Below are 55826 nucleotides of genomic sequence, written 5' to 3'. Positions count from 1 at the left end.
ATGACCGAGACGCGCGAGCGGGGCTTCGAGGCGCTGCGGGCCGCCCAGTGGGATCTCGGCGGTCGGGTGCGCGCCCTGCTGGCCGAGCGCGGCCTGCCGTCGGTGGCCGCGGACGGGTTCGCCGCGCCGAGCGTCGCGGTCGTGCATGCCGCGGATCCGGGCCTGCGCACGGGTGCGCTGTTCCGCGAGCAGGGGCTGCAGATCGCGGCCGGGGTGCCGCTGCACTGCGGAGAGCCGGAATCGTTCTCGACGTTCCGGATCGGGCTGTTCGGTCTGGACAAGCTCGCCGACGTGGACGGCACGGTCGAGCGGCTCGCCGGCGCCCTCGACCGGATCGGGCTCTGAGTCTGACCCGATCCGGGCGCCCGGCGCTCAGCGCGAGCCCTGCTCGGGCGCTGCGGCGACGCTCTCGGGGCGCAGGTCCAGCCGACGCAGCAGCTGGGCGTTGAGGGCGACGACCACGGTCGAGACGGACATCAGGATCGCGCCGACCGACATCGGCAGCACGAAGCCGATCGGGGCGAGCACGCCCGCGGCGAGCGGCACGGCGGCGAGGTTGTAGCCGGCGGCCCACCATAGGTTCTGCCGCATCTTGCGATAGGCCGCCCGCGACAGCTCGATCGTCGCGACGACCGAGCGCGGGTCGGAGCTGGCCAGCACCACCCCGGCGGATCCGATCGCGACGTCGGTGCCGGCGCCGATCGCGATGCCGACGTCGGCCGTGGCCAGTGCCGGGGCGTCGTTGACTCCGTCGCCCACCATCGCCACCACGCGTCCCTCGGCCTGCAGCTCGGCGACGCGCGCCGACTTGTCCTCCGGACGCACCCCGGCGAAGTAGCGCTCGATCCCGAGCTCCGCCGCCACCGACGCGGCGACGGACTCGGCATCGCCGGTGATCATCACGACGTCGACGCCGCGCTGCTGCAGAGCCCGCACGGCGGCTCGGGATTCCTCCCGGATCGCGTCAGCCAGCTTGAGCCCGCCGGCGACCCGGCCTTCCACGAGCACGTGCAGGATGATCGCCCCTTCGGCGTGCCAGGCCGCAGCCTCGGGCAGCTCCGTCGCCCGCGTCCGCGTGAGCAGAGCCGGTCCGCCCACCTCGACGACGCGTCCGTCGACGACGGCGCGGACGCCGAGCGCCGGCTCCGAGTGGAACTCCGACACTGCACCGCGGGCGAGGCCGCGATTCTCGGCGGCGGTGCGGATCGCGGTTGCGAGCGGATGCTCGGAGTCGGACTCCGCGGACGCAGCCGCAGCCAGGACCTCGGCCTCCGTGAAGCCCGCTGACACGGCGACGCCGGTCACGGCGGGTGCGCCCTCCGTGAGCGTGCCGGTCTTGTCGAACAGCACGGCGTCCACCTGTCGCATCCGCTCGAGCGCCATCCGGTCCTTCACCAGGATCCCGCCGCGCGCTGCACGTTCCGTCGCGATCGAGACGACGAGCGGGATCGCCAGGCCCAGCGCGTGCGGGCAGGCGATCACGAGCACCGTGATGACTCGGACGACGGCATCGTCGGGGAGACCGATCGCCGTCCACACCACCGCGGTCACGACGCCGGCGAGGAGTGCGAACCAGAACAGCCAGCCCGCGGCGCGGTCCGCCAAACGCTGCGCCCTGGACGAGGACGACTGTGCTTCGGCGACGAGTCGGCCGATGCCGGCGAGGGCCGTATCCGCTCCCACGGCCGTCACCCTGGCGCGGAGCGCCGAGTCCGTCGCGATCGTGCCGGCGACCACCTGTTCGCCCACGGTGCGGGGCACCGCGCGGGACTCGCCCGTGATCATGGATTCGTCGACGTTCGCGGATCCGTCCACGACCACGGCATCCGCCGGGACGCGACCGCCCGGGCGGACCAGGACGACGTCGCCGACGCGGAGGTCCGCCGGTGACACGAGCGCAACATCGTCGCCGGTCAGGCGCTCCGCCTCGTCGGGCAGGAGCGCGGCCAGCGAGTCCAGGGCGGACGTCGTCTGGGCGAGCGAGCGCATCTCGATCCAGTGGCCGAGCAGCATGATCACGATGAGGAGCGCGAGCTCCCACCAGAAGTCGAGCTCGTGGTCGAGGAGCCCGAGCGTCGCGCCCCACGAGGCGAGGAAGGCCACCGTGATCGCGAGCGCGATGAGCAGCATCATCCCGGGGCGGCGTGCGCGGAGTTCGGAGACCGCGCCGGTCAGGAACGGCAGTCCTCCCCAGACGTACAGCACCGTCCCGATCACCGGGGGGATCGCCTGCAGCGCGAACGCGTCGGGCACGTGATAGCCGACGAGCATCGCGAACATGGGGGAGAACGCGACGACCGGCACGGCCAGCACGAGCATGATCCAGAACAGGCGACGGAACCGGGCGACGTGATCACCGTGACCGCCATGCCCGCCGTGGCCGGAATGGTCGGCATGGCCGGCATGCCCGCCGTGGTCCGGATGGCCGGCATGACCCGACGCCTCGGCATGTCCGCGTCCGTGCGCGTGAGCCGCGTGCGCGTCATGCATCCGGGTGCGACCCGCCGCGGTGTGCGCGGGGTGCTCCGCTTCGTGAGCGTGCGTCGCGGTGCCGTCCGCGTGGTGGCCGCCGTGCTGAGTTCGTTCGTCCATGATGAGCTCAACCATATACCCCCCTGGGGTATTCCGAAGGTGCGCCTCGCAACGCAATAGGCTGGAGCCGATGAGTGGCGAACCAGTGACGGCCGGCGCTGCGCGCCGCTGCCCCTGTGGCAGCGGCGATGCCTTCGACGCCTGCTGCGGACCGATCCTCGCGGGGCGGGCGGCGCCCACCGCGGAGCGCCTCATGCGCTCGCGCTACACCGCGTTCACCGTCGGTGACGCGGGGTATCTGCAGCGGTCCTGGCATCCGACGACTCGTCCGGCGCGCCTGGACATCGACCCGGATCTGCGCTGGCTGCACCTCGACATCCTCGCCAAGGAGGGCGGCGGTCCGTTCGACACGGAGGGCGTTGTGGAGTTCGAGGCGATCCACCGGGATGCGAGCGGTCGTGGCGTGCTGCGCGAACGCAGCCGATTCGTGCGTGAGGACGGGTGCTGGTTCTACGTCGACGGCGAGGTGTCCTGAGACGGGACGCGCGCGCGGGCGGATTCCGGTCTGGCGTAGATTTGGACGCGTGAAAGCCAACCCCGCGCATCAGATCGTGCTCCTCGACATCGCCGACATCGACCGCCGTATCGCGCAGGCCGACTACGCGCGCACGCATCCGGTGCAGGGAGAGCGGATCAACGAGCTCTCCGCGCAGCGGCAGGGGCAGCTGCGCGAGCTGACGGTGCTGTCCGGCGCGCGCGACGACGTGCAGACGGAGCTGAAGCGCCTGGAATCGGATGTCGCGCTCGCCGCGCAGCGCCGCGACCGCGACGCCGGGCGGCTCGCTGCCACGCAGAACCCGAAGGACGCGGTGGCGCTCGAGCAGGAGATCGGGAGCCTCGGACGCAGGATCAGCGACCTGGAGGACGCAGAGCTCGAGCTCATGGGTCGGCTCGAGGATGCCGAGGCCGCCGTCTCCGCACAGCAGGCGCTCATCGACGAGACCGTGGCCGAGGGGACGCGGCTGACCGCCGAGGCCAAGGCTCTCATCGCCGCTGCCACGACCGAGGGCGAGCAGCTCGCCCGCGACCGCGTCGCGCTCGTCGACTCGGTGTCCCCGTCGCTCATGGCCGAATACCAGCGCCGCGCGGGACGCACCGCGGGTGCCGCCCTGCTGCGCCGAGCCACCTGCGAAGGGTGCCGCATGGTGCTCTCCGGCACTGACCTGAACACCATCCGCCAGGCGGCGGACGATGACGTGGTCTCGTGCCCGGAGTGCGGGTGCATCCTGATCCGCACCGAGGAGTCGGGCCTGAAGAGCTCCGCGCCGGTGGACTGAGGCGGCGGCTCGTCTCGGCCGCGAAGGCCTCAGAACTCCTCGTGCGTGGCGGGGTCCGCGCCCCACAGGCGCCCGTCCGGTGCACCGAGGCTCGTGATCGCGGCGATCTCGGCGGCGCTCAGCCGCACCTGAGCGGCGGCGAGGTTCAGGGCCTGGTGCTCGACGGTCGCGGCCTTGGGGATCGCGACGACCCCGCGTGCCGCGTGCCAGGCCAGCACGGCCTGCGCCGGCGTGATGCCGTGCGCGGTCGCAACGGTGCTGATCGCCGGATCCTCGAGCGCCTCGCCGGCGCGCCCGAGCGGGCTCCACGCCTCGGTGATGATGCCGTGGGCGCGGTGATAGGCGAGCGCCTCCTCCTGCGGGAAGCGCGGGTGCAGCTCGATCTGGTTGACGACGGGACGCACCCCCGTCGCGTCCTCGATGCGCTCCAGATGCTCGGGCAGGAAGTTCGAGACGCCGATCTGGCGCACCAGGCCCCGTTCACGCGCCTCGATGAGCGCCTGCCAGGCCTCGACATACGCGTCCACCCGTGGCAGCGGCCAGTGGATGAGGAACAGATCGATCGCCTCGACGCCGAGGCGGAACCGGCTCTCCTCGATCGCGTCGAGAGCCTTGGCGCGCGCGTGGTGGCGTCCGGCCAGCTTCGAGGTGACGATGAGCTCTGCGCGATCGACAGCAGCACCCGAGATGCCCCAGCCGACGGCACCCTCGTTCTCGTAGTTGAAGGCCGAGTCGATCAGCCGGTAGCCGTTCTCGATGCCGCTGCGGACCGCGTCCGCGCCGGCCTCTCCGCGGAAGCCGTAGGTGCCGAGGCCCTGGGCGGGCAGGGCGAATCCGTTGTGGGCGATGAAGGGGGACGCATCGGACATGGGGGACTCCTCTCCGGTGACTCCACGCTAACCGCCGTCGGGGTCCGGGTGCGCGGGTGCTGATACACGCCGACACACCGGGGATCCGGCCTGTCGCGTCGACGATGCCGTGCACGGTCGTTCCGAAGGCGTAGATTCGAAGACATGATCGAATCGGCGGTTCCGCACGCGGTCGTGCTGGGACGGTCCGCGCGACGCGACAGCTGGACGATGGTGCGGCTCGACGAGCGAGGCTCGGAGCTGGGCCGGAACGACGTCGCCGCAGCCGCGCTGAACGCCGAGGTCGCCGACCTCGAGGGAAGGGCTCATCCGCGCTGGGTGGTGCGGCATCTGCGCGAGGTGTATCCGCCGCTGCTCGCCGCCGGAGTCAGGATCCGCCGCGCGCACGATCTCCTGCTCTGTCACGCGATCCTTCGCGACACGGCGAGTCTCGCGGATCCAGTCCCACCCTCGTCGCGCTGGATCCGATCCGATCCGCTGGCGACGACGATCGCGATGCCCGCCCTGTTCGACCTGCACGAGGTCGCTCCGCCGGAATCCGGCGACCCGTTCGCGGAGGTCGACGAGCTCCTCGCCGAGTACGCACGCCAGCGTGCAGCTCTGGGGCGCGCACCGGACGGCCGCCTGGCCCTGCTGTGCGCCGCCGAGTCGACCGGGGCCCTGGTCGCGGAGGAGATGACGGCCGCCGGCCTGCCGTGGAGCACCGCGGTGCACGAAGGGCTGCTCGCCGACTCGCTCGGTCCGCGACCGGTGCTCGGCGCGCGGCCCGCGCGGATGGCCGAGCTCGCGGCCCTGATCGGCGAGACCCTGGAGGACGCCGCGGTCAACCCCGACAGTCCGCCCCGCCTGCTGAAGGCGCTGCGGCGGTCCGGGATCCTGGTCGAATCGACCTCGCGCTGGGAGCTCGGCGAGATCGAGCACCCCGTCGTCGAACCGCTGCTGGCCTACAAGAAGCTCGCGCGCCTGTACACGGCCAACGGCTGGGCCTGGCTTGCCGAGTGGGTGCACGAGGGACGCTTCCGACCCGTCTACCTCACCGGCGGCGTGGTCACGGGCCGCTGGGCGTCGAGCGGCGGCGGAGCGCTGCAGATACCGCGGAGCCTGCGCCCCGCGGTGCGCGCCGACGAGGGCTGGACGCTGATCTGCGCGGACGTGGCGCAGCTGGAGCCGCGGGTCCTCGCGGCGATGTCGAAGGACCGGGCGATGGCCGCGGCCGCGCGCGGCGCCGACCTGTACGAGGGCGTCGTGCGTTCGGGGGCGGTGCAGACGCGGCAGGAGGCGAAGTACGCCGTCCTCGGGGCCATGTACGGCGCCACCACGGGGCCCAGCGGTCAGCTCGGCCCACGGCTGCGCACCGTCTTCCCCCGGGCGATGGCGCTCGTGGACGGCGCGGCGAAGACGGGGGAGGGCGGGGGCGTCGTCTCGACGCTCCTCGGTCGCAGCTCGCCCCGACCGGATGCGCACTGGACCGCGGCGCAGTCGCGCGCGAGCGATCCCGACGCGGACGGGGCCGACGAGCGTCTGGCGCGCAGCAGAGCCAGGGACCGGGGCCGGTTCACGCGCAACTTCGTGGTGCAAGGCACCGCGGCGGAGTGGTCCCTGCTCTGGCTCGCCGAGATCCGGCACCGCCTGACCGCGCTGCCCGATGCCCCCGAGCCCGCGCCGGGGTCGGGGCCGGTGTTCTCCCGCCGCGCGCACCTGGCGTTCTTCCTGCATGACGAGGTGATCGTCCACGCGCCGCAGACGCAGGCCGACGAGGCCGCGCGCGTGGTGCAGGATGCGGCGGACGCGGCGACCCGCCGGCTGTTCCCCGGATTCGAGATCGACATCCCTCTCGACCTGCGGATCGCCGTGGATGCGGGCAAGGACTCCTAGACTGGATCCGAACGGGTCGGCTGGACGGTCGCGTGGCGGGAGACCGCACCGAGGAACGTCCGGGCTCCACAGGGCAGGGCGGTGGGTAACACCCACCCGGAGCAATCCGCGAGACAGTGCCACAGAGAGAAGACCGCCGCGGTCCGCAGGGCCGGGGTAAGGGTGAAAGGGTGGTGTAAGAGACCACCGGGGGCCGTGGTGACACGGCTCGCCAGGTAAACCTCGCCCGGAGCAAGGCCAGACAGGGGATGATGACGCGGCTCGCCGAGTCCCCGGGTAGGCCGCTGGAGCGGCGCGGCAACGCGTCGCCGAGAGAGATGACCGTCGAAGGGAACCCCGAGAGGGGCCCCGGCACAGAACCCGGCGTACAGGCCGGCCCGTTCCTCTCACGAAGAAGGCCCGGATCCGCAGCTCAGCGGATCCGGGCCTTTCGGCGTAGGGGAGGTCAGTCGCCGGCGAGCGAGGCCGCGCCGATGATGCCGGACGAGTTGCGATGGATCGCCGCGACGATCGGCGTCTTCAGCTCCAGCAGCGGGATGAACTTGTCCGGGTGCTTGGAGACGCCGCCGCCAACGACGAACAGGTCGGGGCTGAACAGGAACTCGACGTGCGAGAAGAAGTCCTGCAGGCGGGCAGACCACGCCTCCCAGCCCAGCTCGTCGCGCTCCATGGCCGAGTAGGCGGCCCACTTCTCGATCGACTCGCCGCGGAAGTTCAGGTGGCCGAGCTCGGTGTTCGGCACCAGCACTCCGTCGTACAGGAACGCGGATCCGATGCCGGTTCCCAGCGTCGCGAGGATCGTGAGCCCCCTGGCATCGCGCGCCGCGCCATGGCGGCTCTCGGCGACACCGGCGGCGTCCGCGTCGTTCACGAAGTGGATCTGGCGGCCCAGCCCGTCCTCGAAGAAGCGCTCGGCCTCGAAGCCGATCCACTCCTTGGAGATGTTCGCGGCGGAGAGGGTCTTGCCGTACTTGACGATCGCCGGGAAGGCCACGCCGAGGGGCAGGGTGGAATCCTGCACGCCCAGCGTCGTGAGCACCTCCTTGACGGCGACGAGGACGTCGGCCGGCGCCGCGCCCTTCGGGGTGGGGACCCGGATGCGGTCCGAGTCGAGGGTCCCGTGCTCGAGGTCGACGATCCCGGCCTTGATGCCGGTTCCGCCGATGTCCACGCCGATCGCTTTTGCCATGCGCAACAGCCTAGCGAGAGGCGGGCGCGCCAGTAGGATCGTGACAAAGCCCAGGAGGAGCAGCGATGTCCGGCGAGAGCAAGTACTGGTTCAACAGCAGCACCGGCGAGGTCGAGTACGGTCTGGAATCGCCGTCGATCGACCGGATCGGCCCGTTCGACACCGCCGAGGAGGCCGCTCGCGCCCCTGAGGTGCTCCAGGAGCGCGCCAAGGCGTGGGCCGACGAGGACGCAGCCGAGGACAACTGGGGCCCGGACGGCGCTCGATGAGCGGGATGGACAAGCAGCGCGACTTCGTCCTGCGCACCATCGAGGAGCGCGGCGTCAAGTTCATCCGCCTCTGGTTCACCGACGTGATCGGCACCCTGAAGTCGGTCGCGATCGCGCCGGCCGAGGTCGAGGGGGCGTTCGCGGAGGGCATCGGGTTCGACGGCTCCGCGATCGAGGGGCTCACCCGCACGTTCGAGTCGGACCTGCTGGCGCAGCCGGATCCGACGACCTTCCAGATCCTGCCGTGGCGCGGCGAGATCGACCCGACCGCGCGGATGTTCTGCGATCTGACCACCCCGGACGGGCGCCCGGCCGTCGCCGATCCGCGTCACGTGCTCAAGCGCACCCTCGCCAAGGCGGCCGACGCGGGCTTCACGTTCTACACGCACCCGGAGATCGAGTTCTACCTGCTGAAGTCGTCGCAGTTCGGCCCGGAGGGACCCGTTCCAGCGGACTCCGCGGGCTACTTCGACAACGTGCCGGGCGGCACGGCGCACGACTTCCGGCGCAGCGCCGTGCGGATGCTGGAGGACCTCGGCATCTCGGTGGAGTACAGCCACCACGAGGGCGGTCCCGGCCAGAACGAGATCGACCTGCGCTACGCGGACGCGCTCACCACCGCGGACAACATCATGACCTTCCGCACCGTGGTCAAGGAGGTCGCGATCGAGCAGGGCGTGTACGCGACGTTCATGCCGAAGCCGCTGAACAACCACCCCGGCAGCGGCATGCACACGCACCTGTCGCTCTTCGAGGGCGACCTGAACGCCTTCTACGAGGAGGGCGCGAGGTATCAGCTCTCCCGCACGGGGCGTCAGTTCATCGCCGGGCTCCTGCGGCACGCCAACGAGATCGCGGCCGTGACGAACCAGTTCGTGAACTCGTACAAGCGGCTCTGGGGCGGGGACGAGGCGCCGAGCTTCGTGACCTGGGGTCACGCCAACCGCTCCGCGCTCATCCGCGTGCCGATGTACAAGCCGAACAAGGGCCAGTCCACGCGCATCGAGTACCGCGCGCTGGATTCCGCCGCGAACCCCTATCTCGCGTACGCGCTCATGCTCGCCGCGGGGCTCAAGGGCATCGAGGAGGGCTACGAGCTGCCGCCGGAGGCCGAGGACAACGTGTGGTCGCTGAGCGACGCCGAGCGCCGCGCCCTGGGCTACGCGCCGCTGCCCGCCAGCCTCGACCACGCGCTCGAGCTCATGGAGGAATCGGAGCTCGTGGCCGAGACCCTCGGCGAGCAGGTGTTCACCTACGTGCTGCTGAACAAGCGCAAGGAGTGGGAGGCGTACCGCGGTCAGGTCACGCCGTTCGAGCTCAAGAGCAACCTCGAACTGCTCTGATCGGGGACCGCGGTGCCCCGGTTCGACGACTCGCTCTCCCTGTCCGCGCTCGCGCGGCTCGGCTTCGTCGGTCTGTCCGACGCGTCCGCGGGGCTGCATGAGATCGGTGAGATCACCGGCCTCGCGCCCTCGACGCTGATCGCGCCACTGCGCAGCGCGGATCCGGATGAAGCTCTGGCGGGGCTCATCCGGGTCGCCCGCCGGGACCCGTCCGCCGTCACGGCGGTGCTGTCCGATGAGGCGGCGCGTGCTCGCGCCTGGGCGGTCTTCGGCGCCTCGCCGGGACTCGGCCGCTTCTTCGAGCGCAGGCCGGAGGAGCTCGCGCTGCTGCGTGAGGATCGGTCGGTACTGCCGACTGCCGATCAGCTGCGAGACGTGCTCCTGTCGGCCGTGGACGCGGCGGACGGATTCGCCGCGACCGGAGACGCCACGGCCAGGATCCGGCTGCGTATCGCGTACCGGCGGGCGGTCGCGGGTATCGCCGCGTGGGATCTGACCGCGTCGGATCCTGTGACGGCGGTGGCGGCCGTCTCCGCGGCGCTCGCGGATGCCGCGTCCGCGGCGCTGGAGGCCGCGCTCGCGATCGCCCGCACCGCGGTCGCCGCCGACTCGGACGACGTGCGCCGGGAGGTCGCCCTGACGCGCCTGGCGATCATCGGGATGGGCAAGGCCGGCGCGCGCGAGCTGAACTACGTCAGTGACGTGGACGTGATCTACGTCGCCGGCACCGCGGACGAGGAGCGACTGAGCGAGCCCAGGGCGATCGATATCGCCACGCGCCTGGCGCGCGAGACGATGCAGGTCATCGACGGGATCGAGGCGGAGCCGCCGCTCTGGGAGGTCGATGCGGCATTGCGCCCCGAGGGCAAGCAGGGTGCGCTCGTGCGTTCCCTGAGCTCCCACGTCGCCTACTACGACCGCTGGGCCAAGAGCTGGGAATTCCAGGCTCTGCTCAAAGCGCGGGCGATCGCCGGCGACCCCGCGCTGGGCGCCGCGTACATCGAGGCCGTGCAGCCGAAGGTGTGGTCGAGCGCCGCCCGCGAGGACTTCGTCGGCAGTGTGCAGCGCATGCGCGAGCGCGTCACCGAGCACATCGCTGCGGAGGACGTGCCGTATCAGCTCAAGCTCGGGCCGGGCGGCCTGCGCGACATCGAGTTCACCGTGCAGCTGCTGCAGCTCGTGCACGGCCTCACGGATCCGCAGATCCGCACCAGGGGCACCCTGGAGTCGCTCGACGCGCTCGTCGCCGGCGGCTACATCGGCCGCGCCGAGGCCGGACTGTTCGCGCACGACTACCGGGTGCTGCGACTGATCGAGCACCGGCTGCAGCTGCGTGAGATGCAGCGCACCCACCTGGTGCCGCGCGAGGAGGAGGCGCTGCGTGTGCTGGGGCGTGCCACGGGCCTCGCCGAGACCGCCGACGGCATCAGGAAGGTGTGGGAGGACGTGCGCCGCGAGGTGCGGGACCTGCACACCCGGCTCTTCTATCGTCCGCTGCTGAGCGCGGTCGCCTCGCTGCCGGAGGAGGAGCGCACGCTCTCCACGGATCAGGCGCACGACCGTCTCGCGGCGATCGGCTTCCGCGATCCCGCAGGGGCGCTCCGCCACATCGGCGCGCTCACGACCGGGCTCAGCCGCAAGGCGACGATCCAGAAGCACCTCATGCCGGTCATGGTGCGCTGGTTCGCCGACGGCACGGATCCCGACTACGGCCTCATCGCGTTCCGGCGGATCAGCGAGCGACTCGGTGACACCCCGTGGTTCCTGCGGATGCTGCGCGACTCGTCGGGGGCCGCGGAACGGCTCACCCGGCTGCTGTCGTCGTCGCGGTACGTCGGCGAGCTGATGGAGTGGATTCCGGAGTCGGTCGCCTGGCTGGAGAGCACCGAGCAGCTGCGGCCGCGCGCGCGGCAGGCGCTCGACGAGGAGGCCAGGGCGATCCAGACCCGGCACGACACGATCCTCGACGCGATGCGCTCGGTGCGCGCACTGCGCCGCCGCGAGCTGCTGCGCACCGCCATGGGCGCCGTGCTGGACGTGCTGACGATCGACGACGTCGCCATGGCGCTCACGGCGATCACCGACGCCACGATCCAGGCCGCGCTGCGGGCCGTGCGCCGGGATGTGGTGCCCGACGAGGACGACGTCCTGGACTTCTCCGTCATCGGGATGGGACGCTTCGGCGGTGCGGAGCTCGGGTTCGGATCCGACGCGGATGTGCTGTTCGTGTACGACGCGAACGGCGTCGATCCGCAACGCGCTCAGCAGCTCGCGGCGCGCATCGTCGCCGGGCTCAGGGAGCATCTGACGGATCACCGGCTGCCCCTCGAGCTCGACGCCGATCTGCGCCCCGAGGGCCGCAACGGCCCGCTCGTGCGCACGCTCGACGCCTATGCGGCGTACTACCGCCGCTGGTCGCTGTCCTGGGAGGCGCAGGCGCTGCTGCGCGCCCGCGGCGTCGCGGGCAGCCACAAGCTCATCGAGCGCTTCCTCGAACTCGCCGACAGCGTGCGCTACCCGGAAGCGCTGGATCTCACGTCGCTGCGGGAGATCAAGCGGATCAAGGCGCGCGTCGAGGGCGAACGCCTGCCGCAGGGTGTCGATCCGCGTCGTCACCTCAAGCTCGGCCCCGGCACGCTCAGCGACGTGGAGTGGCTGATCCAGATCGTGCAGCTCCAGCACGCGCACGCCGTGCCGGCACTGCGGACGACCTCCACGCTCGCGGCGCTCGACGTCGCGATCGAGTCCGGTTTCGTGCCTGCCGCGGCGGGGGAGCGGCTGCGGGAGGCGTGGCGACTGTCCAGCAGGCTGCGGTCCGCGATGACGCTGCTCACCGGGCAGACGAAGGACGTGCTGCCGGCCGATCCCCGCGAGCTCGACGGCGTGGGCCGGATCCTCGGCTACCCCGACCGCTCGGCGGGCGCCGTCGAAGAGGAGTACCTGCGCGTCACGCGGCGGGCCAGAAAGGACTTCGAGACCCTGTTCTACGGCTGACGGGTGCCGCGCGCCGTGTTCGGACGCGGTGCGGCGAGGATGGTCTCATGACGATGATCGGCGTGGTCCGCAATCCGGTGAAGCTCGAATCGGAGGACGAGGTGCGCACGGCGGTCGCCGAGTGCATCCCAGACGCGGACATCCGGTTCTTCGAGACGACCGAGGACGATCCGGGACGGACGATGGCGCAGGAGGCGGTCGACGCCGGTTGCGAGCTCGTCTTCGCGGCGGGCGGGGATGGCACGGTCCGTGCGGTGGCCGAGGTGCTCGCCGGCACCGGCGCCGCGCTCGGGATCCTGCCGCAGGGCACCGGCAATCTGCTCGCGCGGAATCTGGGCGTGCCGCTGGACGGAGTGCAGGCCGCGGTCGCTCACGCGCTCGGCGCGGAGGCGCGCCGCATCGACGTCGGCACGATCGAGGTGACCGAGGGCGATGCTGCAGGGGAGCACATGTTCGTCGTGATGGCGGGCCTCGGCCTCGACGCGCGCATGCTCGAGGAGACCGACGACGAGCTCAAGGCGAAGGCCGGATGGCTGGCGTACGTGAAGGCGCTGGCCGCCGCGGCCGCCGGGACCGAGCTCGTGTCCGTCGAGCTCGCCCTCGACGACGAGAGCGCCGACCGGGCGCGGATCCACACCCTCATGATCGGCAACTGCGGCACGATCCAGGGCGGGATCACTCTGTTCCCGGACGCCGTGCCGGACGACGGGCAGCTGGATCTCCTTCTCGTCAGCGCGGAGGGCGTGGCGGACTGGTTCGAGACGGTGCGCACGGTGGTCTGGGACAACGGCCTGCGGCGGCTCCTGGGCGGCGAGACGACGAGCACGGACGTGGTGCGGCACGCCTCCGCGCAGCGCATCAGCGTCGAGCTGAGCCGACCGCAGCCGTTTCAGATCGACGGGGAAGAGCGTGGCCAGGTGCGCTCGTTCACGGCAGGCATCCGTCCCGGCGCCCTGCTGGTGCGCGCCTGAGCCTGATCGCCGCTGGCGGACCTCGGGCCGCTCGGGGCAGGCGCAGCGGTCGTGCCTCAGATCTCGACCGTCAGGAAGCGCTGGATCTCCTCGCGCACGAGCGCGACCATGTCCACGCCGTCCCGGTTCAGCAGCCACTGAGTCTGGACGCCGTCCGTCAGGGCGATGAGCGTGCGCGCGGCGGATTCCGGATCCACACCCGCCACCACGTCGCCACGCGCCTGCAGCGCGGTGAAGGTGTCGCGGAGGAAGGCGACGGCGAACTCGTAGCGCTCCCGCAGGTACTCGTGCAGCGGATGGTCGGAAGAAGTGGCCTCGGCTGCGAGCGTCACCTGGAGCTCGACCATCCGCTGTGCGCCCTGGTTGTAACGGGCCGCCTCGATCCAGTGCCGCAGCACTTCGAGGGGATTCTCCGATGACGACATCTGCCGGATCGCCTGCTCGTCCCGCCAGCCCAGCACCGCATGCAGGAGGTCGAGCTTGGTCGGGAAGTAGTGCCGCACACCGGCGTGGGTGAGCCCCGCCTTCGCGGCGACCTCGCGCAGGCCGCCGGTGCGGTAGCCCGCGGTCGCGAACACCTCGAGGGCGGCCTCCAGGATGGCCATACGACGCGCCTCGCCCTTCGGATAGCGCCGTGGAGCGGGGGAGGGATCGGTGGTCACGGATTCGAGGCTACCTCAGCGGATCCGGGTCATGGAAGAAAAACCACCCAACTGGATGGTTTTCTGTTAGTGTCGTCGCCAGTCGAGCCGATCGAGCTCGCACGATCCCCTGGAGCCACCATGGTCAACGCCGACCCGACGCTCGTCCCCGGCAACCCCGACACGCCGGATCCCGCTCCCGCGCCGGGGACTTCGGCGCTGTACCGGCGCGGGGCGCATTTCCGCCGCTATCGCGTGAGCTATCTGATGGCCGGGCTGTCGATCGCGGCGATCTGGGGTGCGGTGGGCGGCATCCTGCTTCCGCTGCATGTGCAGCAGATCGAGTTCGGACAGTTCTTCACCGGCGCGGACGCGGGCGCGGACCTGCAGTCCCTCACCGCCCTCAAGTACGCGGTGGATGCAGGGAGCACGGTTCCGACCGCGGACCAGGGGCGCCTGCTCGGTCTGCTCGCCGAGTTCGAATCGGCGCGGGCGCTCGGCCTGTCATCGATCGCCGTCGTGTCGTCGATCCTGACCATGCTCATCCAGCCCATTGCAGGCATCCTCTCGGATCGCACGCGCTCGCGCTGGGGACGGCGTGCTCCCTGGATCATCGCGGGCGCGGTGATCGGAGCCGCGCTGCTCGTGGCGATGTGGTTCTCACCGACGATCGGGCTGCTGCTGGTGACCTATTCCGTCGCCCAGCTGGGATTGAACCTCGCATCGGGGCCGCTGAATGCGACGGTGGCCGACAGGGTGCCGTCCGGACAGCGCGGGTCGATGTCGGCGTTGTCCGGGTTCTCCTCGCTCATCGGTGGGGCGATCGGCTCGATCGTGGCAGGAGCCCTGTTCGCGATCATCGGTCTCGATGCGTACTTCCCCTTCGTCGTGGCCGTGATCGTGTTCACCGTGCTCTTCGTCCTGCTCGCTCGAGATCGATCCTCCCGGGACCTCGTCGTACCCCCGATGACTCTCAGACAGGTGCTGGCCTCGTTCACGGTCGCGCTCAGGGACCGGGACTTCCGTTGGCTGTGGATCGCGAAGGTCGCGCTGCTGTTCGGCGGCGGAGTGTCCGGCGCGTTCGGCATCTACATGCTGCAGAGCTACATCCGGCCGGGGCTCTCTGCCGCCGAGGCCGCGCAGATCTCGCCCTTGCTCGCAATGGCGGGGATCCCCGGGACCGTGGTCGCGCTGCTCGTCGCCGGGTGGTGGTCGGACTGGGTCGGGCGCCGCAAGCCGTTCGTCATCGGCGCGACGTTCCTGATCGCCGGGTCGATGTTCATTCCGCTGCTCAGTCCGACCCTGCCCGCCCTGTTCATCCAGGGGGTCGTTGCGGGGGTGGGGGTCGGCACGTTCCTGACGGTCGACCAGGCCATGTTCATCGACCTGCTGCCGGACCGCGATGCCGCCGCCCGCGATCTCGGGGTCAGCACGCTGGGCGGCAACCTCGGGCAGGCGCTCGGCCCGCTGCTCGCGGGTGTGGTCGTCGCGGTGACGGGCGGCTACACGGCGCTCTGGATCGTAGCGATCATCATCGTGGTGGTGGCCGCACTGCTCGTCTTCCCGATCCGGCGGGTGCGATGAGCGGGCTCCGGCCTCCGCTGCGTCCCACCGTGGCGAACCAGCTGCTCGCACGGATGCTGCTGCGCACCGCAGCCCGGTTCATGCCGGAGGAGAGCACGACCAGCGAAGAGCTCATCGCGCTGGATCCGGAACTCGGGGCGGTGATCACGGAGGACGTCGCGGTGCCGGGTCCGCGCGGGCCGATCCCGGTGCGCCTCTACCGCCGGGACGACACGGAGCCGCGAGCGGGCTTCGTCTGGGTGCACGGCGGCGCCTGGATGTTCGGCACGCTCGACTCCCCGGAGGCGCACGCCGTCGCGATGTCGATCGCGGCGTGCGGGATCGCGGTCGCATCGGTCGACTACCGCAAGGCGCGCGGGCGCACGCGCTTCCCTGTCCTCTCCGACGACGTGCTTGCCGCCTGGCAGTGGGTGCATGCCCATGTCGATCGATGGGGAACGACGCAGGAGAGGCTGCACCTGGGAGGTGCGAGCGCGGGCGCGAATCTCGCCACGGGCGTGGTGCGGCGACTCGTCGCCGCGGGGGAGCAGCCGCCGACGACCCTGGTCGCTGCGTACCCCCTGCTGCACTTCGTCCTGCCCCCGCTTCCGGACGATCTCGTGGCGGCCCTCGAGAGCACGCCTCCGCCGTTCCGTTTCACCCCGCGCATGGTCAGCCTTCTGAACCTCAACTGGGCGGGCGTCCGATATCACGACGATCCGGTCGCCTTCCCGGCGCTCGGCCCCGTGGACCGCATGCCGCCCACGTTCGTGATGGACGCGGAGTCCGACGAACTGCGGGCATCGTCGGCGGCGTTCGCGGTGGCGCTGCGCGCGGCCGGCGTCGAGACCAGTTACGAGACCGTGCCGGAGACCTTTCATGGCTATCTGGCCCAACCGGGGACGCCAGGCGCCCAGGACGGCCTTCGCCGGATCGTCCAGTGGATCGACCAGCACTGATGACCCGCCCTGCACCGACCTCCGTCGGACGCGTCGAACGACCCACAGAAGGACAGCACATGACCACCCCACCCACCGCCCTCATGATCACGCCTGACCGGCCGATCGGTGGCGCCCCCTCCGTCCGCCGGGTGTTCGAGCTCGACAGGGAACACGGAGCGGTGCTGCGTGCCGACGTGCTCGCGACCGCGCTCGGCGTGTGCGAGGTGCGGGTGAACGGCATGCTCGTCTCGACCGACCTGCTGACGCCGGGCTGGAGCAGCTACGAGTGGCGGCTGCGGTACGCGCAGTGGGATGCGACACCCCTGATCGCCGAGCTGACGGAGGACCGGGCGGTGATCGAGGCGGTCATCGGATCGGGCTGGTACTCCGGGCATCTCGGATGGGACGGCAGCAGCGAGGCGTACGGCGCGGAGCGCGCTGCGCTCGTCGAACTGCGGATCCTGTTCGCGGACGGTCACGTCCAGACGGTCGGGACCGATGAGACCTGGACCTCGCTGCCCACCGAGACGACCGCCGATGACCTCTACGACGGGCAGCGGATCGATCGCCGCGTCGAGATGGGGGACCGCTTCACCGCGGCTCCGGTGCACGAAGAGGGCGGAGTGAGGGTCGTGCCCTTCGATGCCGCCCGCCTCACCGCGTACACCTCTCCGCCGGTACGCCGCCAGGAGGAGATCGTGCCGATCCGGGTCTGGCGGTCGCCGGCAGGCGCTCTGCTCGCGGACTTCGGGCAGAATCTCGTCGGATGGACCCGGCTGTCGGTGTGCGGGATCGCGGGCCAGGAGATCACCGTACGCCACGCCGAGGTGCTCGACGAGGAGGAGCTGGGCACCCGGCCGCTGCGTCGGGCGCGCGCGACCGACGTCTTCGTGCTATCCGGCGCCGACGACGTCTTCGAACCCACGCTCACGTTCCACGGATTCCGGTACGCGGAGGTCTCCGGATGGTCCGGGGCCGATGACGACCTCTTCGTGGCGCTCCGGGCGGTCGTGATCGGATCCGATCTGATCCGAACCGGAACCTTCTCCAGCTCGCATCCGCTCCTGAACCGCCTGCACGAGAACGTCGTCTGGGGCATGCGCGGCAACTTCGTGGACGTGCCCACCGACTGCCCGCAGCGGGATGAGCGGCTGGGGTGGACGGGCGACCTCGCCGCCTTCGCGGAGACCGCGGTCTACCTCTACGACACGGAGGCGTTCCTCGCCGACTGGCTGCGCGATCTCGCCGTCGAGCAGGAGCACGCCGACGGCCGCATCCCCATCGTCGTGCCGGACAACCTGAAGTACGAGGAGATCGGCGCGATGGCCGCGGCCATGGGGTCGAGCCTCGTCATCGCACTCTGGAACGATGCGGCGTGTTGGGTGCCCTGGGCGATGTATGAGGCCTACGGAGATGCGAGCGTGCTCGCGGACCAGTACGTCTCGATGGCAGGCCACGTCCGCCGTGTGGGCGCAGCGCTGTCTCCGCGGGGCCTGCTGGAAGGCGGCTTCCAGCTTGGCGACTGGCTGGATCCGACGGCGCCGCCGGACGCGCCGTACATGGCGAAGGCGGATCCCGCCGTCGTCGCGACCGCGTGCGTGCACCGTTCCGTCGTGATCGCGCGCGATGCCGCGCGCGTCCTCGGCCGGAACGATGACGCGGCGGAGTTCGACGCCTTGGCGACGCGCATCGGGGAGTCCTTCGTCGACCACTGGGTGAGCGATGGCCGGATCCACAGCGATGCGCCGACCGTGTACGCGCTTGCGATCGTCTTCGGGCTGGTGGACGGGGCCGACCGCGCCGCCGCGGGCGACCGGCTGGCGGAACTCGTGGCGGAGGCCGGGCATGTGATCACGACGGGTTTCGCCGGAACGCCGTTCATCCTCACGGCGCTGTCGGAGGCGGGCCACCTGGAGACCGCGTATCGACTGCTGCTGCAGGAGAAGTGCCCCTCATGGCTGTACCCGGTGACGATGGGTGCGACGACGGTGTGGGAGCGATGGGACTCGATGCTGCCGGACGGATCCATCAATCCGGGTGAGATGACGAGCTTCAACCACTACGCGTTCGGTGCGGTCGCGACCTGGCTGCATCGTGTCGTCGCGGGTCTTGCGCCCGCTGCGCCGGGCCACTCCTGCGTGCGCATCGCGCCGCGGCCCCCCGCGACCGGGCTGACCTTCGCCGAGACCGCGCTCGACTCGCGCCACGGAAGGATCGCGACCGGGTGGAGCCTGGATGACGGCGTGCTGCGGGTGGTGGCGGCGATTCCCGAGGGTGTGACCGCGGAGGTCTCTCTCCCGTCGGGCTTCGCGGCCGAGGTCGGTGCGGGCGTTCATGAGTGGAGCGAGCCGTTCCCCGGACTCGCGGCTCGGAGCGCTGCGCAAGTGCTGTCGGGGACTTCGGCGGCAGAGTCGGAGGCCTAGGCCCGCTCGTCGGCCGTTCTCGCATCCGCGGCGGGGAATCCCGAGAGGACGTGCAGGCCCAGGGTCCTGGCCGCTTCGATGACGACCAGGATCGTCAGCAGGATCCGCTTCAGGGTTCGGGCGACGGAGACGGCCCCCGGACGCCCGAAGATGAGTGCGCGCGTCGAGGCCGTCGAGCAGCGGGTCCGTCCGTGCACGGAGGAAGCCCGTCACGGCATGCCGTGACGGGCTACCTCCCAAGACTCTGCGGGCTCAGACGCCGTAGTAGAGCTCGTACTCGTACGGGTGCGGGCGCTGGGCCATCGGCAGGATCTCGTTGTTGTACTTGTAGGAGATCCAGGTCTCGATGAGCTCCTCGGTGAACACGCCGCCCTCGAGCAGGAAGGCGTGGTCGGCGCGGAGCGCCTCGAGCGAGTCCAGCAGGGAGTTCGGCACCTGCGGGATGTTCTTGGCCTCCTCCGGGGGGAGCTCGTAGAGGTCCTTGTCGATCGGCTCGAGCGGCTCGATGCGGTTGCGGATGCCGTCCAGGCCCGCCATGAGCTGCGCGGCGAAGGCGAGGTACGGGTTGCCCGAGGCGTCCGGAACGCGGAACTCGATGCGCTTGGCCTTCGGGTTGGAGCCCGTGAGCGGGATGCGGATCGCGGCCGAGCGGTTGCCGGCGGAGTAGGCCAAGTTGACCGGCGCCTCGAAGTGCTTCACCAGACGGTGGTAGCTGTTCAGGGTCGGGTTGGTGAAGGCGAGCACCGCGTGCGCGTGCTTGAGGAGGCCGCCGATGTACCACCGGGCGGTGTCGCTGAGCTGGCCGTAGCCGTTCTCGTCGAAGAACAGCGGCTTCCCGTCCAGCCAGAGCGACTGGTGGGTGTGCATGCCGGATCCGTTGTCGCCGAACAGCGGCTTCGGCATGAACGTGACCGTCTTGCCCCACTCCTCGGCGGTGTTCTTGATGATGTACTTGAACTTCAGGATGTCGTCGGCCGCGTGCACCATCGTGTCGAAGCGGTAGTTGATCTCCTGCTGACCGGCGGTGCCGACCTCGTGGTGCGAACGCTCCAGGTGGAAGCCCGAGTCGATCAGGTTCAGCGTCATGTCGTCGCGCAGGTCGGCGGTCTTGTCGACCGGCGCCACGGGGAAGTAGCCGCCCTTGAACGGCGTCTTGTTGCCGAGGTTGCCGCCCTCCTCCTCACGACCGCTGTTCCACGCGGCCTCCTCGGAGTCGACCTTGTAGAAGCTCTCGCCCGCGGTGACCGAGTAGCGCACGTCGTCGAAGATGTAGAACTCGGCCTCGGGGGCGAAGTAGGCGGTGTCGGCGATGCCGGTCGAGGCGAGGTACTTCTCGGCCTTCTTTGCGACCTGGCGCGGGTCCTTGCTGTAGATCTCGCCCGTGCGCGGGTTGTAGATGTCGAAGACCATGACGAGCGTGCTGGCCTCGCGGAAGGGGTCGACGTACGCCGTGGTCACGTCGGGGATGAGCTGCATGTCGGACTCGTGGATCGACGCGAAGCCGCGGATCGAGGAGCCGTCGAACAGCTGGCCGTTGGCGAAGAAGTCCTCGTCGACCGTCGCGGCGGGGATGTTGAAGTGCTGCTGCACACCGGGCAGGTCGGTGAAGCGGATGTCGAGGAACTTGACGTCGTTGTCGCGGATGTACGCGAGCACGTCGGCGGGGGTGGTGAACATGCATCAACTCCTGGAGGAACGGGTGCGGTCGAGCGACCTGCAAGCAGGTTACGAGCAGGGGATGACGCGGTCGTGTCTGGAATGTTTCCGGCGTGTTACGGGTCGGCGCTGCCTCGCTGGTGTCCTGAGGACGGATCCGGGATCGCGTCTCGCCTAGGCTGGAGGGATGTCCGACACCGCCCAGACCTACCCCGGCGAACGCCTCGGCCTCCCCAAGACCGGCACCGGCAGCGTCGGACGGATCGGCCGGCGCATCGCGGCTCTCGCGATCGACTACGCGGCGGCGTCGATCATCGCCAGTGCGTTCCTCGGGTTCCAGCAGTTCGCGTTCCCCAAGGAGGCGGGCATCACGCAGTTCGCGCCGATGATCGTGTTCGCGGTGCTCCAGATCGTGTTCATCCCCACCATCGGCGGCAGCCCGGGGCATCGCATCGTGGGTCTGCGCCTGGTCATGGCGAACGGCGCCTGGGTGGGTCTCTGGCGCCCGATCGTGCGCACGCTGCTGCTCGTCTTCGTCATCCCGGCGGTGATCTTCGACGCCGACAAGCGCGGGCTGCACGACAAGGCCGTCGGCACGGTGCTCATCCGGGCCTGATCCTCCGCGGGACCCGAGGACATGCGAGGATGCCGGCATGCCTGCCGTGACCGTCCGCCGCATGACCGCCGCCGAGTGCGAGCTCTGGCTCGACGAACTCGCGAACGAGTACGCGCAGGAGCAGGTGCATTCCGGGCGCTGGGCATCCGCCGGCGCGGTCGAGCGTGCCAGGGCGGAGAACGCCGAGCTGCTGCCCGACGGCGCTGACACGGAGCGCATGCTGGTGCTGCGCGGCGTCGATGAAGCGGGCGCGCCGATCGGGCGGGCCTGGATCGCGCTGGATCACCCGAGGGGCGCCCCCGGCGTGGCCTTCCTCTACGACATCGAGGTGCTCGAGGAACGCCGCGGTGAGGGCCTCGGGCGTGCCCTGCTGAACGCGGTCGAGGCCGAGGCGCTGGCGCACGGCGCGCAGGCGCTCGAGCTGAACGTCTTCGGTGGCAACCGCACAGCGATCGCGCTCTACGGATCCGAGGGCTACGAGGTGATCACGCAGCAGATGCGCAAGGCCCTGTAGGAGGGCTCAGGCGGCGGTGTGGCCGCGGTTGAGGCGGCGGAACGTCTTCGGGGCCTTGCCTCCGAGGAAGGAGCGCGCAGGCTCGATCGTGAAGCCCTGGCGCAGCGCCTCTCGGCCGATCAGCATCCGGAACCCCATCTCGCTGCGGTTGCTCAGGGTGACCTCGGCGGTCACGCGCCGCCCCACCAGCACCATGTCCAGCAGCACGACCAGACGGCTCTGGGCATGCCCGGAGGACGACCGCACATCGCGGCGGTCGAACACCGGCAGCTCCACGGGGACGAGTTCGTGCGCGCCCTGCCACGGGCGCACGTCGAAGCGCACCCACGGGACGCCGTCGCGCTCGAACTCGCGGATGTGCTGCGCGTGCAGCGAGGAGCTGCGCGCTCCGGTGTCCACCTTCGCCTTGATCCAGGGGATCCCGACGTCGGGGAGGGACACCCACTCCCGCCACCCGATAAGGGTGCTTGAATGAGTAGGTCGGTCCACAACACACATCCTGGCAGGAAATCACCGTGAAGCTCGCCGTGCTCTCGCGCGCCCCGCAGTCTTACTCCACCCAGCGCCTCCGCGCCGCCGCAACGCAGCGCGGACATCAGATCAAGGTTCTGAACACCCTGCGCTTCGCGATCGACCTCACCGCCGATGAACCGGATCTGCATTTCCGCGGACGACGGCTGAGCGACTACGACGCGATCCTGCCGCGCATCGGCAACTCGATCACCTATTTCGGCACGGCCGTGGTCCGTCAGTTCGAGCAGATGGACGTCTACACGCCGAACACCGCGAACGGCATCTCGAGCGCACGCGACAAGCTCCGCGCGAACCAGATCCTGTCCCGGCACAACATCGCCATGCCGCCCACGGCATTCGTGCGCAACCGTGCCGACGTGCGTCCGGCGATCGAGCGGGTCGGCGGGGCTCCGGTCGTCATCAAGCTGCTCGAGGGCACGCAGGGGATCGGCGTCATCCTCGCGCCTCAGGTCAAGGTCGCCGAGGCGATCATCGAGACGCTGCACTCCACCAAGCAGAACGTTCTGATCCAGAAGTTCATCTCGGAGAGCCGTGGCAGGGACATCCGCGCGCTCGTGGTCGGCGATCGCGTGGTCGCGGCGATGCGGCGCGTCGCGAACGGCGACGAGTTCCGCTCCAACGTGCATCGTGGTGGCACCGTGGAGGCGGTGCAGCTCGACCCCGTCTACGAGCAGACCGCCGTGCGCGCCGCGCAGATCATGGGCCTCCGGGTTGCGGGCGTCGACATGCTCGAAGGCGAGGACGGGCCCCTGGTCATGGAGGTGAACTCCTCACCGGGGCTGCAGGGCATCGAGGCGGCGACAGGCCTGGACGTGGCCGGCGCGATCATCGACTTCATCGCGAACCAGGTGAACTTCCCCGAGATCGACGTGCGTCAGCGTCTGAGCGTCTCCACCGGATACGGTGTGGCCGAGCTCGTCATCCACGCCGGCGCGGAGCAGGTCGGCAAGCAGCTCGGCGAGCTGGGCCTGTGGGACCGCGACATCACCGTCCTCACCCTGCACCGCGGAGTCACGGTGATCCCGAACCCGCGCAAGCACGTCGTGCTCGAGGACGAGGACCGGCTGCTGTGCTTCGGCAAGCTCGACGAGATGCGCTCGATGATTCCGGAGCGCCGCCGCCGCCGCGCCAAAGTCCGCAAGCTCCCGAAGGAGCACATGCCGGATACCTCCGCCTGAGCGGATCCGCGCCACGGACGACGAGCGCCCGGCCCCGTGGGGACCGGGCGCTCGTGGCGTTCGGGGGGATCAGCGCGGACGCGGTGCGCGCGACTTGAGCGGATCGATGCCCTTGGGGATCGGCAGCGAGGCCACGGACTGGGAGACCGACTCCATGCGCTTGATGACTGCGGCCATGGTCGCGTTGTCGATGGCCTTCGGGAGCTTCTTGATGGTCTTCGAGAGCTTGTCGATCGAGACCTCGTCCTCGCCGTGACCGACGTAGAACACGTTCACGGGCACGCCCTGCGCCACCCGCATGGCCTTGGTCTTCTCATCCTTGACGAGCTTGGTGAGGCGCCCGCGAGAGCCTTCGGCGACCACCACGATGCCACCACGGCCGATCGCGCGGTACACGGCGTCCTGCGACTTCGGGTTCACGCCCACCGGGATCTCGGATCCCTGCCAGCTGCGACCCAGCGACGTGCTGATGACATGTCCGGCGGCGCCGGGCATGCCGTCGATCTTGCGGTACATCGCGGTCGTGGAGAGGCGCGTCATCAGGAACATCGCACCCAGCACGCCCAGCAGCAGGCCGGTGATGCCCCACAGGATGAGGCTCCAGATCTGGAACGGCGGGATGACGTAGCCGACGATCAGACCGATGAGGACGCCGGCGACCAGGAGCGCGATCTGCGCCCAGGGCAGCCACGGGTAGATCTCCCGGGTGAAGCGGAAGAGCGAGCGCAGCTGCGAGAAGAAGCCGGGCTGCTTCTCCGTCGCGGAGGGACTTTTTGCCATACCCTCCAGCCTACCGATTCCGCGGACCTGTGACGGCCCTGGTGGACACGCGCTGGGCGAACAGATTCGTCCTGCACAGGACGATCGCGACCCCGATAGTGCACCGATTGCGCGAAGGACCCCGCACGGCCGATGCGGGAGCGCTGGGATGGCCGGATGACGGAACGAAGCAGGAGCATCGCCGTGACGGGTGCGCATCGCGCCGTCCGCGCACTCGCAGACGGCGAGGGTCCGTTCGACGGCGAACTCGTCACGCGCGGGAACGGCATGGCCGTGCGGGTCGATGCGGCGCAGTTGCGGGGCTGGGCCGGATGGGCGTTCGCCGGCGCCGAGCACGTCGCCGCGCCGCTCGACCTCGCGCTGAGCACGGACGGGCAGGATGTGCTGCTGCCATGGTGCGTGCGTACCGTGAGTGCCCATCTCGCGCAGGCGACGGACGCGGGCGGGCTCGCGCACGGCGAAGCGGTGACCCTCGCCGTCAGCGTGCTGCGCGGCGTGCTCGAGCTGGAGGGCGAACAGGACGACCCCGCCGACGTGGCGCGGGCCGATGCCGGCGCGGACCGCGACGCCGACGTGGCGCTGTACGGCGGCTGGTGGCTCACCGATGAGGCGCGCCCGCTGTTCGCGATCGGATCGACGGACGCGCTGGACGCCGGCGGAACGCCGCGCGAGACCGGGGAACGACTGCTGCGCGATCTGGAGGCGCGGGTCGAGGACCGAGCGCTGCGCCGCGTCCTGACGCGCCTCGGCGACGCCTTGGATGAGCCGCGCCGCCTGCGCGCCGAGGCCGCGCGTTGGGAGCGCGAACTGCTCGAGATCGCCGCGCCGCGCCCGCTGCGCCTGGATGTCGACGGCGCCGCCGATCCGAGCGTCGAGGCCCCGGGCGAAGGCATCCAGGGGAGGGCCCTGTCGCGGGCAGATCTGCGCGAGGGTGAGCATCGGCCGCTGCGGAGAGAGCTGCGCGGCGCCGCTCGGTCGGGCGGGCGCCGGGCGCCTGCAGCACGGGAACGTCGGGGCGCCGCGCTGACGCGACGGCTCGGAGGCGAGCGAGGACCTGGTGCGTCCGCGCCCGTCTCCGTGTCGACGGTGATTCGACGTCTGCGCGATGCGCGGGCACATATGGGGGAGCGGGTCGGACGCCGGGCGTCCATCCGGGGCCGGGCGCATGAGCGCTCGCGCGGCGTTGCAGCACCGTCGGAGCGGTCGATCGGGCGCAAGCGATGGAAGGGCCCTGTCCTCGTCGCGGTGTCCGCGGCTGCCGTCATCGCGGTGGTCGGCGCACTGTGGCCGTCCGGCACCGGCAACGCCGACGCGGCCGACACCACGCCTGGCGCGACGTCGACGCGGGTCTCGGCGAGCGCAACGCCGTACCCACCCGTCCCGACTCCTGCGGAGAGCGTCGACACTCCTGCGGAGACCGGCGGCGGGGGAGCGACGCCGGTCGCCTCCGGGCGCACGCCGGCCCCGGGTGCATCGTCGCGGTCCGATCCACGGGCTGCCGCTGAAGAGCTGATCGCCGCGACCAGGAACTGCCGGGAACGGCCGCAGCCGGAATGCGCGGAGGTGTGGGACGGCGGCGCGGCCGGGGCCCGACCACTGCGCGCGGCGGACGGGCCGCCGGTGCTGATCGAGGACTACGGTGACATCGCCGCCATCCGGAACTCCTCCGACGACGGTGCGCAGATGGTGGTGATCATCCGTCGGAACGCCGAATGGCGGATCCGCGATGTGTACGACATCGCGAATCCGCCATCCGAGGGGACCGGAGCCCCGTGACCGTGGTCAGGCGCCGAGCTGAGCGGCGAAGTCCGCTGCCTCCAGGCGGGCCTTCACCGACGACAGGAACCGTGCGGCGTCCGCGCCGTCGACCGTGCGGTGGTCGTACGACAGAGCGAGGTAGACGTAGGACCGCACGGCGATGGCCTGCTGGCCGTCGACGGTGATCACGCCGGGGCGCTTCGCGACGATGCCCGTGCCGAGGATCGCGGACTGCGGCAGGAACACCACAGGGGTGTCGAACAGCGCGCCGCGCGAACCCGTGTTGGTCAGCGTGAAGGTGCCGCCGGCCAGCTCGTCGGGCTTCAGCTTGTTGTCGCGGGTGCGCGCCGCGAGATCGGCGATCTCGTGAGCGATCTGGGCGATGTTCTTCGATCCGGCATCGCGCAGCACCGGCGTGAGGAGGCCGCGCTCGGTGTCCACGGCGATGGAGATGTTCTCCGCCGCCGGGTACACGATGTCGGTGCCGTCGACGGTGGCGTTCACGATCGGGAACTCCTGCAGCGCCTCAGCGGCGGCCAGGGCGAAGAAGGGGAGGAACGACAGCTTGTCGCCGGTCTTCTGCTGGAACGAGCCCTTGACCTCGTCGCGGTAAGCGGCGAGCTTCGTGACGTCGACCTCGACCACGGTGGTCAGCTGAGCGGTCTGCTGCATCGACGCGACGGCACGCTCCGCGAGCACCTTGCGCAGGCGCGACATCGGCTGCGTGGTCCCGCGCAGCGGCGAGATCTCGCGAGCCTTCGCCGGTGCGGCGGCCGCGGCGGGGGCGGCGGTCGGGGCCGCCGAGGCGTTCAGCACGTCCTCCTTGCGGATGCGTCCGCCGACGCCGGTGCCCGCGATCGATGCCAGGTCGACGCCCTTCTCGGCCGCAAGACGACGCACGAGCGGCGTCACGTACACCGAGTCGGAGCCGGCCTCTGCGGCCGCAGGGGCGGCCGGTGCCGCGACAGGAGCCGCAGCGGGTGCAGGCGCCGCAACGGGAGCGGGTGCCGGGGCAGCGGCGGGAGCCGGTGCTGCTGCGGGAGCCGGTGCTGCTGCGGCAGCCGGTGCTGGGGCGGCAGCGGGCGCCGGGGCGGCCGGAGCGCCGCTGCCGATACGGGCGAGCACGGCGCCGACGGCGATGGTGTCGTCCTCGGCGGCCAGGATCTCCTGCAGCGTGCCGGCGACCGGCGAGGGGATCTCGGTGTCGACCTTGTCGGTCGAGATCTCCAGCAGCGGCTCGTCGACGGCCACGTCATCGCCGACCTGCTTGAGCCAGCGGGTGACGGTGCCCTCGGTGACGCTCTCGCCCAGCTCGGGGAGACGCACGTCGGTGGCGTCCGAGGAGGCGGCGGGTGCGGCGGCCGGCGCAGCGGGCTCGGCGGCCGCCGCGGGCGCCTCGGCAGCCGGAGCCGCGGCGGCGGGAGCGGCCTCGGCAGCCGGAGCGGCCGGAGCGGATGCCCCCGAGCCGTCGCCGATCCGTGCCAGGATCGCGCCGATCTCGACGGTGTCGTCCTCGCCGACGAGGATCTCCTCGATCACGCCGCTGATCGGCGAGGGGATCTCGGTGTCGACCTTGTCGGTCGAGATCTCGAGCAGGCCCTCGTCGGCCTGGACGGTGTCGCCCACCTGCTTGAGCCAACGGGTCACAGTGCCCTCGGTGACGCTTTCGCCGAGGGCGGGAAGGACCACGGGTGTGCTCATGACGGAGTCTCCTTAGGGAAGTTCGTGATGGTGTTCAGCTTAGTGGGCATGAGGGGGTTCAGCCCAGCATTGATTTCCACGATGCGCAATAAAAGTTTCACATCGCGTGAAGTGGCTTGCCTGCAAGGGCGAGGAACGCCTCGCCGAGAGCCTCGCTCTGTGTCGGATGGGCGTGGATCAGCGGGGCGATGTCCTCGGGGTGCGCCTCCCAGCTCACCGCGAGCTGACCCTCCGTGATGAGCTCTCCGACACGGTCGCCCAGCAGGTGCACGCCCAGGACGGGGCCGTCCTTCTGCCGCACGACCTTGACGAGTCCGCCTGTGCCGATGATCTCGCTCTTGCCGTTGCCGGCGAGGTTGTACTCGTAGGAGACGACCGCATCGGCGCCGAGCGCGTCGATCGCGGCCGCCTCGGTGACGCCGACCGAGGCGACCTCCGGGCTGCAGTACGTGACGCGGGGGATCTGCGCCTCGGGGATGACCGCAGGATTCAGTCCTGCGATCCGCTCGGCGGCGGCGATGCCCTGAAGGAAGCCGCGGTGCGCGAGCTGCAGCCCGGGCACGATGTCACCGACCGCCCACACGTGGTCCACGTTCGTGCGCAGCTCTGCGTCTGCGAGCACGAAGCCGCGCTCCATCGCGATGCCGGCCTCCTCGAAGCCGAGTCCGGCCGTCGCGGGGCCGCGTCCGACGGCGACGAGCAGATAGTCGGCCTCATAAGAGGTGCCGTTCTCCAGGGTGACCGTGACGGCCTCGTCGGTCTGCGTGGCGTTCGCGAACCGCACGCCCAGCGAGTAGGCGATCCCGCGGCGGCGGAACGCGCGCTCGAGTCCCTTGCTCAGGGCGATGTCCTCGTTCGGGGCGAGGTGCTCGAGCGCCTCGACGACCGTCACCTCGGCACCGAACGAGCGCCAGACGCTGGCGAACTCGACGCCGATCACCCCGCCGCCGAGGATCACGACGCGCTGCGGCACCTCTTCGAGCGCGAGCGCCTGCTCACTGGTGAGGATGCGGCCGCCGATCTCGAGGCCCGGCAGGGACCGGCTGTAGGAGCCGGTTGCGAGGATCACATCGGATCCGGTGTAGACATCGTCCCCGACCGTGATCGAGCGGTCCGGACGCAGAGAGCCCTCGCCGCTGACGACGGTGATGCCTCGCGCCTTGACCAGACCCTCGAGCCCCTTGTACTTCTTGGCGACGATGCCCTCGCGATAGGCGCGGACCCCGGCGGGATCGATCCCCTCGAAGGAGGCGCCGACACCGTACTTCGCCGCGTCGCGGACGTTCTCGGCCACCTCGGCGGAGTGCAGCAGCGCCTTCGTGGGGATGCATCCCCGATGCAGGCACGTGCCGCCGACCTTGTCCTTCTCGATCAGGGCGACGGACTTGCCGAGCTCCGCGGCGCGGAGGGCCGCGGCGTATCCGCCGCTGCCGCCACCGAGGATCACGAGGTCGAAGGTGTGGGTGGTCATGCGCGTGCTCCGTTCGCGCGCGCCTCGGCGAAGGCGATCAGCGTGCGCACGATCGCGCCCGTGGCGCCCTTGTCGGTGAAGCCGTACGGGGCTCCCTTGTGCTCGGAGGAGCCGGCGATGTCGAGGTGGGCCCACGGGATGCGCGGGGCATCTGCCTCGTCGGAGGTGCGTCCGACCATGCGGCGCAGGAACAGGCCGGCGAAGAGCGAGCCGCCTGCCGGGTCGCCGATCTTCGCGTTCACCAGGTCGGCGATCGGCGATTTCAGCTCGTCCTCCATGTGCTCGGGAAGCGGCATCGGCCATGCGGCCTCACCCGAGGCGGACGCCGCAGCGAGGACCTCCTGCACGGTCTCGTCGTCGCCGAAGACGCCCGTGTGGCGCATGCCGAGGGCCACGATGATCGCGCCGGTCAATGTCGCCACATCGAGGATGACGTCGGGCTTCTCCCGGCTCGCGGCGACCAGGCCGTCGGCGAGGACCAGGCGCCCTTCCGCATCGGTGTTCAGCACTTCGACGGTCTGCCCATCGGCGAAGCGCAGCACGTCGCCCGGGCGGATGGCCGAGCCGGAGGGCATGTTGTCGGCGATGCACAGCCAGGCGGTCATGCGCACCGGCAGGCCCAGGGCGGCGACGGCCTTGGTCGCGGCGAGGATGCTGGCTGCACCTGCCATGTCCGTCTTCATGCCGACCATGCTGGCCGGCGGCTTGAGCGACAGTCCTCCGGTGTCGAAGGTGATGCCCTTGCCGACGAGGGCGATGTGCCCGGTCGCGTCGGCAGGGGAGTAGTCGAGCCGCACGAGGCGCGGCGGGCGATCGGATCCCTGGCCGACGCCGAGGATGCCGCCGAAGCCGCCGGCGGCGAGGGCGGTCTCGTCGAGCACTTCGACGGTCACATCGAGCCCGGCGACCTCCGCAACGGCGCGCTCCGCCAGATCCGCCGGCCCCAGCCACTCGGCCGGGGTGGTGACCAGGTCCCTGGTCAGTGCGACGGCCTCCGCGAGGGCCGTCGCGTGGGCGGCGTCCTCGGGCGAGAGCTCCGCGTGCAGCACGATCGTCCCCGCGCGTTTCGGCTGCTCGCCGGAGCGGTAGTCGTCGAAGCGGTACCCGCCGAGCAGCGCGCCCTCGGCCGCGGCCGTCGCGAACCCGCCGACGGCGTCGTCGAGTCGCACCGAGACGCGGTCGAACCCGGTGAGCGTGCGCAGTGCGGCGCCGACGGCCTCGCGCACGGCGTCCGCATCCGGGGCGGACCCTGCACTCACGACGGCGACCGGCACGTCCGCGACCTCGGGAGCGGGAATGCGCGTGTAGGCGCCCGCCTTCCCGGTGAAGCCGACCGCGGTCAGCGCGGCATGGGTGGAGGAGAAGGGGGACAGGTCTTCCGGGGTGTCCGTGAGACCGGCGACGACGAGCACGACCGCATCAGCGTTCGCGTCCGCCGGAGCGCCTGTGTGCAGCTCGAGCGCAGGTGACGTCATGGGTTCCATCCTAGGTTCGGCGCGGCGCGCGACGAGAGGATGCGCCCTCCGCGTGTTCGCTGTCAGCGCTCAGCGGATCCGGGCGGCGGGGTGACTCGTAGCATGGAGGCATGCCCATCTCCGGAGAGATCCACGAACGCGTCGCCTACCCCGGCGGCGTGCCGTCCGGCCTGCCGCTCGTCATCCTGCTGACCGGCTTCACGGACGCGGGATCCGCGGTGTCCGGGCTCATCGACCACCTCGTCGAGACGACGGATCCGCAGCCGGTGCTGGTCTTCGACAACGACCTGCTGCTGGACTACCGCGCGCGCCGCCCGGTGCTCACCTTCGACCAGGACCACATCGCGGAGCTGAAGCCCGCCCGCCTCGAGCTGTCCCTGGCGCACGACGCACTGGGACGGCCGTTCCTGCTGCTGGCGGGCTACGAACCCGACTTCGCATGGAACGCGTTCGCCGACGTGGTCCTCGACTTCGCCGCCGAGTACGACGTCTCCACTGTCACCTGGGTCCATTCCATCGCGATGCCCGTGCCGCACACCCGACCGATCGGGGTCACCGCGAGCGGCAACAGGGCCGAGCTCACGGCGGCGCATTCGGTGTGGCGCCCGCGCACCCAGGTGCCCGGCACGGCGGGGCATCTGCTGGAGTACCGCTTCGTTCAGGCGGAGCGCAGCGTCGCGAGCTTCGTTCTGCTCGTGCCGCACTATCTCGCCGACACCGAGTATCCGGATGCGGTCCTCACCGCCGCCGAGAAGGTCATGGCGGCGACGGGGCTGGTGCTGCTCACCGATGCGCTGCGGGAGAAGCGCGCGGAGTATCTGGAGCGGGTCGACGAGCAGGTGCGCGACAACGAAGAGCTCGGCCAGATGGTGCAGACCCTTGAGCACAGGTATGACGCCTACATGTCCGGTCTCGAGCTTGAGGACGAGGCGCCCGCCCGTTTCGACGAGGGATCGCTCCCCAGCGCCGATGAGCTCGCTGCAGAACTGGAGCGCTTCCTGGCCACGCGGCCCGGCGGGGACGAGGACAAGAACGGCCGGATCTGAGCCGATTCCGGGAGTGTTCCGAGAGGTTCGACGCGGAATGCGGGATCCGGTGTCGGCGACCGCAGAGTGTGCGATACTTATCTGACGACCCGTTGTCAATACCCACTCCGCAAGGTCTGGGGACTTGACAAGGGTCTTACTAGTGCCCGCAAGGGCACGGGCCGATCAAGCCGACAGGCTGAACGAACACAGGGCGCCCGCGCAGCGCTCCGTTGAGAGGCGAGACGTGACGACTGCCACGAAGAAGAACACCCGCACGAAGACCGAGGCCGCTGAGCCCGAGGAGGTCGCGGCGGCAGCCGCCGACGCCGCGGAGCAGGCCGCTCCGACGAAGGCGGCGGCGAAGAAGCCGGCCGCGAAGAAGCCCGTAAGGGCGAAGAAGGATGCCGTCGACGAGGCCGCCTCCGAGGAGGCCCCCGCGGATGCCGATGACGGCGACGAGGAGGAGGGCGCCAAGCCCGCCTTCAGCGAGCCGCTGCCCACCGGCGCGATCCGGATCAGTTCGACCGATGAGGACGACGTCCCCGTCTACTCGACGCAGATCACCGGCGCCACCGCCGACCCGGTCAAGGACTACCTGAAGCAGATCGGAAAGGTCGCGCTGCTGAATGCGGCCGAAGAGGTCGAGCTCGCGATGCGGATCGAGGCGGGTCTGTTCGCCGAGGAGAAGCTCTCCGTGATGTCGGCGGCCGAGAAGACCGGTCAGCTCGGACTCGACCTGCAGTGGGTCGCCCGCGACGGTCAGCGCGCCAAGAGCCACCTGCTCGGCGCCAACCTGCGCCTCGTCGTGTCGCTCGCCAAGCGCTACACGGGCCGCGGCATGCAGTTCCTGGATCTCATCCAGGAGGGCAACCTGGGCCTCATCCGCGCCGTCGAGAAGTTCGACTACACCAAGGGCTTCAAGTTCTCGACCTACGCGACCTGGTGGATCCGTCAGGCCATCACCCGCGCCATGGCCGACCAGGCCCGCACGATCCGCATCCCGGTGCACATGGTCGAGGTCATCAACAAGCTCGCCCGCGTGCAGCGTCAGATGCTGCAGGACCTCGGTCGCGAACCCACGCCCGAAGAGCTGAGCCGCGAGCTCGACATGACCCCCGAGAAGGTCATCGAGGTGCAGAAGTACGGCCGTGAGCCCATCTCGCTGCACACCCCGCTCGGCGAGGACGGCGACAGCGAGTTCGGCGACCTCATCGAGGACACCGAGGCCGTGGTCCCCGCGGACGCGGTCGGCTTCACGATGCTGCAGCGCCAGCTGGAGCAGCTGCTCGACTCCCTGTCCGAGCGCGAGGCGGGTGTGATCCGCATGCGCTTCGGCCTCGGCGACGGCCAGCCGAAGACGCTCGACCAGATCGGCGACACGTTCGGCGTGACCCGCGAGCGGATCCGCCAGATCGAGTCGAAGACGATGGCCAAGTTGCGTCACCCGAGCCGTTCGCAGTCGCTGCGGGACTACCTCGAGTGAGTGCGGCGGCGAAGCCCAACGACGGTAAGAACCTCGACATCTCGGTCGAGGGGACTCGCTGGCTGCGTATCCCGATCCGCACGAAGGTGGTCATGCCCGGCGACGTGCTCGCCGACATCGTCACCGAGTACGCCGCGGGTGAGGTGCAGAAGGGCGACCTGCTCTTCATCACCGAGAAGATCGTGGGCATCACCCAGGGGCGCTCGTTCCTGCTCGAGGAGATCCAGCCGCGCAAGCTCGCGTTCTTCCTGTCGAAGTACGTGACGCGCACGCCCTACGGCATCGGACTCGGCATGCCCGAGACCATGGAGATGGCTCTGCGCGAGTGCGGCACGCCGAGGATCCTGTTCGCGGCCGCGGTCTCCGCCGTCACCAAGGCGTTCGGACGCCGCGGCGACTTCTACCGGATCGCCGGGGAGAAGGCGCGGGCGATCGACGGGCCGACCGAGGGCACGATGCCGCCCTACGACCGCTCGGTCGTGCTGGGGCCGGCGCGCCCCCGCGAGGTGGCGCACGAGATGCAGCAGCTGATCGGCGGGGTGTGCGACGTGGCCGTCGTCGACATCAACGACCTCGGCGGCAACATCCTCGGTTCCACGCTCGAGAAGACTGCGGAGAAGCGCCTCGTCGCGATCCTCAAGGACAACCCGCTCGGCCAGGGCACGGAGTCGACCCCGATGGGCATCATCCGCGCAGCCTGACCGTGTGAACCACGAAGAAGCCCGCCTCGTCGTCGTGACAGGGCGGGCTTCTTCGTGCGAAAGGCGCTCAGAACTTGATGGCCGCCTGGTAGCGCGGCTTGTGCCCGGTGCGGATGCCCGAGACGCTCGGCTTGTTCTCATAGACGCCGGCGCCCCAGTTGCCCTCGACGAGTACGGGGCCGTCCGGGCCGACGACGATGTCCCAGCCGACGTACTGCACCTGGGGCACAACGCGGGCGACCTGGTCGACGAACGCCTTGACCTCGTCGATCAGCGGCAGCTGGAAGTCGGCGATGCGGAAGCCCGAGTCGGGATGCAGCTCGTGCACGTGCCCGTGGGAGTCGTAGCCCGCGCTCACCGCGTGGCCGTCGTCGTCGAGCATCGTGTAGAAGCCGCCGAACGACATCTGATCGCTGACCTCGCCACGTCCGAACTTCTGGGCCATCGCGAGGATATGGGTCTTCTCGCCGTCGAAGAAGGCGGTGACGCGGGTCGTGTTGACCGTGCCGGGGCAGACCGCGGCGAGGTCGGGGTGCTGCCGGATGACCTCCTCGACGAGCAGACGACCCTGGCCCAGCAGGTCGGCGTGGAAGGCATCCCAGTCGGAGACGTCGGCGGCGTGGTACCGGAACACGCCGGAACCGGCCTGACCCATCGGCGTCTTCACGATGACCGTGCCCTGACGTTCCACGAAGGTGCGCAGCTCGTCGGCGTTGCCGGGCTTCACGACCATCCACTCGCGACGGAGGAAGTCCGAGAACTTCTCGTCGAACTCGATCTTGTCGTGGAAGAGGTGCCGGTAATCGGGGTGCGCGTAGCGCTCCGAGATCTGGTTCGACACGGGGTGCGTCATGTAGGTCGCGCGCTCTGCGCGGTTCAGGATCGCGAAGTCGTAGTCGATGTAGTCCTGGAAGCCCACGTTGTGGCGGCCGGCCGACCACAGCATGTCCACCACCACGGCGGGGACGGCCTTGCCGTGCTGCGCGGACGCCTCCTTGGCGCGCTCGATCACCGAGCCGACGTTGATGCGACGGGCGCGCTCGGCGAGATAGCCGAGACGGGACTTGAGGCCGAGGCCGTTCGAGGGCATGCGTACTCCGGGGAGATCGGACGGGGAACCGGTCCAGTCTAGGCGGCCCGCCTCCGAGAACCCCGGGGCGAGGGCGCTGGACGGGGCCGGCAGGATCCGCCCGGGTAGGCTGGGAGGGTGAACGAGCCGCTCCCCGACACTCTTCCGCAGAGTGCGATGCTGCGTTCGCTGATCTCGCGATCGGCGCTCGAGGACGGGGCCGCCGCCGCGGTCGCCGCCGGGGGAGCGGGCATCGCGGATCTTCGCCACGATGCGTGGGGGCACGGCCTCCTCGACGTCGCTCGGGTCGTGACGGCGGCAGGCGCGCGCGGCGTGCGCGTGGACGGGCCGCACGACGTCGCGCTGCTGCGAGCGGAAGGCATCGAGGCGACCTGCACCGAGACGCCGGAGCTGGATCCGCGTGTGCTGTACGGCCTGCCGGATGCGAGCGGGGCGCTGCCGGGCCGACCGGTGATGCGCGTGGCAGGGCGCGTGCTCTCGACCAAGGACATCGCGGCGGGCGCCGGTGTGTCCTACGGCTACATCCATCGCGCCTCCGAGGATTCGCGCCTCGCGCTCGTCACCGGCGGTTATGCGCAGGGCGTGGTACGTGCGCTCGGCAGCCGGGCGTCGATCGAGATCGACGGTGTGGTGCACCCGATCGTCGGCCGGATCGCCATGGACGTCTGCGTGGCGGACATCGGCGGGGCGGACGTCGCCGTGGGGGCCGAGGCGACGTACTTCGGCGGAGAAGGCCCCTTGTCGGCGGGGGTCGCCGACTGGGCTCGGATCACCGGCATGCGCATCGACGAGCTGGTGGCCGTGGCCGGGCAGAGGACGGAGCGGGCATGGGAGGCATGACCGGTCCCGTGCTGCGGGTGGACCAGGCCGTGCTGCAGGCGAACATCGCGGCCGTGACCGCGCGGGTCGCGCCGTCCACGCTGATGATGGTGCTCAAGGACGACGGCTACGGCCTCGGCGCCGCCTGGGCGGCGCGTGTCGCGGCGAACGCGGGGGTCGGATGGTTCGGCACCTACGACGTCCCCACCGCGCTCCGGCTGCGCGACGAGGTCGGTCCGGTGCCACGGCTGTTCGCCTGGGCCACCTCGGTCGATGCGGAGATCGACGCGGCGCTGCGGGCCGACGTGGACCTCGGCGTGGGGACGCTCGACTATCTGCGCCGGGTGATCGCGCGGGCGGCGGAGCTCGGCGCCGTCGCGCGCATCCATCTCAAGGTCGACACGGGACTGCACCGCAACGGGCTTTCGGCCGAGGAGTGGGACGAGGGAGTCGGGGCGGCGCTGCGGTCGCAGAACGACGGGCGACTGCTGCTGGTGGGCGCGTGGAGCCACCTCGCGGAGGCGAGCGACGACGAGGACGACGCTGCGCAGGCGCGATTCCTCGCGGCTGTGCGCCGTGCCGGCGAACTCGGTGCGGACCTGCCCCACCGGCACCTCACGGCCTCGGCCGCCACCTGGGCCCGCCCGGAGCTGCGCGGCACGCTGGTCCGCGTGGGCGCCTTCTGCTTCGGCGTGCGCTCCGCCGACGGGCCGGATCTGCCGGGGATCGCGCCCGCGGCCGAGCTCGTCGCGCCGGTGCTGCGCATCGACGGGGATGAGGTCGTCGTGGGTGTCGGATCCTTCGACGGGCTGCCGAGCATCCTCGCCGGACGCGTGCAGGTGGGCACACCGGCCGGCGCCCGGACGCTCCTGGCTGTCGGCCCCGACACGGTGCGCGTCGCGGGCTGGGATGCCGCCGCGGTCGGCGACGAGGTGGTCCTGTTCGGCCGGGGTGCGCACGGCGAAGCGACCCCGACCACCCTCGCCGAGGCGATCGGCACCGTGGGCGAGGAGATCCTGTGCCGGCTCACCGCTCACGTGCGGCGCGAAGAGCACTGAGCCTTCCGTCTCGGATCGGCGCGTCCACCGACATGAAAACGCCCGATGTCCGAGGACACCGGGCGCTTCTGTCTGTGAGCGGGTCAGCTGTCGAGCAGACGCGACGTCTCGTCGTGCCAGCTCGTCGCCACCGCGCGGAGCTTTTCCTCGTATTTGCGCCCGTGGTGAGCGCAGAACAGCAGCTCGCTGCCGTTGACCTCGGCGGCGATGTATGCCTGGGCTCCGCAGGAGTCGCATCGGTCCATCGCCGTGAGGCGGGGGATGACGGTGCTATTCCGTTCGGTCGTCGCGTTCATCTCGATGCCTCCTCGTTGTTCGGGTCCGCTGTTGGAGTGTGCTCAATACAACCACGCAGAGCTGGGAGTCATGCCCGCGAGACGGCGTGTTTCGCTCACCGCGTACGCGCTCGATGACGAGCGGGTGACGGTGAGGAGTGTCGTCGGGGCGACGTCCGCTCTCCTCGATACGATGGGGGATTGTGACAGCCGAGTATTCCGCCCATCATCTCCAGGTCCTCGAGGGTCTCGAGGCCGTCCGCAAGCGGCCTGGAATGTACATCGGCTCGAACGGCTCCCCGGGGCTCATGCACTGCCTCTGGGAGATCATCGACAACTCGGTGGACGAGGCTGTCGCGGGCAACGGCACGAAGATCGACATCCTCCTGCACCCCGACGGCAGCGTCGAGGTGCACGACCGCGGGCGAGGCATCCCGGTCGACGTCGAGCCGCGCACAGGTCTCACGGGCGTCGAGGTCGTCTTCACGAAGCTTCACGCGGGCGGCAAGTTCGGCGGCGGCTCGTACGCCGCCTCGGGCGGTCTGCACGGCGTCGGCGCCTCGGTCGTGAACGCCCTGTCCGAGCGACTCGACGTCGAGGTCGACCGCGGCGGGAAGGTCTACGCGATGTCGTTCCGGCGCGGCGAGCCGGGCATCTTCAAGGATTCGGGCGAGAAGCGGCCGGACGCCCCGTTCACGCCGTTCCAGGACAACAGCGAGCTGCGCGTGATCGGCAAGGCGCCGAGGGGCGTGACCGGCACCCGCATCCGCTACTGGGCGGACCGGCAGATCTTCACCAAGGACGCCGCGTTCCAGCTCGCCGAGCTGGAGACCCGCGCGCGGCAGACCGCCTTCCTCGTGCCGGGTCTCGAGCTCGTGGTCCGGGACGAGCGCGCGGTGACCGGCGCCGTCGCCACGGACGGTACCGAGGCCGAATCCGGACCCGGCTCGGCAGCGGCGGTGAACGAGACCTCGTACCACTACGAGGGGGGCATCGCCGAGTTCGTCGAGTACCTCGCCACCGACGCGCCGGTGACGGACACCTGGCGCGTGCAGGGCGAGGGCACGTTCAAGGAGACCGTGCCGGTGCTGCAGGCGGACGGCCACATGATCGCGACCGAGGTGGAACGCGTCTGCGCGGTCGACATCGCGCTGCGCTGGGGAACGGGCTACGACACCAGCACCCGCTCGTTCGTGAACATCATCGCGACGCCCAAGGGCGGAACGCACCAGCAGGGCTTCGAACAGGAGCTGCTCAAGGTCCTGCGTGCGCAGGTCGAGCAGAACGCCCGCCGCCTGAAGGCCGGCAGCGACAAGCTCGAGAAGGACGACGTGCTCGCGGGCCTCACCGCCGTGCTGACCGTGAACGTACCCGAGCCGCAGTTCGAGGGCCAGACGAAGGAAGTGCTGGGCACGCCCGCCGTGCGCACGATCGTCGCCCAGGTGGTCCGCAAGGCGCTCGGCGAGCGCTTCGCATCGACCAAGCGCGACGACAAGAACCAGGCCTCGATGCTGCTGGACAAGATCGTGGCCGAGATGAAGGCGCGCGTCTCGGCTCGGGCGCACAAGGAGACCCAGCGCCGCAAGAACGCACTGGAGTCCTCCTCGCTGCCGGCCAAGCTCGTGGACTGCCGATCCACCGACGTCGCACAGACCGAGCTGTTCATCGTGGAGGGCGACTCCGCGCTCGGCACGGCCAAGCACGCCCGCACGAGCGAGTACCAGGCGCTCCTGCCGATCCGCGGCAAGATCCTGAACGTGCAGAAGGCGTCGGTCAGCGACATGCTGTCGAACCTGGAGTGCGCCTCGATCATCCAGGTGATCGGCGCCGGATCCGGCCGCTCCTTCGACCTCTCGACGGCGCGCTACGGCAAGGTCATCCTGATGAGCGACGCCGACGTCGACGGCGCGCACATCCGGACGCTGCTGCTCACGCTCTTCTACCGCTACATGCGACCGCTGATCGAGGACGGGCGGGTCTTCGCGGCCGTGCCGCCGCTGCACCGCGTCATCGTGATGAACCCCGGATCCAAGCCGAACGAGACGATCTACACCTACAGCGAGGGCGAGCTGCATTCCCTGCTGGCGAAGCTGCGCAAGCAGAACAAGCGCTGGCATGAGCCGATCCAGCGGTACAAGGGGCTCGGCGAGATGGATGCCGAGCAGCTCGCCTCCACCACGATGGATCGCTCCGGGCGTCTGCTGCGACGTGTGCGCATGGAGGATGCCGAGGCGGCGGGTCGCGTGTTCGAACTGCTGATGGGAAACGAGGTGGCTCCGCGACGCGAGTTCATCATCGACTCCTCCGATCGCCTCGCCCGCGAGGCCATCGACGCCTGATGTCCGCGCTCGCACCGGGCGTGTCGCTGCGCCCGGCGATTCCCGGCGACATCGACGCGATCGCGGCGCTCAAGGAGCGGGTGCTGCGGCAGGATCTCGAACCGCTGGTCGGCTGGGACCCGGAGCGCTCCCGCGCCCGCGTCGTCGAGCACTTCTCGCCGTCGCACACCTGGATGATCGCCGTCGACGGCGAGGACGCGGGCACGATCACACTGCGCCCCGATCAGGAGGCGCTGTGGCTGGAGATGTTCTATCTCGACGCGCGGCACCAGGGTCGCGGCATCGGATCCTCGGTCCTCCGCTCCGTGCTGACGGACGCTCCCGCCGACCGGCCGCTGCGGCTTCAGGTGCTGGTCGGATCCGCCGCGCTGCGTCTGTACGAGCGGCACGGCTTCGTCGTCGAGCAGAACGACGGCATCGACATCTGGATGCGCCGCGATCCGCGCGCGGCTGCCGAGACCGTGGCGGCTCCTTGACAGACTGAGACGATGGTCGCCGTCGTCTCCGCTCCAACGAACCTCGGACTGCGTCCGCCCGTACGCGGCGGCGTGCCCGGCACCGCGAAGGCCCCGGAGGCCCTGCGAGAGGCCGGTCTGCACCGGCGGCTGCACGCCGCCGGTGCGGTCGATGCCGGTGTCGTGCTGCCCGGACGCTATGTGGACGATGACGGACGGCGCCCGGCGGGTACGGTGCGCAACCAGGCGTCGATCATCGATCACGCCCGGAGGCTCGCCCATCGGCTGTTCGAGATCCGGGAAGCGGGCCAGACACCTCTCGTGCTCGGCGGAGACTGCAGCCTCGCGATCGCCGCCGGTCTGGCGTCGCGGGTGACCGGCGGCGGGGGCCTGGTCCACATCGACGGCCACACCGACTTCCGGCATCCGGGCAACAGCACGGGCGTGGGCAGCGTCGCGGGGGAGGACCTGGCGATCGCGATCGGCCGTCATTCGCCGGAGCTCGCTGAGATCGACGGACTCGGACCGTACTTCGACGCCGATCACGTCGCGCACATCGGCCACCGCTATGAGGACGCGTTCGTCGAGGAGGTGCGCGGGGCGATCGCCCTCGTCATCCCCGCCGATGAGGTGATCCTGCACGGTGCGGCGCGGGCGGCGTCCCGCGTGCGGGCGGTCGAGGGGCTCGAGCGCCGCTACTGGATCCAGGTCGACGTCGACGTGCTGGACCCCGTGCACATGCCCGCCGTGGACAGCCCCGACCCCGGCGGCCTCGCCCCGGATGAGCTGATCGGTCTGCTGCGCGCCCTCGCGCCGCACGCCTGGGGCGCTTCCGTGACGATGTTCGATCCGGATCTGGACCCGGACGGCGTCCACGCGGCGACGCTCGCGGACGTGATCGCCGAGGGCTTCGCCGAACTCGGGACGGCGCCCGGCGAGGAGTGACGGTCAGCGCGAAGCCCGGGCGGTCACCGCGGCGCGATAGGCGCGGAGCAGTCCCTCGCGGTGGGCGCTCTGGGCCACGCGCGGGCGGTGGGCGATCGCGGCCGCGCTCATGTCCGCGACCAGGGCGGGGTCGTCCCGCAACGCGGCGAGCGCCTCGGCGAGCCCCGCGGCATCGGGCCGGGGCGCGACGAGATGACCGTCGCGCGGCAGGGCCTCGGACAGATCCGGATCCGCCACGATCACCGGCAGACCGGCGGCCACGGCCTCGAGCAGCACCATCGGCTGGTTGTCGAAGTCGAAGGAGCTGGACACGAGCACATGCGCCGTGCGCATCGCGGCGAGCACCTCGGCCTGCGGCACGGATCCGCGCACGTCGACCCGCCCGGATCCGATCCGGGACGCGGCGCGCGCGACCGCCCGGCGTGAGATGCCGTCACCCAGCATCACGGCCTCGATCCCCGGCGTGCGAGACACGGCGTCGAGGAACACCTGGGGACGCTTCTCCGGTGACAGCCGTCCGCACCACAGCACCCGCAGGTCCGCGCCCGGTTCCGGCCGCCGTTCGGCGGGCGTCCCGATCGTGTCGAGCACGGTCGCTTCGAGCCCGTTCGAGAGCACATCCAGCGGCGTCTGCACGCCCTGCCTCACGAGCTTGGCGGCGAAGTGCGCGGAGGGAACGATCACACGATCGGCGCGCTGTGCCTGACTCACCATGAGCCGCCACATGCGCCGAGCCGTGCGGGTGCGGGCGTAGGGAGCGCTCGCGTCGAGGTCGAGCGGTCGCGTCCCGGGCGCCGGGCCGAGTCCGCGGCGATGCAGACCGGCGAGCAGCGCCGTCGTGATCCCCGGCAGCGGGAGCACCGATCGCGTGTACACGTCGATGCGCCCGTGCATGGTCTGGACGAGCGGGATGCGAAGCGACCGAGCGGCGCGGTACGCGGCGAGAGCGGCGAACATCTCGGTGTGCACGTGCACGACGTCGAAGCCGGAGAGGTCGTGCACGAGCTGGGCGGTCGCGTCGCGCAGGGGCCAGGTGAACGGGTAGCCATCGGGGGCGAAGCCGCGCGCCGTCGGCAGCCGCACGACGCCCGGGTCGGGGGAGGGCTCCGCGAGCGGGGCGAACACGACGACATCGTGTCCCGCGCCCAGGAGCTCCTCGCGATGGGCCTTGATCGCGGTCTGCACGCCGCCGAGCGTCGGCAGGTAATAGTCCGTGACCATCGCGATGCGCACCGTTTCACTCTAGGGCGGCCCCGGAGCCGCTTCGTGCGCCGGACCTCCCCGTCGGCGCCGCGGTCGTGCCATAGCATCGGGGCATGTCAGCGTCCGCCCGACCCGTCCTCGTCACCGGCGCCGGCGGGTTCCTCGGCGGATACGTCGTGCGCGAGCTCAGGGCGCACCACATCCCGGTCCTGGCCTCGGGGCGCAATGCGGACGCGCTCGCTCGGGTGGCGGCGCCGGAGGAGACCCTGGTCTCGTCCCTGGCCGAGCTCCCGGATGCGGCGGGCGAGGTCGACGCGGTCGTGCACTGCGCCGCGCTGTCGTCACCCTGGGGGCGCCCGCGCGACTTCATCACCGCCAACGTCGAGGGGACGGCGGCGGCCCTGAGGTTCGCCGAGAAAGGCGGGGCACGCCGGTTCGTCTTCGTGTCGTCGCCGAGCGTCTACGCCGCCGCGCGCGACCGGATCGGCATCCGCGAGGAGGAGGTCGACCCCGGCAACCGCCTGAACGACTACATCCGCTCGAAGCTCGCCGCCGAGGCGCTGCTGCGCGAGGCGCAGCGGACGGGCCGGATCCGGGAACTCGTGATCCTGCGTCCGCGCGGGTTGATCGGCGCCGGGGATCCGAGTCTCGTGCCGCGGCTGCTCGCCGTGCACCGTCGCATCGGCGTGCCGCTCTTCGACGACGGGCGCAACCTCGTCGATGTGACGGCCGTGGAGAACGTGGCGAGTGCACTCCGGCTCGCGCTGAGCGAAGGCGATCCGGCCGGAGGCGTCTACAACATCAGCAACGGCGAGCCGCGGCCGTTCCGTGAGCTGCTGGAGGGACTGCTGTCTCGGCTCGGTGAGACCGCCCGGTTCCGTCGGCTCTCCCGCCGCGGCGCCTGGACGCTCGCGGCGGCTCTCGAGGGGATCTGTCGTGCGCTGCCCACCCGCCCCGAGCCTCCACTGACCCGCTACACGCTGTCGACCATCGCGTACGCGCAGACCCTCGACATCTCCCGGGCTCGCGCGGAGCTCGGCTATGCGCCGGAGGTGTCGCTCGACGATGCGCTCGACCGCGCCGTGGCCGACCTGCTCGCGCGGACGGACACGGTCGCATGACGCACCGACTGCGACACTACGTCTGCGGGAGTACCGTGCACGACATCGGCATCCTGTTCCGCGACGCCGGACGCGACGTGCGAACCTTCCCGTCCGGCGCGTTCCTGTACGAGCCCGGGGACGGGCGTCGGATGCTCGTCGACACGGGCTACGCCCCGCAGCCGTGGCACACGGGCTGGCGCGGCGCCGTGTACCGCCGCGTCCTGCCCCCGACGATGACTGCCCAGGATGACATCGCGCAACAGCTCGCGGATGACGGCGTCGCTCCGGAGAGCGTCACGCACCTCGTGCTCACCCACCTCCACCCGGACCACATCGGCGGGGTCGTGCGGTTCCCCTCGGCGCGCATCGTGACCACCGCCGGACAACTCGAGACGCTGCGGCGGGCGCGGCTGCGGGACGCGATCCTTCCCGGCCTGCTGCCGGCCTGGTTCCCCGGTCCGGATCCGCTCGTCCTCGACCGGAGCGACTTCGTCTCGACGGAGGTAGCGGGCGTGCCATTGGGCGTCGCGGATCCGTTCCCCGGTGCGGGGCTGAGCCTCGTGGACCTGCCCGGGCATGCGCAGGGCCATCTCGGCGTGCTGATCGACGATCGGGTGCTGCTCGCCGGAGACGCCGCGTGGGGTTCGGATCTGCTCGCAGAGGAGCCGCGCATGCGCGCGGTGCCGCGTGCGCTGCAGCACGACGGCGACGCCTATCGGGACACGGCACGCCGGCTGGTCGCGCTCTCTCGCGCCGGCATCAGGGTGGTCTGCAGCCACGATCAGGTCGGCGACCGAGAGCTGCTCCCGCGATGAGCCGGTTGCGGATCCTCGCCGAGTTCGCCGCCACGCGCTGGTTGCGACCGCTGCGCACGCGCGCCTCGGTCGAGCGCCGGCAGCGTCGCCTGCTGCGGCGTCATCTGCGGTTCCTCCGCCGCCGCTCCGCATACTTCGGTCCACTCCTCGCGGGTGGCTCCGCTGGTCTTCCGGAGCTGCCGCTGATGGACAAGAGCATCATGATGGATCGCTTCGACGAGCTGAACACGGTCGGCGTCCATCGTGACGAGGCGATGCGGATCGCCCTGGCGAGCGAGCGCTCCCGCGACTTCGCCGCTGATGTCCAGGGCTGCTCGGTCGGGCTGTCCAGCGGAACGAGTGGACACCGCGGGCTGTTCCTCGTGAGCCGCGCGGAGCGGGAGGCCTGGGCGGGGACGATGCTCGCGCGCACGCTGCCGCGCGGGCGCATCCTCGGACATCGCATCGCACTGTTCCTGCGGGCCGACAACACGCTGTACGAGGCGGTCGGATCCCGTGCCGTCTCGTTCTCCTACTTCGATGTGTTGGCAGAGATGGGGGAGAACCTCGATCGTCTCGGCCGTTACGCGCCCACGATCCTGGTCGCGCCTCCGTCGGTGCTGCTGGCGATCGCCCGGGCGGCCGAGAACGGCGCGATCGCCGTGCGCCCGGAGAAGGTCTACGCGGTCGCCGAGGTGCTCGAGATCGCCGATGAGCGCAGGATCGCGGTCGGTCTCGGACAGAAGCGGATCCACCAGCTCTACCAGTGCACGGAGGGCTTCCTCGCGCACACCTGCGAAGAAGGCGTGCTGCATCTCAACGAGGACGGCTTGCTCATCGAGCGGGAACAGCTGGGCGACGGCCGGTTCGCGCCCATCGTGACGGACCTGCGCCGCCGGGCGCAGCCCATCGTGCGCTACCGCCTCGGCGATGTGCTCCGGGAGCGCGACGCGCCCTGCCCGTGCGGGAGCGCCCTGACTGCGCTGTCTCGGATCGAGGGCCGCGAGGGCGACACCCTGCGGCTGCCAGGTCGGGACGGGGGCGTCGTCGAGGTGTTCGCCGATCTGGTGTCGCGTGCCCTGGTGTACGCGGACGGCGTGGCGGAGTACCGCATCGTGCAGACCGGCCGTCGAGTGCTCGAGGTCGGCATCGAGGTGGCAGCGGACACACCGCTCGCGCTCGTGCGGGCGAACGTCGCGGCTGAGCTGGGATCATTGGCGGACCGTCTCGGTGCGGAGCGCGCCGAACTGCGTTTCGTGTCGTACGCGCCGGAGCCGGGACGGAAGCTGCGCCGCGTCGAGCGGCGCTGGAGGGGGGATCTGAACGATGCGGAGCTGTGAGATCGCGGGGTGGGGCAGCGTGCTGCCGAGCCGGACGGTGCGGTTCGGCGAGAGCGTGCGCTACCGGATCGAAGACGACGTGTCGCACCTCGACATGCTCGCGAATGCGGCACTGCGCGCCGTCGACCACGCCGGTCTGACGACCGATGACATCGACCTCGTGCTCGGAGCGTCGGCCGCCGGTGTGCAGCCGATCCCGTGCACGGCGGCGCTCGTGTGGGAGCGCCTCACCTCGGCTGGTCATGCGGCCGCCTTCGACGTGAACTCGACGTGCACGAGTTTCGTCACCGCCCTGGACATCGCGTCCCGCTATCTGGAGGGCGGCGACCACCAGACCGTGCTTGTCGTAGCAGGCGACGTCGCCTCGCGGTTCCTCAACCCGCGCCAGCAGGAGAGCTTCGAGCTGTTCAGCGATGCCGCGGTGGCCGTCGTGCTGCGTCGCGCCACCGTGCCGGACCGAGGCGTGGTCGCCAGCCAGCAGCAGACCTGGCCCGCGCACGCACACGACACCGAGCTGCGCGGCGGGCTGTCGCATTCTCCTGCACAGCAGTACGCGGGGGCGGATCCGGCCGACTACCTGTTCGACATGGACGGCCGGCGGGCGCTGCTCGGCATGATGCGCGTTCTGCCCGACTTCTTCGAGCGGTTCCTGCGGAGGGCGGGTCTCGGCCACGACGACATCGCCCTGTGGATCCCGCATCAGGCCTCGGCGGCGCTCGGTCCGATGCTCGACCGGATCGGCGTACCCGAGGACCGGCGCGTCGACGAGGTCGAGGCGTTCGGCAACATGGTCTCCGCGTCGGTGCCGTTCATGCTGACCCGGGCGCTGGAATCCGGTCGCGTCGGTGCCGGTGACACCGTCGTGCTGTGCGGCACGGCCGCCGGCCTCACGGCCAACGCGCTCGCGCTGCGGCTCTAGGCGACGCGGGCCCGGCGCTCATGCGCCGAGCACGCCGCCGATCGACCCGATCACGCCATCGATGCTCTGTCCCGAACCGTCGCGCTTGGCACCGGCCTCGGGCAGAGCACGCGCCGATCCGTCCGGTCCGACCGCGAGCGCGGGCTCGGCGCCCACCCAGGCGAGGGTCAGTCGGTCCTCGCCCTTCAGGAACGCGTGCGCGCGCACGCCGCCGGTGGCGCGTCCCTTGCCCGGGAACTCGGCGAACCGGGACGACTTCGCGCGGCCCGCATCGGTGCCCGCGATCATGCCGGTCGCGCCGGATACGGTCACGACGATGGCCTCCGCTTCGGAGGCCAGCACGGAGAAGGCGATCACCTCGGCCTTGGCGCCGAGCTTGATCCCGGCCATGCCGCCTGCGGGTGCACCCTGGGGGCGCACGACCGACGCGGCGAAGTGCAGCAGCTGGGCATCGCTGGTGACGAACACGAGCTCGGCGTCGTCGGGGGCCGGGCCCGCACCCACGACCGCGTCGCCGGGCTTCAACCCGATGATCTCCAGCTCGGGCTTCACCGCGAGCGACGACGGCACGACACGCTTCACGACTCCCGTGCGCGTACCGAGCGCGATCGGTGTGTCGTCGTCGAAGCGCACGAGCGAGAGGATCCGCTCGCTCTTGTCGAGCAGCCCGATGTAGTCGCGCAGCGGCACGCCCGCCGCCAGATGCACCGAGGCGGACGGCATGGAGGGCAGATCCATCGCGGTGAAGCGCAGCACGCGTCCCGCCGTGGTGACCGCGCCGATCTCGGTGCGGGTCGTCGTGCTCAGCGTCGCGAGAATGGCGTCGTGCTTGCTGCGGCGGGAGGCGGGGGAGAGCTCCTGGCCGGGTTCGAGATCCACGCGCACGGCTCGGCCGGTGGTCGACAGCACCACCATGGTCGGCGCATCGGCGATCTGCGTGTCCACCGGACCCTTGGCTGCACGGGCCTTGGGCGGTGCAGCGTTCAGCAGCATGGTGCGCCGCGGGGTGCCGTACGCCTCGGCCGCCGCATCGAGCTCGGTCGAGACCTGGGCGCGCAGCAGAGCCTCGCTGCCGAGCAGTTCCTGCAGCGCCGCGATCTCGGCGAGGAGCGCGTCGCGCTCGGTCTCCAACTCCAGGCGGGAGAACTTGGTGAGGCGCCGCAGCCGCAGTTCGAGGATGTACTCGGCCTGTCGCTCGCTGAGGTCGAACACGCTCTGAAGGCGGGTGCGAGCCTGCTCCGAGTCGTCGGAGGAGCGGATGACCTGGATGACCTCGTCGATGTCGAGGATCGCGATGAGGAGTCCCTCGACCAGGTGCAGGCGCTCTTCCCGGCGGGCCAGGCGGTACCGGCTGCGTCGCGTGACGACCTCGAGGCGGTGCCGCACGTAGACGCTGAGGAGCTCCTTGAGCCCGAGTGTGCGCGGCTGCCCGTCGACGAGGGCGACGTTGTTGATGCTGAACGAATCCTCGATCGGCGTCAGGCGGTACAGCTGCTCGAGCACGGCGTTCGGGTCGAATCCCGTCTTGATGCCGATCTGGATCCGCATGCCGTGATTGCGGTCCGTCAGATCGTTGACGTCGCTGATGCCCTGGAGCTTCTTCGCCTGCACCGCGTCGCGGATCTTCTCGATCACGCGTTCGGGGCCGACCATGTAGGGCAGCTCCGTGACGACGATGCCGGTGCGGCGCGGCCCGAGAGGTTCGATGGAGACCTTGCCTCGGACCTTGAACGCACCGCGGCCGTTCGCATAGGCGTCGCGGACGCCGTCGAGGCCCATCACGATGCCACCCGAGGGGAAATCGGGCCCCGGGACGAACTCCATGAGCTCCTCGGTCGTGGCGTCCGGGTGCTCGAGCAGATGGATGGCCGCAGCCACCACCTCGATGAGGTTGTGCGGCGCCATGTTGGTGGCCATGCCGACCGCGATGCCGCTCGCACCGTTGACGAGCAGGTTCGGGAACGCGGCAGGCAGCACGGAGGGCTGCTGGAACTGGCCGTCGTAGTTCGGGACGAAGTCGACGACGTCCTCGTCCAGGCTCTCGGTGAGGGCGAGGGAGGAGGGCGCGAGGCGAGCCTCGGTGTAACGGGAGGCGGCGGGGCCATCGTCCAGGGAGCCGAAGTTGCCGTGACCGTCCACGAGAGGCAGGCGCAGCGCGAAGGGCTGGGCGAGACGGACCAGTGCGTCGTAGATCGCCGAGTCGCCGTGCGGGTGCAGCTTGCCCATGACGTCGCCGACGACGCGGGCGCTCTTGACGTGGCCGCGCTCGGGCCGCAGACCCATCTCGGCCATCTGGAACAGGATCCGGCGCTGCACCGGCTTCAGCCCGTCGCGGGCGTCCGGCAGGGCGCGGGAGTAGATGACCGAATAGGCGTACTCCAGGAAGGATCCCTGCATCTCGCTCGAGAGATCGATGTCCTGGATGCGCTCTTCGATCGGCTCGGGCGGCGTGGTCGTGCGGGGCATGGGCTTCCTGCGGGTGTCGGGCGGCGGCGGAGCGGTTCTCGACGCCGGGGCCGTGCCGGGCTCTGTGCGAGACTGACACGGATGACCCTCATGCTACCGGCGATCCCGCCCTCCACCCGGAGCATCACCGGGGTGGCGCACGACCTGTTCGGCGCTCTCGACGGCCGTGACGGCGCCCTGCCTGCGGCGCGGTCGGTAGTGCTCGTCGTCATGGACGGGCTGGGTGCGATCCCGCTGCGAGGGCACGCCGGCCATGCCCGACGCCTGTCGGGAGCGATGACGAAGAAGGACGTGCTCTCCAGCGTCTTCCCGTCCACGACAGCGGCGGCCCTCACCAGTCTGCTCACCGGGGTGGATCCCGGCCGGCACGGTCTCGTCGGGTACGAGGTCAGGGATCCGCGCACGGGCGTGCTCGTGAACCAGCTCGCAGGCTGGGAGAAGGCGCGCGTGGATCCGACCGAATGGCAGAGCGCGCCCACCGTCTTCGAGACCGCGACCGGATCCGGTCGTCCGGCGTTCGCCGTGGGCCTGGCCGAGTATGCGGGCAGCGGCTTCTCCGCCGCGACTCTGCGCGGCGCCGAGTTCCGCTCCGCGCGCACCGCGGCCGAGCGCGTCGCACTGGCGTTGAGCCTCGCCGAGGATCACGAGGGGGCACTCGTGTACTGCTACCTCCCGGAGGTGGACAAGGCCGGGCACAAGCACGGCGTGGCATCGGCGGAGTGGGTCCGCGCGCTCGAGGAGCTGGACGCGGCGATCCCGGCCGCGGTGCCCGACGGCGTGGGCGTGCTCGTCACCGCCGACCACGGCATGGTCGACGTGCCCCGGACCAGGCACCTCGTCCTCGACGAGCGCAGTCGTCTGCACGACGGGGTGGCGGCGATCGCGGGGGAGCCGCGCATGCTGCATGTCTACGTCGAGGATCCGGCGCGACTCGAGGCGATCGCGACGGAATGGGCGGCGGGGGTCGAAGGCGCCGCAGATGTGCTCACGCGCGCGCAGGCGATCGACAGCGGCCTGTTCGGATCCGCTCCGACCGCTGACGCGCAGGCGCGGATCGGCGATCTCGTGGTGCCCGCGCGGGGCCTCTGGGCGCTCTACGACGGCACCGCCGAGGACCAGCGTTCGCAGGGCATGATCGGCCAGCACGGCTCGCTCAGCCCGGAGGAGCTGCGCGTTCCGCTGCTCCGGTTCGGCGCGTTCGCACGCTGACCTTCGGCGCGTTCGCACGCTGACCTTCGGCGCGTTCGCACGCTGGCCGACTCGAGTCCGATCCGTGGATCGGGTCGGTGATCAGTCCTCGCTGCGGGCCCCGAACACGATCTCGTCCCACGACGGCATCTCGCGGCGGCGCCGGCGCGGCGCGGAATCGCCGTCGATCGAGACGGGGGCGGTCGACTGCTCGGGCTCGGATTCCGGCTCGTATCCCGGCTCGAGTGCTTCGAACAGAGCCAGCGGCCGCGACTCCTCCGGCTCCTCCTCGACCGTCGGCCGGGCTTCGCGCTGACCGCGCCGGCGGCGCAGGGCCTCCAGCAGGTCGGCCGTGTCGGACGGCGTCGCGGGGGCGAACGAAGCGCTGCGCGTCGCCGCCTCCTGCGCGTTGGACGAGGTCTGCGGGTGGCGCGCCGACCGCGGCTCCGGAGCGTCGGCCGCGCCGTCCTCCTCCGTCACGGTGGACTCGACGGGCGCCGGCACGAGGCGGGGACCGAACGCGCCCGAATCGAATCGGGTCTCGTCCTTGTACGGCGACGGGCGCTCCTTGTCCAAGGCGCGCAGGCGGGGGATCAGGCCCTCCGGCAAGGCGCCCTGCCGGGACAGCTGCGTGGCGTCGGCATTCAACGGGGCCAGCGCGCTGCGGCGCGGATCGAAGCTCCATCGCGCGTCGTGTTCGACGTCGTTGGCGGTGAACTCGAGCTTGATCACCCAGCCCGTGTCGTCCTTCCAGCTCGCCCAGCGCTCGTCACCGGCAGCCAGTTCCGCGAGCTTGGCGCGGATCGCGACGCCGAAGGTGGGCTGCGCATCGGGCTCGACCTCGCTGCCGATCAGCACGGGTACCGCGAGAGCCTGGCCGACGACGTGCTCGCGTTCGGCGAGCACGGGGCTCTCGAAGCGCTGCACGACCTCGAGGTCGACTCCCAGGAGTTCGGCGACCTCCGTGGCCGACATGCCGGCGCGGATGTGCGACTGGATCTCGCGGGGACTCGCCGCCAGCGGCGGCGCTTTCTCCTCGCGGCCCGCCTTGGCCCGGCGCAGTTCGGCGCGCAGCACCTCGTCGATCGGGAGGGCGAATCGCTCTCCCGACTCGGTGGCGAGGACGAGGACGTCGTCTTCCGCGCCGACGATCGTGACGTGTTCCATGGCTTCAGCCCCTCAGAATGAGTGTCGGTTCATGGTGTCATGCGGTGTGCGCGCCGCCGGGAATATCGCGGGCGCGCCGCCAGTTCTGATGCCCTGAGAGAGTGGCATTTGCGATTTGGACGCGCGTCATGCAAACTATGGGCCGCCGAACACCCCCGGCGCCCGCCACTCGCAGGATGAAAGTGGAGATCCACCCCATGGCAACCGATTACGACGCCCCGCGCAAGAGCGAAGACGAGAGCGAGTCGATCGAGGCTCTCAAGGAGCGCGTCCCCGACAAGCTGTCGGGGTCGATCGACGTCGAGGATTCGGACAACCCGGGCGGATTCGACCTTCCGGGAGCCGACCTCTCCGACGTCGAGCTCGACGTCGTGGTGCTGCCCCCGCAGGAGGACGAGTTCACCTGTGTCAGCTGCTTCCTCGTGAAGCACCGTTCGCAGCTCGACCACGAGGACAAGGCAGGCCCGATCTGCAAGGAATGCGCGGCCTGATTCCTCTTCGCTGCTCGCGCCCGGACCCTCTCGGTTCCGGGCGCGTTCTGCGTTCTGGGATCAGGCCTGCGGGTTCGCGGATGCGCGAGCCGCGTCGATTGCGGCGGCCAGGCGGTCCGGAGTCCGTGACGAGATCGTCCAGCTCGGTGCGGGATCCGCCGGATCGGTGTTGGGCACGATCACCACGCCGTCGATGCCGCCGCGGATCAGATGCCAGCCGCGGGCGGGAAGGCCGGGGCCGCGCGCCTGACGCGCGTCCTCACCGGTGCGGACCTCGGGCTCGCCCAGCCAGGAGGCGTCGATCCACGCGCGACCCGCGCGCAGGACGTTCCGCTCCACGGCGACGCTCGGCGATCCCGCGATCATCAGGGCGATGATCGCGAGTGTCGCGATGGCGCCGATGACGAGCGCGATACCCGATCCGGCGGGGACGAAGACGAGTGCCAGCATCGGGCCGCCGAGGGCCGCGGCGAGGAACAGCCACAGACTCGGTGCGAGACGTTCGCGGTAGCGGATGGCCCTCGAGGAGGGCCCGGCATCGCGTGCTGCGTTCTGCATTAGCCTCTTTCCGTGACCGAATCCGTGGACGTTCCCATTATCGCGCCCCAGCTCCCTGTCTACGCCCACCCCGGCGACGCCGGAGCGGACCTCGTCTCGACCGAGGCGCTGCGACTCGATCCCGGTCAGCGCGCGCTCGTTGGCACCGGCGTCCGGATCGCGCTGCCCGAAGGCTTCGCCGCGTTCGTCGTGCCCCGCAGCGGTCTCGCGGCCAAGCACGGCATCACCGTCGTCAACGCCCCGGGCACGGTGGACGCCGGCTATCGCGGCGAGATCAAGGTGAGCCTGCTGAACACCGACAGCAATGCGGCGTACGATGTCGCGGTCGGTGATCGGATCGCTCAGCTGATCGTCATGCCCGTCACCCGAGCCCGGTTCATCCCGGTCGACGCGCTGGACGATTCGGTGCGTGGAGCAGGCGGATTCGGATCCACCGGCTATCAGACCCAGAGCCAGGAGAACGCATGAGCGACGACAGCACGTCCGGGATCGAGCCCGTGGAGGACGCCTCGCAGGCTCCCGTCCGCGATCGCGCGGTCGACGGCCCGTTCGACGAGAGCGAGGCCAACCCGGTCCGTCCCTACATCGACCTCGGCGCCATCAAGATCCTTCCGCGCGAGGGGCTGAACCTCCGCCTCGAGGTGGAGGAGCAGACCCAGCGCATCGTGGCCGTGGGGCTCGACTACGCCGATTCGACCCTGCAGGTGCAGCCGTTCGCCGCGCCCCGCTCGAGCGGCCTCTGGGACGAGACGCGCGCGCAGATCCAGGAGCAGATCTCCCAGCAGGGCGGCACCGTCACCGAGCGCGAGGGCGCCCTGGGCTCCGAGCTGCTGGCAGAGATCCCCGCGGTCGCCGGCGACACCGCCGTCACGCGGCTCGCCCGGTTCGTGGGCGTCGACGGCCCGCGCTGGTTCCTGCGCGGCGTGATCGGCGGAGCCGCGGCATCCGACGAGTCCGCAGCGGCCGCCGTCGAGGACCTGTTCCGTTCGATCGTGGTGGTGCGCGGGGGAGCACCGATGCCCCCGCGCGACCTCATCCCGCTGCGCATGCCCGCGGCCCCCGGCACGGCGTGACCACGTCGCGGCCGGAGGAGCCGGAGCGCGCCTCCGAGGGCGCTCCGGGGGAGCGGTACGCACCGCCCCCGGCGCCCGACGCCGCGCAGAGCCTCGGGGCTGCCCTCGGCGGAGCGGCGCAGCGTCTGGGCATCGACCCGAACTCCGGTGCCAGCACCGGGCACGTCGTGTGGAGCGCGATGGGCGGGTGGCGCGGGGTGTTCGAGTCCGTCCTGCCCAGCGCGGCGTTCCTCGTCATCTACACCCTGAGGCCGGATCCGCTCTGGCTGTCGCTGGTCGTGTCGGTCGGTCTCGCCGCAGTCTTCTCGGTGATCCGCCTGCTGCAGCGCTCGCCCGCCGCCTCGGCCCTCGGCGGCCTCGTCGCCGTCGCCGTCGCCGCGGGACTCGCCCTGTGGACGGGCCGCGGCCAGGACAACTTCGTCCCCGGCTTCTTCACGAACGCCGCGTACGGCGTTGTGCTGCTCGTCTCGGCCCTCGTCGGATGGGCGCTCATCGGGCTCGCTGCGGGATTCCTCATGGGCGACGTGCGCGGCTGGAGAGCCGACAAGCGCAAGCGCCGGGCGTTCTTCTGGATCACGATCGCCTGGGCCGCGCTGTTCTTCGCCCGCCTGGGCGTGCAGCTGCCGCTGTACTTCTCCGGCAACGTGCAGGCGCTCGGCACGCTCAAGCTGATCATGGGGCTCCCGCTGTTCGCTCCGATGGTCGCGGTGACGTGGTTGCTGGTACGTGCGCTGTACCCGCCGAAGCACGAGGACGACACGCCTCAGGAGTGACTCGGCGCCACGCTCGCCGTGCTAGATTTATCTTGACGTCAAGATAAATCAGCACCTTTCGCTCACCTGTCCGCGAGAGCAGACTGGTAAGGCCCGCCTTGCTAGCCGCGCGGGGGAGCGGGCGAGCAAGATGGTGTCGACTGTCGCTTCCATCCGAACAGAAGGAGACGGATCCGTGTCCACGGTGAACAGCTTCGGTGCCAAGAGCACCCTGACGGTCGGCAGCACCGACTACGAGATCTTCCGGATCGACACGGTCCCCGGATACGAGAAGCTCCCGTTCAGCCTCAAGGTCCTCCTGGAGAACCTGCTTCGCACCGAAGACGGCGCGAACGTCACGAAGGCGCAGATCGAGGCACTCGGTTCCTGGGATCCGGCGGCTCAGCCCGACACCGAGATCCAGTTCACACCGGCGCGCGTGGTGATGCAGGACTTCACCGGCGTGCCCTGCATCGTCGACCTCGCCACCATGCGCGAGGCGGTCACGGCTCTTGGCGGCGACCCGAACAAGATCAACCCGCTCTCGCCGGCCGAGATGGTCATCGACCACTCCGTCATCGCCGACCTGTTCGGCCGCCCCGACGCCATCGAGCGCAACGTCGAGATCGAGTACGAGCGCAACGGCGAGCGTTACCAGTTCCTGCGCTGGGGCCAGACCGCCTTCGACGACTTCAAGGTCGTCCCCCCGGGCACCGGAATCGTGCACCAGGTGAACATCGAGCACCTCGCCAAGGTCATCTACGACCGCTCCGTGAACGGCGTGCTCCGCGCCTACCCCGACACCTGCGTCGGCACCGACTCGCACACCACCATGGTCAACGGCCTCGGTGTGCTGGGCTGGGGCGTCGGCGGCATCGAGGCCGAGGCGGCCATGCTCGGCCAGCCCGTGTCGATGCTGATCCCGCGCGTCGTCGGCTTCAAGCTGACGGGCGAGATCCCCGCCGGCGTGACCGCGACCGATGTCGTGCTGACGATCACCGACATGCTCCGCAAGCACGGCGTGGTCGGCAAGTTCGTCGAGTTCTACGGCGCCGGCGTCGCCTCGGTGCCCCTCGCGAACCGCGCGACGATCGGCAACATGTCGCCGGAGTTCGGCTCCACCGCTGCGATCTTCCCGATCGACGACGTCACCCTCGACTACCTGCGTCTGACCGGTCGCGACGAGCAGGCCGTGGCCCTCGTCGAGGCCTACGCCAAGCAGCAGTCGCTCTGGCACGACGCCGCGAACGAGCCCAGCTTCAGCGAGTACCTCGAGCTCGACCTCTCCACGGTCGTGCCCTCGATCGCCGGACCGAAGCGCCCGCAGGACCGCATCCTCCTGTCCGAGTCGAAGGCGCAGTTCGAGAAGGACATCCTGAACTACGTCACGGGTCCGATCGACATCAACGACTCCGGATCCTTCCCGGCGTCGGACCCGGGATCCGTCCCGGGTGAAGAGGTCGAGACCAACGAGATCCCCACGCTGTCCTCGGGGTCCCCGAAGGCCGCGTCCAAGCCGGTCAAGGTCAAGACGCCGGACGGGCAGAAGTACATCCTCGACAACGGCGCCGTGACGCTGGCCGCGATCACCTCGTGCACCAACACCTCGAACCCGTCCGTCATGATCGCCGCCGGCCTTCTCGCCCGCAACGCCCTCGCCAAGGGCCTGAAGCAGAAGCCGTGGGTCAAGACCACGCTCGGCCCGGGCTCGAAGGTCGTCACCGACTACTACGAGAAGTCGGGTCTCGACAAGGACCTCGAGGGCCTCGGCTTCTACACGGTCGGCTACGGCTGCACGATCTGCATCGGAAACTCGGGCCCGCTGATCGACGAGGTCTCGGCCGCGATCAACGAGCACGACCTCGCCGTCACCGCGGTGCTCTCCGGCAACCGCAACTTCGAGGGCCGGATCAGCCCCGACGTGAAGATGAACTACCTCGCCAGCCCGC

50 protein-coding genes and 1 other RNA gene (2 of these 51 only partly in view) are annotated in these 55826 nt (G+C 70.6%); 34 read left to right on the top strand and 17 right to left on the bottom strand.

Going from position 1 to position 55826, the window contains the following annotated elements; translation table 11 throughout:
- On the top strand, positions 1 to 345 hold the 3' end of the coding sequence (locus ACFWCK_RS09120; RefSeq protein WP_378805528.1) for an aminotransferase class V-fold PLP-dependent enzyme. Its footprint begins 786 nt before the window's first position; the window shows 345 of its 1131 coding nt (coding positions 787-1131); the start codon falls outside the window, past its left edge; it ends in the stop codon at positions 343 to 345.
- Positions 346 to 372: 27 nt separating this feature from the next.
- On the opposite strand, the gene ACFWCK_RS09115 is transcribed toward ACFWCK_RS09120, so the two are convergent.
- The gene (locus ACFWCK_RS09115; RefSeq protein ID WP_378805968.1) at positions 373 to 2592 is read right to left on the bottom strand and encodes a heavy metal translocating P-type ATPase; all 2220 of its coding nucleotides are present in this window, start codon (positions 2590 to 2592) and stop codon (positions 373 to 375) included.
- Between the two features lie 70 nt (positions 2593 to 2662).
- Between ACFWCK_RS09115 and ACFWCK_RS09110 the strand changes: the two genes are divergently transcribed.
- The gene (locus ACFWCK_RS09110; protein WP_378805527.1) at positions 2663 to 3067 is read left to right on the top strand and encodes a YchJ family protein; all 405 of its coding nucleotides are present in this window, start codon (positions 2663 to 2665) and stop codon (positions 3065 to 3067) included.
- A gap of 49 nt (positions 3068 to 3116) precedes the next feature.
- The gene (locus tag ACFWCK_RS09105; protein ID WP_378805526.1) at positions 3117 to 3869 is read left to right on the top strand and encodes a zinc ribbon domain-containing protein; all 753 of its coding nucleotides are present in this window, start codon (positions 3117 to 3119) and stop codon (positions 3867 to 3869) included.
- Positions 3870 to 3898: 29 nt separating this feature from the next.
- Here ACFWCK_RS09105 and ACFWCK_RS09100 read toward each other — a convergent pair whose 3' ends face one another.
- Complete coding sequence (locus ACFWCK_RS09100; protein WP_378805525.1) at positions 3899 to 4738, bottom strand: aldo/keto reductase; 840 nt, start codon at positions 4736 to 4738, stop codon at positions 3899 to 3901.
- A 144-nt stretch (positions 4739 to 4882) separates the two neighbouring features.
- On the opposite strand from ACFWCK_RS09100, the gene ACFWCK_RS09095 reads away from it, so the two are divergent.
- Both ACFWCK_RS09095 and rnpB read left to right on the top strand, forming a co-directional pair.
- Positions 4883 to 6613, top strand: coding sequence for a bifunctional 3'-5' exonuclease/DNA polymerase (locus ACFWCK_RS09095; protein WP_378805524.1), 1731 nt, complete (start codon positions 4883 to 4885; stop codon positions 6611 to 6613).
- Positions 6614 to 6625: 12 nt separating this feature from the next.
- Positions 6626 to 6997, top strand: an RNA gene (gene rnpB / locus ACFWCK_RS09090) — RNase P RNA component class A.
- 61 nt (positions 6998 to 7058) lie between these two features.
- Here the strand turns inward: rnpB and ppgK are convergent.
- A complete protein-coding gene (gene ppgK / locus ACFWCK_RS09085) occupies positions 7059 to 7802 on the bottom strand; it encodes a polyphosphate--glucose phosphotransferase (RefSeq protein WP_378805523.1) in 744 nt (247 codons plus the stop codon).
- Positions 7803 to 7867: 65 nt separating this feature from the next.
- Here ppgK and ACFWCK_RS09080 point away from each other — a divergent pair, with 65 nt between their 5' ends.
- From ACFWCK_RS09080 to ACFWCK_RS09065, 4 genes are read left to right on the top strand one after another with little or no spacing between them, the layout of a single operon-like run.
- Entirely contained in the window at positions 7868 to 8071 is a 204-nt protein-coding gene (locus tag ACFWCK_RS09080; protein ID WP_378805522.1) for an SPOR domain-containing protein, read from the top strand.
- Positions 8072 to 8076: 5 nt separating this feature from the next.
- The gene (locus tag ACFWCK_RS09075) at positions 8077 to 9414 is read left to right on the top strand and encodes a glutamine synthetase family protein (protein ID WP_045270619.1); all 1338 of its coding nucleotides are present in this window, start codon (positions 8077 to 8079) and stop codon (positions 9412 to 9414) included.
- Between the two features lie 12 nt (positions 9415 to 9426).
- Positions 9427 to 12408: a bifunctional [glutamine synthetase] adenylyltransferase/[glutamine synthetase]-adenylyl-L-tyrosine phosphorylase gene (locus ACFWCK_RS09070; RefSeq protein ID WP_378805521.1), complete on the top strand. Its 2982-nt coding sequence runs from the start codon at positions 9427 to 9429 to the stop codon at positions 12406 to 12408.
- Between the two features lie 47 nt (positions 12409 to 12455).
- Positions 12456 to 13379 carry a diacylglycerol/lipid kinase family protein gene (locus tag ACFWCK_RS09065; RefSeq protein WP_378805520.1) on the top strand — a complete coding sequence of 308 codons (924 nt, stop codon included), beginning with the start codon at positions 12456 to 12458 and terminating at the stop codon, positions 13377 to 13379.
- Between the two features lie 56 nt (positions 13380 to 13435).
- On the opposite strand, the gene ACFWCK_RS09060 is transcribed toward ACFWCK_RS09065, so the two are convergent.
- Complete coding sequence (locus tag ACFWCK_RS09060) at positions 13436 to 14041, bottom strand: TetR/AcrR family transcriptional regulator (RefSeq protein WP_378805519.1); 606 nt, start codon at positions 14039 to 14041, stop codon at positions 13436 to 13438.
- Between the two features lie 120 nt (positions 14042 to 14161).
- On the opposite strand from ACFWCK_RS09060, the gene ACFWCK_RS09055 reads away from it, so the two are divergent.
- The 3 genes from ACFWCK_RS09055 to ACFWCK_RS09045 are packed head-to-tail and all read left to right on the top strand — an operon-like array spanning position 14162 to position 18947.
- Positions 14162 to 15604, top strand: a complete 1443-nt coding sequence (locus ACFWCK_RS09055) for an MFS transporter (RefSeq protein ID WP_378805518.1) — start codon at positions 14162 to 14164, stop codon at positions 15602 to 15604.
- Positions 15601 to 16542, top strand: coding sequence for an alpha/beta hydrolase (locus ACFWCK_RS09050; protein ID WP_378805517.1), 942 nt, complete (start codon positions 15601 to 15603; stop codon positions 16540 to 16542). Before ACFWCK_RS09055 ends, ACFWCK_RS09050 begins: the two co-directional genes overlap by 4 nt.
- A gap of 59 nt (positions 16543 to 16601) precedes the next feature.
- Entirely contained in the window at positions 16602 to 18947 is a 2346-nt protein-coding gene (locus ACFWCK_RS09045; protein WP_378805516.1) for a family 78 glycoside hydrolase catalytic domain, read from the top strand.
- On the opposite strand, the gene ACFWCK_RS09040 is transcribed toward ACFWCK_RS09045, so the two are convergent.
- Both ACFWCK_RS09040 and glnA read right to left on the bottom strand, forming a co-directional pair.
- Positions 18944 to 19144: a hypothetical protein gene (locus ACFWCK_RS09040; protein ID WP_378805515.1), complete on the bottom strand. Its 201-nt coding sequence runs from the start codon at positions 19142 to 19144 to the stop codon at positions 18944 to 18946. The two genes, ACFWCK_RS09045 and ACFWCK_RS09040, sit on opposite strands and share 4 nt — an antisense overlap.
- A 55-nt stretch (positions 19145 to 19199) precedes the next feature.
- Positions 19200 to 20624, bottom strand: coding sequence for a type I glutamate--ammonia ligase (glnA, locus tag ACFWCK_RS09035; RefSeq protein ID WP_378805514.1), 1425 nt, complete (start codon positions 20622 to 20624; stop codon positions 19200 to 19202).
- Between the two features lie 166 nt (positions 20625 to 20790).
- Between glnA and ACFWCK_RS09030 the strand changes: the two genes are divergently transcribed.
- Both ACFWCK_RS09030 and ACFWCK_RS09025 read left to right on the top strand, forming a co-directional pair.
- Entirely contained in the window at positions 20791 to 21219 is a 429-nt protein-coding gene (locus tag ACFWCK_RS09030) for an RDD family protein (RefSeq protein WP_378805513.1), read from the top strand.
- A gap of 37 nt (positions 21220 to 21256) precedes the next feature.
- Positions 21257 to 21733 (top strand): GNAT family N-acetyltransferase, encoded by a 477-nt coding sequence (locus ACFWCK_RS09025; protein WP_378805512.1) that lies wholly within the window; start codon positions 21257 to 21259, stop codon positions 21731 to 21733.
- A 6-nt stretch (positions 21734 to 21739) separates the two neighbouring features.
- On the opposite strand, the gene ACFWCK_RS09020 is transcribed toward ACFWCK_RS09025, so the two are convergent.
- On the bottom strand, positions 21740 to 22231 hold the full coding sequence (locus ACFWCK_RS09020; protein ID WP_267920543.1) for a RimK/LysX family protein: 492 nt from the start codon (positions 22229 to 22231) through the stop codon (positions 21740 to 21742).
- 17 nt (positions 22232 to 22248) lie between these two features.
- Here ACFWCK_RS09020 and ACFWCK_RS09015 point away from each other — a divergent pair, with 17 nt between their 5' ends.
- Positions 22249 to 23445: a RimK family alpha-L-glutamate ligase gene (locus tag ACFWCK_RS09015; protein WP_233309992.1), complete on the top strand. Its 1197-nt coding sequence runs from the start codon at positions 22249 to 22251 to the stop codon at positions 23443 to 23445.
- Positions 23446 to 23514: 69 nt separating this feature from the next.
- On the opposite strand, the gene ACFWCK_RS09010 is transcribed toward ACFWCK_RS09015, so the two are convergent.
- Positions 23515 to 24225 carry a DUF4191 domain-containing protein gene (locus ACFWCK_RS09010; RefSeq protein WP_233309993.1) on the bottom strand — a complete coding sequence of 237 codons (711 nt, stop codon included), beginning with the start codon at positions 24223 to 24225 and terminating at the stop codon, positions 23515 to 23517.
- 156 nt (positions 24226 to 24381) lie between these two features.
- Here ACFWCK_RS09010 and ACFWCK_RS09005 point away from each other — a divergent pair, with 156 nt between their 5' ends.
- Positions 24382 to 26001 carry a hypothetical protein gene (locus ACFWCK_RS09005; RefSeq protein WP_378805511.1) on the top strand — a complete coding sequence of 540 codons (1620 nt, stop codon included), beginning with the start codon at positions 24382 to 24384 and terminating at the stop codon, positions 25999 to 26001.
- Positions 26002 to 26007: 6 nt separating this feature from the next.
- Here the strand turns inward: ACFWCK_RS09005 and sucB are convergent, their stop codons facing one another.
- From sucB to ACFWCK_RS08990, 3 genes are all read right to left on the bottom strand, one after another.
- Positions 26008 to 27684, bottom strand: a complete 1677-nt coding sequence (gene sucB, locus ACFWCK_RS09000; protein ID WP_378805510.1) for a 2-oxoglutarate dehydrogenase, E2 component, dihydrolipoamide succinyltransferase — start codon at positions 27682 to 27684, stop codon at positions 26008 to 26010.
- 97 nt (positions 27685 to 27781) lie between these two features.
- Complete coding sequence (gene lpdA / locus ACFWCK_RS08995; protein WP_378805509.1) at positions 27782 to 29155, bottom strand: dihydrolipoyl dehydrogenase; 1374 nt, start codon at positions 29153 to 29155, stop codon at positions 27782 to 27784.
- Positions 29152 to 30630: a leucyl aminopeptidase gene (locus ACFWCK_RS08990; protein WP_378805508.1), complete on the bottom strand. Its 1479-nt coding sequence runs from the start codon at positions 30628 to 30630 to the stop codon at positions 29152 to 29154. The genes lpdA and ACFWCK_RS08990 overlap by 4 nt, the downstream gene beginning before the upstream one ends.
- Before the next feature lie 110 nt (positions 30631 to 30740).
- On the opposite strand from ACFWCK_RS08990, the gene ACFWCK_RS08985 reads away from it, so the two are divergent.
- The 3 genes from ACFWCK_RS08985 (at position 30741) to ACFWCK_RS08975 (ending at position 33842) form a co-directional block, all read left to right on the top strand.
- Complete coding sequence (locus ACFWCK_RS08985; RefSeq protein ID WP_233309998.1) at positions 30741 to 31676, top strand: proteasome assembly chaperone family protein; 936 nt, start codon at positions 30741 to 30743, stop codon at positions 31674 to 31676.
- A gap of 226 nt (positions 31677 to 31902) precedes the next feature.
- Complete coding sequence (locus ACFWCK_RS08980; protein WP_378805507.1) at positions 31903 to 33141, top strand: RNA polymerase sigma factor; 1239 nt, start codon at positions 31903 to 31905, stop codon at positions 33139 to 33141.
- Positions 33138 to 33842 (top strand): coenzyme F420-0:L-glutamate ligase, encoded by a 705-nt coding sequence (locus tag ACFWCK_RS08975; protein WP_378805506.1) that lies wholly within the window; start codon positions 33138 to 33140, stop codon positions 33840 to 33842. The genes ACFWCK_RS08980 and ACFWCK_RS08975 overlap by 4 nt, the downstream gene beginning before the upstream one ends.
- A gap of 67 nt (positions 33843 to 33909) precedes the next feature.
- On the opposite strand, the gene ACFWCK_RS08970 is transcribed toward ACFWCK_RS08975, so the two are convergent.
- Positions 33910 to 34932 (bottom strand): sugar-transfer associated ATP-grasp domain-containing protein, encoded by a 1023-nt coding sequence (locus ACFWCK_RS08970; RefSeq protein WP_378805505.1) that lies wholly within the window; start codon positions 34930 to 34932, stop codon positions 33910 to 33912.
- A 117-nt stretch (positions 34933 to 35049) separates the two neighbouring features.
- Here ACFWCK_RS08970 and ACFWCK_RS08965 point away from each other — a divergent pair, with 117 nt between their 5' ends.
- Both ACFWCK_RS08965 and ACFWCK_RS08960 read left to right on the top strand, forming a co-directional pair.
- A complete protein-coding gene (locus ACFWCK_RS08965; protein WP_378805504.1) occupies positions 35050 to 35772 on the top strand; it encodes an alanine racemase in 723 nt (240 codons plus the stop codon).
- On the top strand, positions 35769 to 36809 hold the full coding sequence (locus tag ACFWCK_RS08960) for an alanine racemase (protein ID WP_378805503.1): 1041 nt from the start codon (positions 35769 to 35771) through the stop codon (positions 36807 to 36809). Before ACFWCK_RS08965 ends, ACFWCK_RS08960 begins: the two co-directional genes overlap by 4 nt.
- Before the next feature lie 83 nt (positions 36810 to 36892).
- Here ACFWCK_RS08960 and ACFWCK_RS08955 read toward each other — a convergent pair whose 3' ends face one another.
- Positions 36893 to 37105: a hypothetical protein gene (locus tag ACFWCK_RS08955; protein WP_378805502.1), complete on the bottom strand. Its 213-nt coding sequence runs from the start codon at positions 37103 to 37105 to the stop codon at positions 36893 to 36895.
- 182 nt (positions 37106 to 37287) lie between these two features.
- Here ACFWCK_RS08955 and ACFWCK_RS08950 point away from each other — a divergent pair, with 182 nt between their 5' ends.
- The 3 genes from ACFWCK_RS08950 to ACFWCK_RS08940 are packed head-to-tail and all read left to right on the top strand — an operon-like array spanning position 37288 to position 40823.
- On the top strand, positions 37288 to 39423 hold the full coding sequence (locus tag ACFWCK_RS08950) for a type IIA DNA topoisomerase subunit B (RefSeq protein ID WP_378805501.1): 2136 nt from the start codon (positions 37288 to 37290) through the stop codon (positions 39421 to 39423).
- On the top strand, positions 39423 to 39899 hold the full coding sequence (locus ACFWCK_RS08945) for a GNAT family N-acetyltransferase (RefSeq protein ID WP_378805500.1): 477 nt from the start codon (positions 39423 to 39425) through the stop codon (positions 39897 to 39899). Before ACFWCK_RS08950 ends, ACFWCK_RS08945 begins: the two co-directional genes overlap by 1 nt.
- A gap of 12 nt (positions 39900 to 39911) precedes the next feature.
- The gene (locus tag ACFWCK_RS08940; RefSeq protein WP_378805499.1) at positions 39912 to 40823 is read left to right on the top strand and encodes an arginase family protein; all 912 of its coding nucleotides are present in this window, start codon (positions 39912 to 39914) and stop codon (positions 40821 to 40823) included.
- Between the two features lie 3 nt (positions 40824 to 40826).
- Here ACFWCK_RS08940 and ACFWCK_RS08935 read toward each other — a convergent pair whose 3' ends face one another.
- Positions 40827 to 42056: a glycosyltransferase gene (locus tag ACFWCK_RS08935; protein ID WP_378805498.1), complete on the bottom strand. Its 1230-nt coding sequence runs from the start codon at positions 42054 to 42056 to the stop codon at positions 40827 to 40829.
- Positions 42057 to 42139: 83 nt separating this feature from the next.
- Here ACFWCK_RS08935 and ACFWCK_RS08930 point away from each other — a divergent pair, with 83 nt between their 5' ends.
- Genes ACFWCK_RS08930 through ACFWCK_RS08915 form a run of 4 tightly spaced genes read left to right on the top strand, consistent with a single transcriptional unit; the run spans position 42140 to position 46182 of the window.
- Positions 42140 to 43147, top strand: a complete 1008-nt coding sequence (locus ACFWCK_RS08930; RefSeq protein WP_378805497.1) for an NAD-dependent epimerase/dehydratase family protein — start codon at positions 42140 to 42142, stop codon at positions 43145 to 43147.
- Entirely contained in the window at positions 43144 to 43944 is an 801-nt protein-coding gene (locus ACFWCK_RS08925; protein WP_378805496.1) for an MBL fold metallo-hydrolase, read from the top strand. The genes ACFWCK_RS08930 and ACFWCK_RS08925 overlap by 4 nt, the downstream gene beginning before the upstream one ends.
- Positions 43941 to 45263 carry a F390 synthetase-related protein gene (locus ACFWCK_RS08920; protein WP_378805495.1) on the top strand — a complete coding sequence of 441 codons (1323 nt, stop codon included), beginning with the start codon at positions 43941 to 43943 and terminating at the stop codon, positions 45261 to 45263. Before ACFWCK_RS08925 ends, ACFWCK_RS08920 begins: the two co-directional genes overlap by 4 nt.
- Positions 45250 to 46182, top strand: a complete 933-nt coding sequence (locus ACFWCK_RS08915; protein WP_378805494.1) for a 3-oxoacyl-ACP synthase III family protein — start codon at positions 45250 to 45252, stop codon at positions 46180 to 46182. The genes ACFWCK_RS08920 and ACFWCK_RS08915 overlap by 14 nt, the downstream gene beginning before the upstream one ends.
- Positions 46183 to 46200: 18 nt before the next feature.
- On the opposite strand, the gene ACFWCK_RS08910 is transcribed toward ACFWCK_RS08915, so the two are convergent.
- Positions 46201 to 48648, bottom strand: a complete 2448-nt coding sequence (locus tag ACFWCK_RS08910) for a DNA topoisomerase (ATP-hydrolyzing) subunit A (protein WP_378805493.1) — start codon at positions 48646 to 48648, stop codon at positions 46201 to 46203.
- 81 nt (positions 48649 to 48729) lie between these two features.
- Between ACFWCK_RS08910 and ACFWCK_RS08905 the strand changes: the two genes are divergently transcribed.
- Positions 48730 to 49857, top strand: coding sequence for an alkaline phosphatase family protein (locus tag ACFWCK_RS08905; protein ID WP_233310013.1), 1128 nt, complete (start codon positions 48730 to 48732; stop codon positions 49855 to 49857).
- A gap of 81 nt (positions 49858 to 49938) precedes the next feature.
- On the opposite strand, the gene sepH is transcribed toward ACFWCK_RS08905, so the two are convergent.
- Positions 49939 to 51003 (bottom strand): septation protein SepH, encoded by a 1065-nt coding sequence (gene sepH / locus ACFWCK_RS08900; RefSeq protein WP_233310014.1) that lies wholly within the window; start codon positions 51001 to 51003, stop codon positions 49939 to 49941.
- A gap of 197 nt (positions 51004 to 51200) precedes the next feature.
- Between sepH and ACFWCK_RS08895 the strand changes: the two genes are divergently transcribed.
- A complete protein-coding gene (locus ACFWCK_RS08895; RefSeq protein WP_233310015.1) occupies positions 51201 to 51494 on the top strand; it encodes a DUF4193 domain-containing protein in 294 nt (97 codons plus the stop codon).
- Positions 51495 to 51554: 60 nt separating this feature from the next.
- Here the strand turns inward: ACFWCK_RS08895 and ACFWCK_RS08890 are convergent, their stop codons facing one another.
- On the bottom strand, positions 51555 to 52052 hold the full coding sequence (locus tag ACFWCK_RS08890; protein WP_233310016.1) for a DUF3093 domain-containing protein: 498 nt from the start codon (positions 52050 to 52052) through the stop codon (positions 51555 to 51557).
- A 12-nt stretch (positions 52053 to 52064) separates the two neighbouring features.
- Between ACFWCK_RS08890 and dut the strand changes: the two genes are divergently transcribed.
- From dut to acnA, 4 genes are all read left to right on the top strand, one after another.
- Positions 52065 to 52520, top strand: a complete 456-nt coding sequence (dut, locus tag ACFWCK_RS08885; RefSeq protein WP_378805492.1) for a dUTP diphosphatase — start codon at positions 52065 to 52067, stop codon at positions 52518 to 52520.
- Entirely contained in the window at positions 52517 to 53125 is a 609-nt protein-coding gene (locus tag ACFWCK_RS08880) for a DUF3710 domain-containing protein (RefSeq protein ID WP_233310018.1), read from the top strand. Before dut ends, ACFWCK_RS08880 begins: the two co-directional genes overlap by 4 nt.
- Positions 53122 to 53898, top strand: a complete 777-nt coding sequence (locus ACFWCK_RS08875; protein WP_233310019.1) for a DUF3159 domain-containing protein — start codon at positions 53122 to 53124, stop codon at positions 53896 to 53898. Before ACFWCK_RS08880 ends, ACFWCK_RS08875 begins: the two co-directional genes overlap by 4 nt.
- A gap of 175 nt (positions 53899 to 54073) precedes the next feature.
- On the top strand, positions 54074 to 55826 hold the 5' portion of the coding sequence (gene acnA / locus ACFWCK_RS08870) for an aconitate hydratase AcnA (protein WP_378805491.1). The gene runs 1067 nt beyond the window's last position; only the first 1753 of its 2820 coding nucleotides appear in the window; it begins with the start codon at positions 54074 to 54076; the stop codon falls past the right edge of the window.

Source organism: Microbacterium sp. NPDC060117, assembly GCF_042729315.1.
GTDB lineage: Bacteria > Actinomycetota > Actinomycetes > Actinomycetales > Microbacteriaceae > Microbacterium.
The sequence above is the reverse complement of the archived record's forward strand: the minus strand, read 5'-3'. Positions and strand labels throughout refer to the sequence as shown.

Excerpts from the sequence above, each read along its gene's own strand:
- ACFWCK_RS09005 (WP_378805511.1), top strand. The coding sequence starts at position 24,382 with ATGACGGAACGAAGCAGGAGCATCGCCGTGACGGGTGCGCATCGCGCC.
- ACFWCK_RS09065 (WP_378805520.1), top strand. The coding sequence starts at position 12,456 with ATGACGATGATCGGCGTGGTCCGCAATCCGGTGAAGCTCGAATCGGAG.
- ACFWCK_RS08895 (WP_233310015.1), top strand. The coding sequence starts at position 51,201 with ATGGCAACCGATTACGACGCCCCGCGCAAGAGCGAAGACGAGAGCGAG.
- ACFWCK_RS08880 (WP_233310018.1), top strand. The coding sequence starts at position 52,517 with ATGAGCGACGACAGCACGTCCGGGATCGAGCCCGTGGAGGACGCCTCG.
- ACFWCK_RS08925 (WP_378805496.1), top strand. The coding sequence starts at position 43,144 with ATGACGCACCGACTGCGACACTACGTCTGCGGGAGTACCGTGCACGAC.
- ACFWCK_RS08905 (WP_233310013.1), top strand. The coding sequence starts at position 48,730 with ATGACCCTCATGCTACCGGCGATCCCGCCCTCCACCCGGAGCATCACC.
- ACFWCK_RS09075 (WP_045270619.1), top strand. The coding sequence starts at position 8,077 with ATGGACAAGCAGCGCGACTTCGTCCTGCGCACCATCGAGGAGCGCGGC.
- ACFWCK_RS09080 (WP_378805522.1), top strand. The coding sequence starts at position 7,868 with ATGTCCGGCGAGAGCAAGTACTGGTTCAACAGCAGCACCGGCGAGGTC.
- ACFWCK_RS09110 (WP_378805527.1), top strand. The coding sequence starts at position 2,663 with ATGAGTGGCGAACCAGTGACGGCCGGCGCTGCGCGCCGCTGCCCCTGT.
- ACFWCK_RS09025 (WP_378805512.1), top strand. The coding sequence starts at position 21,257 with ATGCCTGCCGTGACCGTCCGCCGCATGACCGCCGCCGAGTGCGAGCTC.
- ACFWCK_RS08960 (WP_378805503.1), top strand. The coding sequence starts at position 35,769 with ATGACCGGTCCCGTGCTGCGGGTGGACCAGGCCGTGCTGCAGGCGAAC.
- ACFWCK_RS08930 (WP_378805497.1), top strand. The coding sequence starts at position 42,140 with ATGTCAGCGTCCGCCCGACCCGTCCTCGTCACCGGCGCCGGCGGGTTC.
- ACFWCK_RS08985 (WP_233309998.1), top strand. The coding sequence starts at position 30,741 with ATGCCCATCTCCGGAGAGATCCACGAACGCGTCGCCTACCCCGGCGGC.
- ACFWCK_RS08945 (WP_378805500.1), top strand. The coding sequence starts at position 39,423 with ATGTCCGCGCTCGCACCGGGCGTGTCGCTGCGCCCGGCGATTCCCGGC.
- ACFWCK_RS09055 (WP_378805518.1), top strand. The coding sequence starts at position 14,162 with ATGGTCAACGCCGACCCGACGCTCGTCCCCGGCAACCCCGACACGCCG.
- ACFWCK_RS09095 (WP_378805524.1), top strand. The coding sequence starts at position 4,883 with ATGATCGAATCGGCGGTTCCGCACGCGGTCGTGCTGGGACGGTCCGCG.
- ppgK (WP_378805523.1), bottom strand. The coding sequence starts at position 7,802 with ATGGCAAAAGCGATCGGCGTGGACATCGGCGGAACCGGCATCAAGGCC.
- ACFWCK_RS08920 (WP_378805495.1), top strand. The coding sequence starts at position 43,941 with ATGAGCCGGTTGCGGATCCTCGCCGAGTTCGCCGCCACGCGCTGGTTG.
- ACFWCK_RS08990 (WP_378805508.1), bottom strand. The coding sequence starts at position 30,630 with ATGACGTCACCTGCGCTCGAGCTGCACACAGGCGCTCCGGCGGACGCG.
- ACFWCK_RS09050 (WP_378805517.1), top strand. The coding sequence starts at position 15,601 with ATGAGCGGGCTCCGGCCTCCGCTGCGTCCCACCGTGGCGAACCAGCTG.
- ACFWCK_RS08955 (WP_378805502.1), bottom strand. The coding sequence starts at position 37,105 with ATGAACGCGACGACCGAACGGAATAGCACCGTCATCCCCCGCCTCACG.
- ACFWCK_RS09030 (WP_378805513.1), top strand. The coding sequence starts at position 20,791 with ATGTCCGACACCGCCCAGACCTACCCCGGCGAACGCCTCGGCCTCCCC.
- glnA (WP_378805514.1), bottom strand. The coding sequence starts at position 20,624 with ATGTTCACCACCCCCGCCGACGTGCTCGCGTACATCCGCGACAACGAC.
- ACFWCK_RS09020 (WP_267920543.1), bottom strand. The coding sequence starts at position 22,231 with ATGTGTGTTGTGGACCGACCTACTCATTCAAGCACCCTTATCGGGTGG.
- ACFWCK_RS08890 (WP_233310016.1), bottom strand. The coding sequence starts at position 52,052 with ATGCAGAACGCAGCACGCGATGCCGGGCCCTCCTCGAGGGCCATCCGC.
- ACFWCK_RS08940 (WP_378805499.1), top strand. The coding sequence starts at position 39,912 with ATGGTCGCCGTCGTCTCCGCTCCAACGAACCTCGGACTGCGTCCGCCC.
- ACFWCK_RS08915 (WP_378805494.1), top strand. The coding sequence starts at position 45,250 with ATGCGGAGCTGTGAGATCGCGGGGTGGGGCAGCGTGCTGCCGAGCCGG.
- ACFWCK_RS08970 (WP_378805505.1), bottom strand. The coding sequence starts at position 34,932 with ATGCCCTCGAACGGCCTCGGCCTCAAGTCCCGTCTCGGCTATCTCGCC.
- lpdA (WP_378805509.1), bottom strand. The coding sequence starts at position 29,155 with ATGACCACCCACACCTTCGACCTCGTGATCCTCGGTGGCGGCAGCGGC.
- sucB (WP_378805510.1), bottom strand. The coding sequence starts at position 27,684 with ATGAGCACACCCGTGGTCCTTCCCGCCCTCGGCGAAAGCGTCACCGAG.
- ACFWCK_RS08910 (WP_378805493.1), bottom strand. The coding sequence starts at position 48,648 with ATGCCCCGCACGACCACGCCGCCCGAGCCGATCGAAGAGCGCATCCAG.
- ACFWCK_RS09115 (WP_378805968.1), bottom strand. The coding sequence starts at position 2,592 with ATGGACGAACGAACTCAGCACGGCGGCCACCACGCGGACGGCACCGCG.
- ACFWCK_RS09010 (WP_233309993.1), bottom strand. The coding sequence starts at position 24,225 with ATGGCAAAAAGTCCCTCCGCGACGGAGAAGCAGCCCGGCTTCTTCTCG.
- ACFWCK_RS09100 (WP_378805525.1), bottom strand. The coding sequence starts at position 4,738 with ATGTCCGATGCGTCCCCCTTCATCGCCCACAACGGATTCGCCCTGCCC.
- ACFWCK_RS09045 (WP_378805516.1), top strand. The coding sequence starts at position 16,602 with ATGACCACCCCACCCACCGCCCTCATGATCACGCCTGACCGGCCGATC.
- sepH (WP_233310014.1), bottom strand. The coding sequence starts at position 51,003 with ATGGAACACGTCACGATCGTCGGCGCGGAAGACGACGTCCTCGTCCTC.